Raw genomic sequence first — 46,823 nt, 5'->3', positions numbered from 1 at the left:
AGCTCGCCACCTAAATTCACTTACAAAAGTTGCACTTCAGAGTTGAATCCGCCACTCATTGTAGCGAAAAGATGATCAGTTCTTTTTACCCCATACCTGCTTCAGGCGAGCATCGCGTCCACAACTGAAGCGATAGTATTTGTAACGAACTGGATTCTTGGTGTGAAAATCTTGGTGATACTCCTCCGCCGGATAGAATGCTGTAGCGGGCAACAACTCGGTCACAATCGGCTGGGTAAAACGGCCAGAAGATACCAGCGCGGCCTTGGATGCTTCGGCTTGCTGTCGTTGATCCGCATTGTGATAAAAAATTACGCTGCGGTACTGTGTGCCACTATCGCAAAATTGGCGATTAGGCGTTAGCGGATCTATCGTCGGCCAGTATGCGGCAAGCAGTTTGGCGAAATTAGTCTTGGCAGGGTCAAAACGCACTTGCACCGCTTCAACATGCCCAGTCTTACCGGCAGATACTTGTTCGTATGTCGGATTGATCACTGTGCCGCCGATATAACCCGAAGTAGTGGATATCACGCCCGGTATTTTGTCGAAATCTGCTTCTGTACACCAGAAGCAGCCGCCAGCAAAGGTGGCAACGCCTACCACTGGTTCAGTCTGCTTGTCGGAGACTACGGACGTATTCTGTGCCCTTGACTGCCCACAGGCAGCAAGTACGGCAAGTATCAACAAGGCAATGCTAAGCGCACTGCGGGCTTTTTTATCAAAAATTAATGGGTGCAATATTGTCATAATCAGCTCCTGAGCGCTGGCAATGGTTCGTCCTTCGGGATAAATCGCAACGCTACGCCGTTATTGCACCAGCGCTCTTTACGTGGCGGTGGGCCATCGTTAAACAAATGTCCTTGGTGGCCGCCGCAGCGCGCGCAATGATATTCAGTGCGGGGCAGAATCAGTTTAAAATCGCGTTTTGTCCCCACATGCCCCGCAATGGGCTGAGTAAAGCTGGGCCAGCCCGTACCGCTTTCAAATTTGTGCGCACTTTCGAACAAAGGCAAGTAACAAGCGGCACAAATATAGATGCCATCACGATGCTCATGATTAAGCTCGCTACTATTTGGCCGTTCGGTATCCTCTTCAAACAGCACCTTGTAAGCATCCGCGGAGACCAACGCACGCCACGCATCATGCGGTTTATTCAGAGGCGTAACTGTGATTGCATTGATGGTATTTGCAGCCGCCCTGTCGCGCGAACAAGCCGAAATCAACGGGAGCGCGGCTAGCATGGCAAGACTTTGCAGTAGGGTTCGTCGTTTCATGGAAATTCCTTTTGGAAATTTGAAAGATTTGACCGTGTACTCACATTATCGTTCTCGGCGTCTGAAGCGATTGTAACAAATAGATAATTTCAATATTCAGGCTACCGACATCTCGCCTCAAAATAAATCTGAAAACCAATAACAAAAAACAGTGCATCAGACTGCAAGTAAATTACGTCGTTATTTTGCACTGAACCAGATGTCGCCGTACCACGCCGTGGCCGTGGCACCGGTGTTGTCAGTGTCGGTCATGATCGCCACGGCGTCGACGCGGCCGGGTTTCTCGCCGAACAGGCGTTGGTAGTCGGCTCGCACATCGCGTCGCTCGCTTACCCATTGTCCAACCCGGCCGGTGCCGGATTCCACCGCGATCATGCGCGCGTTGCCGGTAAAGGCGTTGGGCCAGATGCTGTCGACTGGCTGCTTGTTAGACCATACGTAATTGATAGCGCGTGTGCGCCAGAACATCGGCCCGCCAGAAAAGACAACGTAGACGCGGGCGGAATAATCGTCGCCTGCACGTATGCGCTCATCGGCGCCCGCCAGGACGCTATCGACCTTCCATGTCCAGTTGAGCATAGGTGTTTTGTCAAGTTCGACATTTACCTTGCGGTAGAGTCCCGAGGCGGCGGCGTTGCTTTCAGCGCGAAGGGCAAGTCGCCCATCCGAGCTTTTCAGCGAATAGCGGGTCTCGCCGGTAAACACTTTGGGCTGCCACCCGCGCAGCTCGCCCTGTGAAAAACGGGCGATGTCAACCCGATCATCTGCCGCCCACGATAGCAGTGGCAAACAAACTACGACCCAGCATAGCAATTTCTTCATGGCACCCTCATGAATAGCGATTCGATGAGAAAAGCATCGTCAAAGTGGCGGCGACCGACAAAAGCGGTTGCGTGGCGTCCCCACTGGCGCATCGCGCCCGGCGAGCGAATGCCCATTGGCCACAAAATAAAACGCTCCGGACGCTCAGTGCCGGCGATTAAACCATGTATGCCGAACAGGCTGCGATAACCGTCAGCAATGGGCAGGGAACGTAATGCATCGTATTCGTCCCAGGCCAACGGTTGTGCCGCTGGCAGTAATCCGGGCGGTGATTCATCGTGGTAGATTCGCTGGATATAATGAGTGCGGGAAGCGATGCGCAGCACCAGCGGTTGTTGTTCAGGTGCAGGTTGCGGCAGCAGTGGGGGTTCAAAATAGGAAGTGGGGAGGTCGTCGCGCAGACGCAGGTGATGGCTCGGAAAGAATTCGTGGTAGCAACCGCAGTTATGGATAACGTCATACAGCCATGGCTCGCCGTCCGGGCCTAAAGTCACTCGCCAGTTTAGGCCATCTAGCTGTCCGGCATAAATATCGTTGCCGGGGCGTGCTGGAAACCAGACAATATAATTGAGTTGCAACAGCACTTGATCGCCGAAACGGGTGTGCGAGATCTTGCGATACAGTGTCGGGCGCGCCACGTCCACCACCGGCCCGTTATCCCAGCGTGGCATTCCGATACGATCATTGTTATCCATTACATCCACCTCCCATACCGGGGCAAAGGTGTCGAAGAGCCGGTCGAGGTCGGTGATCGTCGGCATGGGGATGCCGAGTGGATCCAGGGAGCGATGCAGAATGTCGCCCACCTGTGGAGCAGTAAGCAGCGCACCGGGCGATGACGCCCAGCGTACCAATTCACCCGCAACTGGCAGCGCTGCCAACGGTGTGGTGTAGGTGTTGTGTGTCTCGATATGCCAGGCCGATATTCTGGTGGAAACGACCGGCGCGGTGAGCGGATAGAGGCCGAGCACCTGCCACCAGGTGACATAATCATCCGGAACGCGTGCGGCATCGCGCAGCATAGCGCGGCGCTCCGGTTGCGCGAGATCGGCGGCAAGCAGGTGTTCACGACAGCGGTTGAGTTCCTCACCTAAGGTGCCGTTGCGACGACCCTCCATCGGCGTGGGCAGATTACGCAACTCCAGCGCACGCGACTCAGCATCCAAATCTGCCATGTGCGCGGTCCATGCTGTCCAGTGTTTCTGTGCGGTCAACTCGCCGCGGAACGAAGCGAGCAGGCGTGTTGTACGCAAGTAGGGAAAATCTCGAACCGGCGATGAACCGTAATCGCGTACCCCCGCACGTTCGATGGCCGCATCAACTTCCTGGTACAGCATTCGGCATGTAGTCAAAACATCGCCTGTAGGTGCCGCCGGACGGGTTTCCACCGTGGCGCAGCCAGTAAGGAACGACGTGACAAACAGCAGGATCAGTTCTGCCATGGCCAGTACAATGCAGCGTGTATCGTTAGTATTATCCATGGCTTCCTTTTCCATAGGATAAACAGTATGAAATATTGTTCCGTTCGATACAATAGAATCCACTTTAAGCTTGGCCTGTTAGTTGAGCGGCACCGCAGCACTGCCTATCCGCACGTCCAAGATTAAATGTGTATTTAAATAGCAGAGGGAACACCATGCTTGTTTCAATGCCACACTCGCATTCATGTTTCGGTTGATTTTTTGCCAATTGCTAAACCCGGCAAAAATTTCTGCATACGCTGTCAGAAGCAACGGTCTAGGAGAAATTACTTGAGTAGCAATTTTGACCACGACATCAACCTTACCAATACCGCCAGTGTAAAATATGACGGGCGGAAAAACATGTTCGGCACAGACGACGTCATCCCGTTGTGGATTGCCGATATGGATTTTGCTGCTCCGCCTGCTGTGACCCGTGCCCTCGCCGAGCGCGCCGCCCATCCCGTGTATGGCTACACCCAGTATCCGGATAGTTTGTACGAATCGCTCATGGATTGGCTTAGACGACGCCACGGTTGGGAGGTGCAGCGTGAGTGGATCATGATGTGTCCCGGCGTCGTGCCCTCGCTGCACGCAGCTGTCATGGCTTTTACCGAGCCAGGTGAATCGGTAATCGTACAACCGCCAGTGTATTTTCCATTTTTTTCGGCTGTCACAAACACCGGCAGAAAGCTGTTGCAAAACCCGCTGCACCTGGAAAACGGCCACTATGCCATCGATTTCGACCACCTGGAGCAGTGTGCAGCAAAGGCGCGTTTGCTGTTGCTATGCTCACCGCACAACCCGGTCGGCAGGGTTTGGAGCAAGCCAGAATTGCAGCACCTCCTGCGAATCGCAAAAAAATATGATCTGCTCATATTTTCAGACGAAATCCACGCAGATTTGATCTACCCAGAAAATAAACACACCACGCTTGCAACGCTGGCAGAAAACCCGGCCCATATCCTCACTGCTGTCGCACCCAGCAAAACATTCAATATCCCAGGGCTGAATCTTTCCTCACTCATCGTGCCGGATCCAAAGCATCGCGCGGCGATCACCCAGATATTTGACAGGATGCACGTCAGCGCAGCCAACCCCTTTAGCATCGTTGCTTTCGAAGCCGCCTACCGTGAAAGTGAGACATGGCTGGACGAGTTGCTGGCCTATCTGCGGGATACGCGAGATTACGTCGAGAATTATCTGGCCGCCCATCTCCCGGAAATCCGGCTTATCAAACCAGAGGGTACCTACCTGCTATGGCTTGACTGCAGTGCACTAGGGATGAGCGACGCTCAACTCAAGCATTTCTTCGTGCATGAAGCTGGCGTGGGCATGAGTCCCGGCATTCTGTTTGGCGAGGGCGGTAGCGGGTTCATGCGCATGAATATCGGCGCACCTCGCCATACCATCGTGGCCGCCCTCGAAAATATAAGGAAAGCGGAACGTGAAGCATGGCGATAAATACATCAGAGCTAATGCAAAATTGTTTCCGTGTCTTGCATTTGAGCGTAAATTTCGGCACAAGGAATGCTGGAATTTCTAATTTGTTTTTCGCTCTTGTGAAGCTCAGTCTCGCAGAGTCGCTGTTTCATGTTTTCCTTTACTCGTAAGGACGGATATGGATACGGTATCAGTACAATGTTGCATTGCGGGGGGTGGTCCAGCTGGCATGATGCTGGGTCTGCTATTGGCTCGTGCAGGTGTTGAGGTACTGGTTTTAGAAAAGCATGCGGACTTTCTGAGGGACTTCCGCGGAGACACGATTCATCCCTCGACGCTGGAAGTCATGCATGAACTGGGATTACTCAAAGACCTATTGAAATTACCACATCAAAAAGCGCCGCAGATCAATGGTCAGTTCGGTAATTTGAAGCTGACGATAGCGGATTTCACCCATCTGAAAACCCAGTGCCGTTTTATCGCTTTTATGCCGCAGTGGGATTTCCTGAATTTCCTCGCTGATCGCGCAGCTCGCTACCCAACATTCAGCTTGCGGATGCACTCTGAAGTGACTGGGCTCATTGAAGAAGCGGGGCATGTCGTTGGCGTTCAGGTAATGAGTCCGGACGGACCATTAACGGTGCGCGCGAGCCTGGTCGTGGGAGCAGATGGTCGACATTCAGTTGTCCGTGCACATGCTGGCTTGCAGGTTGAGGATCTTGGCGCACCCATGGACGTGTTATGGTTCCGGCTTTCACGACGGCCTGACGATTCAGAATATCCTATCGGCCGTTTCGATGCCGGTCGGATATTCATCATGCTGAGCCGAGGCGATTACTGGCAGTGCGGCTTTGTCATCCCGAAAGGTTCACATACGCAGATTCGGGAGAGAGGGCTGTCTGCGTTCCGTAGCGACCTCGTGCAGCTTGCGCCATTTATGGCCGACCGTGTCGACGAACTCCAAGACTGGGAAGAGATAAAATTGCTCACCGTTCAGGTCAATCGATTGCGTCAGTGGTATCGCCCGGGCCTTCTTTGTCTCGGTGATGCAGCGCATGCAATGTCGCCAGTCGCTGGCGTCGGTATTAATCTTGCGATCCAGGATGCAATCGCCGCAGCGAATTTGCTGGCTGCACCGTTACGTGCGAACAAATTGACCACCGAAGATCTGCGCCGAGTCCAGCAACGACGCGAGTGGCCGACGCGTATGACGCAAAGAATGCAACTCTTCATCCAAAATCGCGTCATTAGTCGCGTGTTGCATGGTGAGGGTCAGCTTTCACCACCGATTTTTATCCGACTCCTGGCACGGTCCCCATTCCTGCGCTGGATTCCCGCCAGATTGATTGGAATCGGATTTCGCCCAGAACATGTGAATATGCCAAAAAATTAGCCTGATCGAGGCAGGTAATAATCAAAAATCGAGACAAAACTAATGTAATCAACCAGCCCGACATCAAAAAATGATTCGGATAAGCTTCCAATGCAACAAAATCTAAGAAGCACGGTTTATGTCAAAGTCAGGCAAGATGCATACGCATAAGAAGCAGCATTTCGTACCCCAGAGCTACGCCAAGGCATGGCACGATCCTTCTGCCCCGGCAAGCTCGACCATGAAGCCTTATGTTTGGATGTTTGACCGCGACGGAGCCAACCCTCGGCGTAAGGCGCCAGCCAATCTCTTCACCGAGACCGACATCTACACGATCGAGCGCGCAGATGGCGAGCGCGACCTGCGTTTTGAACACGGCTTTTCAGAGCTTGAAGACAAGTTCACACGTATTCGCAACACTAAATTCAAGCGGCACGAATGGCCTAACGCCGAGCAAATAGACTGTTTACTCGCATTCGTCGCCACAGCACAATTCAGGACAGTCGCGAATCGTGACCATCACCGCCAGCAATGGGGCGGCCATCGAAAGCGCATGGAAGAGATGCAAACCGCCTATGAGAACGCATCGCCGGAAAAAAAGGCGGCGATGGAACGCATGGGAAACCCGAACTCAGGATCAAGCAAAGGCATGACGCTCGACGATGTTCGCGTCCTCGAAAAGCATCCGATCCAACAAATGATCGGAATTGTCGTGCAATCCGTGATACCTATTTTCCAGCGCATGCATGTGGCGGTGCTTTGCACTGCCGATCCGATCGGCTTTGTTACATCTGACTGTCCCTGCACATGGTTTGATCCTGAGAGCTACAAATTTCAGCCAATTTACCGAAGCCCTGGACTTGGCTCCCGCACAATCGAAGTTACACTTCCCATCTCGCCCAGTCAGTGCTTAATCATCACCCACAATTCCCAATGGCAAGGCTACATTGATGTTCAGGAGAAAGTGGTCACTGAGCTCAATCGCCGTCACATTGCTAACTGTAATAAAAGTTTTATTTCTTGTAGTCCGCAGACGCTTCCCATCTGGTTCGAACCGCGCCCTATGCCGGACGACGCATGGGAAAAAGTTCGAGAAAGGAAGATTACATCAGGAGAATGAGGCTGATAGATATACCGTGATTTATTGAAGATTGTGAATATGCGCATCTGAGCCACACCTCCTTCTGATCACACTTCCCTTGAAATAGCCCAAGTTAGATCGGATTATTTAGTTCGGCAGCACGGTTTTTATCTATCAAATTATTGTATTGTCGTTGACTGCAATACCCATCATGTTCCAGCTTGGTATAAATTACGAGGCAGCCCTAGACAAGCCACCTATGACCTCGATGAAGTTCACGAGGCAGTAATTGTGAAGGTTTTCAGCCCGTATCCAGCCTTTTACAGCGCGTTCTTGATATCATTTGAAATTGGCGAAATTGCCAATCGTGGGCATGATCGATTTGCCATGGATCTTGCGTCGGATGATGTAAATTTTCTTGCGCCCAACCTTCACCCCGAAGCCTAACCGCGAGTTGCGGCTACTGTCTCATTAAGATGTAACCCTTGCAAGAAGGGTCTTTGCTAAAACATGTGTAGGGACAACAGAACTGCAAGAAGTCGATAAATAATTGAATGAAAATAGAACAAGAACAAACTAGTAAATCGTTGCCTGGCAGCGTAGATGGCTCGAAGCACACCCCCATGATGCAACAATACCTGCGCATCAAGGCCGCGTATCCCGACATGCTGCTTTTCTACCGCATGGGCGATTTTTACGAGCTGTTCCATGAGGATGCAGCTCGCGCTGCCAAGTTGCTCGACATTACGCTCACTCAGCGCGGCGCATCCAATGGCCAGCCGATCAAAATGGCGGGCGTGCCTTACCATGCCGCCGAACAATATTTGGCGCGGCTGGTAAAGCTGGGCGAATCGATCGCCATATGTGAACAGATCGGCGATCCCGCCGCCAGCAAAGGGCCGGTGGAGCGCAAGGTGATGCGTATCGTTACCCCCGGCACACTCACCGATTCCGCCCTGTTGGATGAAAAGAAAGACAGCCTGTTGCTGGCGCTGCATGAACGCTCCGGCAAGGTGGGGCTGGCTTGGATGAATCTGGCTTCAGGCAAATTTTTCGTCAGTGAAACCGATGCGCACAATTTGCCAGCGGAGCTGGAACGCTTGCAGATTTCAGAAATCCTGCTTGCCGAAAATGCCATTCAGCCGACACTAAACAAAGCAGCCATCAAGACGCTGCCAGTTTGGAATTTTGATCTGGAAACCGCACGACGCACGCTGTGCCAACAGTTTGCCACGCACGACCTGAGTGGTTTCGGATGTGACAATTTTACTCTTGGTTTGGAAGCGGCGGGCGCGCTGCTCGGTTATGCCAAGCTGACACAGGGGCAAGGTATCAGCCATGTGCACGCCATTCAGGTTTATGCCGCTGAGGATTTCGTGCGTATGGATGCCGCCACGCGGCGCAATCTGGAAATCACCCAGACCTTGCGCGGCGAGCCTGCCCCCACCCTGCTTTCTTTGCTGGATACCTGCGCCAGTAATATGGGCAGCCGTTTGCTTAACCACTGGCTTCATCATCCGCTGCGCGAGCGCATCACTTTGCGCGCACGGCTGGATGCAGTCGACAAATTGCAGGTAACTGCTTTTCCGCAAGCGGGAGAGGGTCAGCGGAGCTTCAGCAGCAGACAGGCAATTTATCAAACTGTGCACGAACAGCTCAAACCCTGTGTAGACGTAGAACGTATCACTGCGCGCATCGCTCTGCGCAGCGCACGTCCGCGCGACTTATCCGGCTTGCGTGACTCACTCACGCAACTGCCGCAATTGCATACAGTATTAACAAGCACCGATGCTTCGAAACTGATAGGCGATCTGGCCGATGCCTTGCAGCCGGATGCCGAACTAATCGCGCTGTTGCAACGTACACTGCGCGCGGAACCATCCAGCATGCTGCGCGAAGGCGGCGTTATCGCTGATGGCTATGATGCGGATCTCGATGAGCTGCGTGGCATCCAGACCAATTGCGGCGAATTCCTGCTGCAACTGGAAGCACGCGAACGGGCGCGCAGCGGCATTGCCACCCTGAAAGTCGAATACAACCGTGTGCATGGTTTTTATATCGAGGTGTCGCTCGCGCAGTCCATCAAAGTGCCGGACGATTACCGCCGCCGCCAGACCTTGAAAAATGCCGAGCGCTATATCACACCGGAACTCAAAGCCTTCGAGGACAAGGCATTGTCTGCCAATGACCGTGCGCTGGCAAGCGAGAAACTGCTCTACGAACAATTGCTGGATCAGCTTGCGCCTTACATTTTACCGTTGCAACGCATTGCCGCCGCCATCGCCGAGCTGGATGTGCTTGCTACCTTCGCCGAACGCGCCTCAGCATTGAATTTCAGCGCGCCAACATTCAGCGCAGAATCCGTATTGCACATCCGTGGCGGTCGTCACCCGGTGGTGGAAGCACAGGTGGAGCAATTCATCGCCAACGATACCAAACTGCACAGCGCGCGCAAGATGCTGCTTATCACCGGTCCCAACATGGGCGGCAAATCCACGTATATGCGCCAAGTCGCGCTGATTACATTGCTTGCGCACTGCGGCAGCTTCGTTCCGGCAGATGAAGTCGTGCTGGGCGAGATTGACCAGATTTTTACGCGCATCGGTGCTTCGGATGACCTCGCCAGCGGCCGTTCCACCTTCATGGTAGAGATGACTGAGGCGGCCAACATCCTTCACAACGCGACCGAGAATAGCTTAGTTCTAGTAGATGAAATCGGACGCGGCACTTCCACCTTCGATGGCTTGGCGCTGGCTTATGCCATCGCACGTCATTTGCTGGAAGAGAATCGTAGCCACACGCTGTTCGCCACTCATTACTTTGAATTGACCCGACTTGCCGATGAGTATACTCAGCTTGCCAACGTCCATCTTGCCGCCATTGAACATAAGAACAGCATCGTATTTTTGCACAGCGTGAGCGAAGGCGCGGCAAGCCAGAGCTATGGGTTACAGGTGGCTGCTCTTGCGGGGGTGCCGAGGAGCGTAATTAAAATCGCACGGAAGCAATTGCAGACACTGGAACAGAATAGCGCGGCACAAAATCCGCAGGGTGATTTGTTCAGCGTCGTGCCGGACTTGCCCGAACCGCCAGAGCACCCGGCGTTGATCTCGTTGCGTGACATCACGCCTGATGAACTTAGCCCGAGGGAGGCGCTGGAAAAATTGTATCAGTTGAAGAAGTTGGTTTAGTTTTCAGATGGCAGCAAGGCAAAAAAAGCCTCACGCAATAAAATAATTCACTCTGCATTTCTCCTCTGCTCGCCCCAGACATAGCTTCGGCACACGAAACCATTCGAATGTTTTTCTATTCACACTACCGAAAGGTTTGGGACTGGCCTAAATTAAAACCTGAATATGTGGGCTATCGCACAGACTCGGCTAGTAGTTAGGTGCAGTCTTTTCATGTGTCCATGCTGAAAAGTTGCTCGCCGATCAACTCTGGTGACTGCATAAACAGCGAAGCGAAAATATTAGTCAGGAGGCTGACATATGATCACGATGCCCGATTCCGTATTGATTGATCTGATAAAGACGGATGCGCGCCCTTTGGTCGGGGATCACAGTGATTATGATGCGCTCATGTCGATTATCGGCGATGCACGCTTGGTTCTGCTGGGCGAAGCCTCGCATGGGACGCATGAGTTTTATCGCGAACGCGCCCGGATTACTGAACGGTTGATTAAAGAAAAAAATTTCACGGCTGTTGCTGTCGAAGCTGATTGGCCTTCCGCCTATCGCGTTAATCGCTATGTGCGCGGCATATCAAATGATGTCTCGGCAACCGATGCACTAGCTGATTTCAAACGTTTTCCAACCTGGATGTGGCGCAATGCCGATGTACTGGATTTTATAGGTTGGCTGCGCGAGCATAACGATGCTCTGGAATCCCCAGGCAAACACGTCGGTTTTTATGGACTTGATCTCTATAGTCTTAACAGTTCAACCCGCGCGGTTCTTGATTATCTCGACAAGGTTGATCCGCAAGCGGCTCAGCGCGCACGTTACCGCTATGGCTGCTTTGATCACTTTAGCGAAAATATTGAAACTTATGGCTATGCAGCCAGCTTTGGACTAAGCACCTCGTGTGAGCAACAGGTAATCGATGAGTTGATTGATTTGCGACAGCAGTTCGCGGCATACATGCGGCAGGACGGTAACGCGGCAATGGATGAGTTTTTCTACGCCGAGCAAAATGCCAGACTCGTCAAAAATGCCGAAGAATACTATCGCTCGATGTTCCAGTCGCGCGCATCGTCCTGGAATTTGCGCGATCGCCATATGGTGGAGACACTTGATGCATTGATTAAACATCTTGATCGGCAGGATCAACACAGCAAGATTGTTTTGTGGGCGCATAACTCGCATCTCGGTGATGCTCGAGCCACTCAAATGGGCCAAGGCGGCGAATTAAATGTAGGTCAATTGGTACGCGAGCGTTATAACCAGGAAGCCATACTGGTCGGGTTTACTACACATCATGGCACGGTAACGGCCGCTTCTGGATGGGACAGCGGAGCCGAACGCAAACATGTACGCCCGGCGCTGCCTAACAGTTACGAGAGCTTGCTGCATGAAACTGGGCTGCCTTCATTCATGCTGCCGTTACGTAATAGCAGGGCATCGAATTATCTACGCGAGCCGCGCCTTGAGCGTGCGATCGGGGTGGTATATTTGCCGGAGACTGAGCGTAGCAGCCATTACTTTTATGCAACCTTGCCCGAGCAGTTCGATGTGGTTCTACACTTTGATGAAACGCGTGCAGTGGAGCCTTTGGAGAGAAGCGCACTATGGAAAGAAGGCGAAGTGCCTGAAACTTTCCCATTTGCCGTGTAACGCGATTTACAAATATTGAATTTCGTGGAGGCCAAAATGAATCCTCAGGAACAAAAATTGGTTCACATTCCGGCTGGCCCAGTCGAGCTTGAAGGCAATTTAAGCTTACCGTCAAATGCCAGCGGAATTGTATTGTTTGCGCATGGCAGTGGCAGCAGCAGGCACAGCCCGCGTAATCGATTTGTGGCGGAACAATTACAGCAGGCAGGGTTGGCAACGCTGCTGATTGATTTGTTAACAGCAGAGGAAGAGGTTGCTGATCGCCCTAGTGGGTATTTGCGCTTTGATATCCAATTGCTGGCGCAGAGACTTGGATATGTGACGGATTGGCTCAAGCAGAATCAATCAACCCATGCATTGAAAATCGGCTATTTCGGTGCTAGCACCGGTGCCGGTGCCGCGTTGCTGACTGCGGCCGACCATCCTCAGGATGTGGCCGCCATCGTTTCTCGCGGTGGTAGACCTGATTTGGCGGGAGATGCGCTTTCGCGGGTCAAGGCACCGACATTGCTCATCGTCGGAGGAGAAGATCGTCAAGTGATTCGTCTCAACGAGACCGCACTGGCACAAATACACGGAGAAAAACGGCTTGATATTATTCCGGGTGCAACACACCTCTTCGAAGAGCCGGGTACGCTGGAACAAGTCGCCAGCTTGGCACGCCAATGGTTTGAGCACTACTTGGTGTTTACCGCAACGCATCCGAATTCGGCGGGCTTTGCAAAAAATAAATGCTTAAATCCCACATAGAAGGAAGCTAAATCGACGACAGCTACATGGATATTTACTGTTGTGGTTGGCTCTCGAATCCGCTCTGTACGTAGCAGTGAAAGTTTGTTCGAGAGTAATTGGCCGGATAAATCGATGCGCCGCATACAAGGTACCTACCTTCTAGAAACACTGCAGCTCTAGCAGTCCAAACCGTGAATAAAGTGGAACGTGGTGCTCGCGGCATAACGCTCTATGCTGTCGTAAATTCTTGTGGTCGAGTTATTACGGCTTGCACCAGAATAATTTTATGAATTACTAGATTTCAGCCCCTCCGTCAGATGAGGAGCAATGACTTGCAGCATCTGCGCGAATACCTTGGGGTTACCTGCACAAAGGTTGCCGCTTTCGAGGAAGGTGTCGTTGCCTTGCATGTCACCCACCAAACCGCCCGCTTCTGTAATCAGCAAACATCCCGCGGCGATGTCCCAGGGTTTAAGGCCAATTTCAAAAAAACCATCATAGCGCCCCGCTGCAGTGTAGGCGAGGTCAAGTGCGGCAGAGCCGGGCCGGCGCAGGCCGGCTGTCTTTTGCATCATGTCGCGCAAAATGTTCATATAGGCATCCAGATACTCAAACTTGGTGTAAGGAAATCCGGTGCCAATCAGGCAGTCGGCCAGTTCGATGCGTTTGCTTACACGCAGACGACGGTCATTGATATAAGCGCCGCTGCCACGCGTGGCGGTAAACAGGTCATTCTTGGTTGGGTCATATATTACTGCCTGGGTCAATACGCCATTGTGCTGCAATGCAATGGACACGGCGTATTGCTGAAAACCGTGCAAGAAGTTAGTGGTGCCATCGAGTGGGTCGATGATCCAAACATATTCCGAGTCGCCTCGGGCACCACTCTCTTCTGCTAGAATTGCGTGTTTTGGGTAGGCATCCAGCAAGGTGTTGATAATGGCCTGCTCGGCTGCGCGATCCACCTCACTGACATAATCGGAGTGAGATTTTTTGGTGACGGTGAGGTGGTCAAGATTATCGGCAGCACGATGGATCAAATTGCCGGCGCGACGCGCGGCTTTCACCGCGATGGTGAGCATGGGATGCATAACGAACCTTTTTAATGAGCAGTCGGATTGTTCCGAAGGCGTATTTTAGTGTGAATTGCACTTTGGATAAACCAGAGATTTTAAATAATGTACGTGTGGTACTTAGTCATACCACTCATCCAGGCAATATTGGCGCGGCTGCGCGCGCGATGAAGACCATGGGGCTGCAGAGTCTGTATTTGATTAATCCACAGCGTTTTCCTGACCAGCAAGCGGATGCGATGGCTGCCAGCGCGGCAGATGTGCTGCAAAATGCAGTTGTGTGTGGCTCGCTAGACGAGGCGTTGCACGGTGTGGTCTTGGTGGCGGGAATGTCGGCACGTGCGCGTTACATTTCGCAAGAAGTACTCACTCCGCGCGCGGCGATGCCCCTAATGGTGCAGCAAGCAATGCAGCAACCTGTGGCGCTTCTGTTTGGTACCGAAATGTCCGGTTTGACCAACAATGAGTTGGCGCGCTGTCACTTCATTGTGCGCATTCCTGCCAGCCCGTCGTATACGTCACTTAATCTGGCGGCCGCGGTGCAACTGATATGCTATGAACTGCGCCTGGCTTCAGGGCAGGGAGAATATGCCCCGCCCGAACTGAATCCGGCATCGGCGGAACAGGTGGAAAGATATTTCCGGCACTTGGAAGACACTCTTACCGAAATTGGTTTTTTACGGGATAAGCAATCGACCAAGCTGATGCAAAAGTTGCGCCGTTTGTATGCACGTGCACGGCTGGAGCATGAGGAAGTTAACATTCTGCGTGGTATTTTGACTGTCACGACTGAATACCATACGCAGCAAAAACTCGACGATCAAAACAAAAAGAAATTGAGTGAGTAAATTTAGGTGCCCTGATGTTCCAATCTATCAAAGAAGATATAGACAGCGTGTTCGCGCGCGATCCAGCGGCGCGCAGTGTGTTTGAGGTAATAACCTGCTACCCCGGATTTCACGCGCGCTTGGTGCATCGCATAGCACATTGGCTATGGTATGCAAAGCTGAAATGGCTGGCGCGCTTTCTGTCGCACTTGGGCCGTTTTTTGACCGGCATCGAGATCCATCCGGGGGCAACCATCGGGCGAAGGTTTTTCATTGATCACGGCATGGGTGTGGTTATCGGTGAAACCGCTGAGATCGGTGATGATTGTACTTTGTATCATGGCGTAACTCTGGGCGGGACTTCATGGAAAGAGGGAAAGCGCCATCCCACGCTAGGTAATGGTGTCGTGGTTGGGGCCGGCGCCAAAATCTTGGGTCCTATTACCATCGGCGATAGCGCCAAGATAGGCTCCAATGCCGTGGTGGTGAAGAATGTGCCGGCGGGAGCGACGGCTGCCGGGATACCGGCGCGCATCCTTGATGAGGCTTCAAAGAGGCCAGGTTTTAATGCTTATGGCATCAGCAATGACCAGAATGATCCGCTGGCTCAAGCTATTCACGGCTTGCTAGGACATGGCATGGTGGTAGATAAACGCATCGATCTTATTCTAGAACAACTAGAAAAAATGGGCGTGAACATCGAGGAAGAACGCGCCACCGCCGACAAGTTCGATCCCAATTACCTGAATAGAATTGTTGACTAAAGTTATTAGTTGACTAAATCGGTTGGGTATTTTATTATTCTTTTTAAGGATTTTCCAATTCGCGTGATGATCGCGCAGAATGAAATGGTAGTGAAGCTCGAGTGTGTTGTACATAGCTGCCCTAAAGACAAGTTGGGATGGCGCAGCTACTTATAAAACATAAGAGCTGGTTCACGTCGGCATGTATAACAGATAAAAATGCTGATCTTGTGCGATGTAAACTCAGGGAGAAATCATGCGACTTACCACTAAAGGACGTTTTGCCGTGATGGCAATGGCTGATCTGGCTTTGCATGGCGGATGCGGCCCTGTAACACTGTCCAGCATTAGTGAGCGCCAAAAAATTTCGCAGTCTTACCTTGAGCAGCTGTTCGGCAAGTTGCGTAAGCGCAACGTCGTGGTTGCAGTGCGCGGCCCGGGTGGTGGTTATTATCTGGCACGTCCAAGCGCACAAATCTCAGTCGCCGACATCGTAGTGGCAGTGGATGAGTCAGTGGATGCTACCCGGTGTGGTGGCAAGGCTAATTGCCATGACGAGAAACAATGCATTACACATGATTTATGGATGGGGCTGAACGAAGCTTTATATGGCTATATGGCGGGGGTAAGCTTGCAGCAATTAGTTGACAATGCTGCCAAGGCCAAGTCCGAAGTTAAGACGGTAAGTGTCAGCAAAAATATTGTTAAACAAGTGCTTGTTCCGGTGTAATCCAGACCTGATTAGGTGCATTCTTCGATCGTTTGGTTTCGTGGGCGATTTAAATAACGATTGAACACAGAAAACCATAATAGAGATTGGCTCTGAGATTTTCCCTGGCCTTTCTCGATGCTCTCTTTGGCTACTATTAGGAGTTTAAGTAATGGCGATTACATTAACTGAAAGTGCAGCAAAACAGATCCAGGCTCAACTCGCAAAGCGTGGGAAAGGCCTTGCTCTTCGCATCGGCGTCAAAAAAGTCGGCTGCTCTGGCTATGCTTATACCTATGACTATGCCGATGAGGTGCTCGCAGGAGATCATATGTTCGAAGCGCATAACGCCAAGGTTGTGTTTAATGACTCGACCCTGTCATATATTAACGGCTCGCGTTTAGATTTCGTGACCGAAGGGCTTAAGCAGATGTTTAAATTTGACAATCCCAATGTCGGCAGCATGTGCGGCTGTGGTGAGAGCTTCAACCTGACAGGTGAAGCGGCAAAATCCATAGTTCAAAATTCAGTAAAGGTTTGACCGTTTAATTGCCTCATGTAACCCATGGACAAGCTTTTTTCTTCGATATTGATGATTTCTCGGAGGTAACACAATGAGTGCAACGCTGCAAAACCTCGTCAACCAGCCATATAAACATGGTTTTGTCACTAGCATCGAGTCTGATGTCGCGCCGAAGGGATTGAATGAAGATACCATCCGGATGATTTCGGCCAAGAAAAAAGAACCAGAGTGGCTGCTTGAGTTCCGGCTCAAATCCTACGAAGCTTGGCTCAAGATGGAAGAGCCTGCGTGGCCAAATGTTCATTATCCGAAGATCGATTTCCAAGCAATCAGCTATTATGCTGCGCCCAAGCAAAAGCCGAAATTGAAAAGCATGGACGAGGTCGATCCTGAATTGTTACGTACGTTCGAGAAGCTTGGCGTGCCGCTACATGAGCGCATGGCGCTTGCTGGCGTTGCGGTTGATGTCATTTTTGACAGTGTATCGGTGGCGACTACTTACAAGCATAAACTTGCCGAGGTTGGCATCATTTTCTGTTCAATGTCGGAGGCTGTGCTTGATCATCCCGAGCTGGTGAAGAAATATCTCGGCACCGTGATACCGCCCAGTGATAATTTTTATGCCGCGCTCAACTCTGCGGTATTTACCGACGGCTCGTTCTGCTACATACCCAAAGGCGTCAAATGCCCGATGGATTTATCGACCTATTTCCGCATCAACACTGAGGAATCAGGTCAATTCGAGCGCACGATGATCATTGCTGAGGAAGGGTCTTCGGTTTCTTACCTTGAAGGCTGTACCGCGCCTGCGTTTAGCAGCAACCAGCTGCATGCGGCGGTAGTGGAGCTCGTAGCACTCGATAACGCCGACATCAAATATTCGACAGTGCAAAATTGGTATGCGGGTGACGAGAACGGCGTTGGTGGCATTTACAACTTCGTGACCAAGCGCGGCTTGGCCAAAGGCGTTAACTCGCGCATTTCGTGGACCCAAGTTGAAACCGGCTCGGCGATCACCTGGAAGTATCCTTCTTGCGTGCTGCTTGGCGACAATTCGGTCGGCGAATTCTATTCCGTTGCGGTCACCAACCATTATCAGCAAGCCGATACGGGCACCAAAATGATACACATCGGCAAAAATACGCGCAGCACTATAGTCAGCAAAGGTATCTCGGCTGGCCATTCCAACAACAGTTACCGCGGATTGGTCAAGATTGCGCCGAGCGCCACGGGTGCACGCAATTATTCGCAATGTGATTCGATGTTGGTTGGCCACCAGTCCGGCGCCCACACCTTTCCCTATATCCAAGTAGCTAACAACAGCTCCCAAGTCGAACACGAGGCATCGACCTCGAAGATCGGAGAGGATCAGCTGTTCTACTTTGCACAGCGCGGCATCAATGCAGAGGCTGCAGTATCAATGATTATTAATGGATTCTGTAAAGACGTATTTCAGCAATTACCAATGGAGTTTGCGGTCGAAGCAACCGCATTGCTCAGTTTCAAACTAGAAGGGAGCGTTGGATGATTTACAAGGACAGCAAGATATTGCTCGAAGTGCGCGGGCTATGCGCAAACGTGAGTGGTACCGAGATTTTAAAAGGATTGGACTTGACCGTAAGAAGTGGCGAAATACACGCCATCATGGGGCCAAACGGCTCGGGCAAGAGCACGTTCTCCAAGATACTCGCGGGTCATTCAGCTTATGAAGTCACGGGCGGTACAGTAATGTTCGAAGGTCAGAACTTGCTCGAGCTTGCTCCCGAAGAGCGCGCACGTGCCGGCGTATTCCTCGCATTTCAGTATCCGATTGAGATACCCGGCGTGGGCAATAGCCAGTTCCTGCGCCTTACTTATAATACTGTTCAGACGCATCGTGGCAAAGAAGAGCTCGATCCGCTCGAGTTTGATGACTATGTGCGCGAGAAGATGAAATTGCTCGAAATGAGTCCTGATTTTCTTGAGCGTAGTGTTAATGAAGGCTTCTCCGGTGGCGAAAAAAAGCGCAACGAAATATTGCAAATGGCGATGTTGGACCCACGACTGGCGATTCTGGATGAGACCGATTCCGGCCTCGACATTGACGCACTCAGGATCGTCGCCAACGGTGTCAACCAGCTTGCCAACAAAGATAATGCGATCGTGCTGGTAACGCACTATCAGCGTCTGTTGAACTATATCGTGCCTGATTACGTACATGTGATGGAAGCAGGCCGCATCATCAAGACGGGCGGCAAGGAACTTGCATTCGAACTTGAATCACGTGGCTACGACTGGGTCGGAGTCGAGCACAAGGCTACAGCGAGGGCGACGGCATGAGTGCACCCGGCACTATTAATGCGGGTTACCTGGAAAACCTGCTGGCAGGACAGCCACATTTGCCTGCAAGTCCATTGGCATGGCTCAATGCACTACGCGCGGAGGCGGTCGACCGTGTCGGTGTTCTGACAGTGCCCACCCTGCGCGACGAGGAATGGCGTTTTACCGATATTTCGCAGCTCACCAAGATGTCGTTCCATCCGGTGCGCACAACTATTAGCCTCCAGGTCGCAGACATAGAACGCTTTTATATCGAGGAAGCGACTACCCGACTGGTATTTATTGATGGTGTCTATGCCCCTCAGTTGTCTAGTGCTATTACAGACAATGGCGTAGCGGTGGTCAATCTGGAAGCTGGATTTGCCGCGCACGCAGCAGCAATCGAGCCATACCTGGGTCGCCTCACAGAATTCCGCGACAATGTATTTGCTGCCCTTAATACTGCATTTCTGCTTGACGCGGCATTGATCGTCGTGCCACGCGACATTTCAGTTGCGGTGCCGGTACATATGCTATTCATTGCAACGCAAAAGGATGTCGTAAGCTACCCGCGCTGCCTGTTGCTGGCCGAGTCCGGTAGCGCAGTGACAGTGATTGAGGATTACGTTTCATTGCAAGAAGATGCCTATTTCACCAATGCAGTGACCGAAATCGCGTTGGTCGATAATGCTCGCGTCAACCATATCCGGGTGCAGCGCGAAGGCGCGAAGGCATTTCATATTGCAAACTGCGCGGTATCACTCGCACGTGCTAGTAATTATCAGTCGGTGAGTGTCGCGTTCGGCGCTCGCATTTCGCGTTATAACCTGAATGTACAGTTAGCCGAGGAGGCCGAATGTGCGGTTGACGGGTTGGCGCTAATCTCAGGTCGTCAGTTGGCCGATACACACACCTGCATCGACCACGCGAAGCCGCACGCCGTGAGTCATCAGATGCACAAATGTATCGTCGGCGGCAGCGCGCATGCGGTATTCAACGGCAAAATTATGGTGCGTCAAGGTGCACAACGTACCGACTCCAGGCAGTCCAGTCGCAACCTGCTATTGACCAACAAAGCTCACGTCGATACCAAACCGCAACTTGAAATTTTCGCCGATGACGTGAAGTGTACACATGGCGCGACCATCGGCCAGCTCGACAACGAGGAAGTGTTTTATTTGCAGAGTCGCGGGTTGTCTGAAACAGCAGCGCGTAACATGCTTACTTATGCATTCGGGGCCGAAATCATTGAACGTATACCCATTTCATCACTCAAATGCCAGCTTGAACAAACCGTACTCGAACAGACCACAATCCAGCCATGAGCGCAATTCAGACTACACTAAAATCTCGATCGACGCCCGCATTCGATGTTGAGCGTATTCGCGCTGATTTTCCAATCCTGACACTGAAGGTCAACGACAAACCGCTGGTATATCTCGATAACGCTGCCTCGAGTCAGATGCCTCAGCAGGTGATCGACCGCTTGGTGCGCTACCAGACGACACAGCACGCCAATATCAATCGCGCGGTGCATTACTTGTCAGAGATTGCAACCTCTGAGTTTGAGGAGGCGCGCCGCAAGTTACAGCACTTCATCAATGCGAATGAAGAGCGCGAAGTGATCTTCACCAGCGGCACCACCGATTCAATCAATCTGGTGATGCATGGCTATGGCCGTAAGTTCATCGGAGCCGGCGACGAGATCATCCTGACCACGCTTGAGCATCATTCAAACATTGTGCCATGGCAGATGCTGGCAGAAGAAAAGGGTGCAAAGATTCGTGTGGTGCCGATTAACGATGCTGGTGAGCTGCTCATAGATGAATACGAGAAGCTTTTTAACGAGCGCACCAAATTTGTCGGCGTGATGCACGTCTCGAACGCGCTTGGCACGATCAACCCGATAAAGGAGATGATTGCGTTTGCACACGCGCGCGGAGTGCCGGTGCTGGTTGATGGTGCGCAGGCAGCCCCGCATATGAAGGTTGACGTGCAAGATCTTGACTGCGACTTCTATGCATTTTCGGGCCACAAGCTGTGCGGACCGACCGGTATCGGCATTCTTTACGGCCGTGCTGCGCTGCTGGAAAACATGCAGCCGTTCAAGGGCGGTGGCGACATGATTTTGTCGGTGACGTTCGAAAAAACCATCTACAACACAATCCCTCATAAATTCGAGGCGGGCACTCCGCCTATTGCGGCCGCAATTGGACTTGGCGCTGCAGTCGACTATTTGTCGGAGATCGGCATGGATGCAATAGCCGCGCACGAACTCGCCCTGCTGAAATATGCATCCGAGCAAATAAACGCTATGCCAGGCGTGCGGATTATTGGTACCGCCGAGCACAAGGCCGCAGTATTGTCTTTTGCAGTCGACGGTGTGCATCCACATGACATCGGTACACTGCTCAATCAGGAAGGCATCGCTGTGCGTACCGGACATCATTGCGCGCAGCCAGTTATGCAACGTTTGCATGTGCCGGCCACTTCGCGCGCATCGTTTGCGTTTTACAACAGTATGGATGAAGTCGATGCACTGATCGCCGGCATCCGCACCGTACAGAAGATATTTACATAATGGCTAACTATAAATCTCTCTACCAAGAGGTGATCCTCGATCACAACAAAAAACCGCGTAATTACGGCACGATTGAATCCCCGAGCCATCATGCGGTGGGACACAATCCGCTGTGTGGTGATCACATCAGCGTGGATGTCGTTCTCGGTGATGAGCGTATCAACAACATTGCATTTCAGGGTGAGTCTTGCGCGATTTGCAAGGCATCTGCATCGATGATGACGACTGCTATCAAGGGCAAGACGCGTGCGGAGGCGGAAACGTTGATCCAGGAGTTTCTCGCTATGGCGACTGGCAAGCTCTCCCATGACGCCTGTCCCAACATTGGCAGGCTTGCGGTATTTGCTGGGGTAAGCGATTTGCCAACACGTGTCAAATGCGCAATTCTGCCATGGCATACCCTGAGTGGCGCGTTTAACGCAGTAGCAACCACTTCGACCGAGTCGGAAGATGATCCAATGCATGCCCCGATCGGTGATGCCTGAAAAAAATTAACGCACAAGTTACACAGCTAACAGGTCATGTATTACATGAAGGGCATCCCATACTACCTTTAGAACCATTCTTCGGCACAGAAATGCAGGTTGCTCAGGGAAATCAATTTCCTTGCCAGATATGTGTAAGCCAGCCGAGAATCAGAGATGGCATCAAATTTTTTTGTTGGCAACTTCAGCATGTCAAGCTTTTCAAGCAAGGCGATATGCAAAAACTGCTGCATGCAGCACTGTCATGAGAGGGGGAGCTTGGACAAGCGGTTATTTATAGCAACCTATTGCTTACGGGATTGTCAAAGGCGTAAAAATGAGGCCTTAATTTTTAAGGAATAGAAATGCCAAAAATTGCTGAAATAGAAGACACGCCCAACCCAAACGCAGTGAAGTTTATGCTCAAGGAGCCATTAACATGGGGGATATCACACTCATACGATAATGCCGAGGAGGCCAAGTCTGATACCCTCGCTGCCGCGCTGTTCGATATCGAGCATGTGACCAATGTGTTCTATGTTGATAGCTGCCTAACGGTCACGCAGGACGGTGAAGCCCACTGGCCTCAGTTGGCGCGCTTAATTGCTGTGCCACTCCGCGAGGCGCCGGCAGCAGATGAATCTTCGGAAGCCTTGGTTGCAGCGGCGGCTGTTGCAATCGCCGGTCTGAGCCCAGAAGATCAGGTGCGCTTCGATAAAATCAACGCGATGCTTGATGAAAAGATCCGTCCCTACCTGCGAAGCGATGGCGGCGACCTGCATGTAATCGGTTTCTCCGGTAACTTTCTCAGCGTGCATCTCCAAGGCGCGTGCGGTTCATGCCCGAGTTCGACATCGGCCACGCTCATCAGTATCACGAGTCTACTTCGGACGATTGAACCGGACATAGAAGTCCTGTCTGTTTAGGCTGTAATTGCTGTTCTCTTTCGCGAATAAATGGTCGCCACTATTATGCAAACTTTGACTGCACCGGATTTAGCCGCATGGCTTTCGGATAAAACGCGAAATAAACCAGTATTGCTCGACGTGCGTGAGCCATGGGAATTTCAAACCTGTCATATTGACGGAGCGTTGACGATGCCGATGAATACCATTCCTGACAGGCTGTCGGAGTTAGATCCGGAGCAAGCTATCGTTTGTATTTGCCATCACGGTATGCGCAGTATGCAGATTGCGGTTTTTTTAGAACAGAATGGTTTTACGCATGTTAGCAACTTGACAGGTGGCGTCCATGCTTGGGCTCAGCAAGTCGATGGCACAATGCCAACCTATTAAATAAAATATTGGCTACTTTTAGTAAAATAAGTTGCGGCAACATCATTATCCATTCAAGACTTGCTACATAAATTTGTATCAAGCGCGAGATTAGCGCATAGGAACGATTAAAAATGGAATTGAAATGAGTGACTGGGTGACGGTTGCGCGAGTCGGTGAACTTGCGCCAGGCGAGTGGCGAGTCGTGGATTTGGATGGCGCGCAGGCGGTGGTATTCAATCTCGAAGGCCAATATTATGCCATTGAGGACGTCTGCACGCATGATTCTGGCCGACTCACTGGCGGCACGGTCGAAGGCGACCAGATCATTTGCCCGCGTCACGGCGCACGTTTCAGCATCCGCACTGGCGAGGCATTGACTGCTCCTGCTTACGAACCGACCGCTACCTTTCCCGTACGCATCGAAGACGACGAGATTCAAGTACGCGACAATCGCTGGGATTGATCCAAGCGTTGCTCGACTGCTATCCCGCAGCTGAAATAAGAGTACAGATTTAAATGCCACAACGCTCAGAATTATGACGAAGGAATTGTGAAAATAAAAAAATTCACTGCAAAAGAGTCGGATAAATTGTTTTATAGGGACCAACATTGACAGGAAAAGTACAGATGTCAGAACAACAGTTTACCGAGCAGGACTGGCGTCGGCTTCTGGTGAGTTTGGGTGAAGATCCCAATAGAGCCGGCCTGGTTGAAACACCGTCTCGCCTTGTCACTGCCTGGAAGCACTGGACTTCCGGATATACCCAAGATCCGGCAGAACTTCTAAAGGTATTTGAAGATGGAGCGGAGGAATACAACGAACTCATCGTGATACGAGGCATTCCTGTCTATAGTCATTGCGAGCATCATCTGGCGCCTTTCTTTGGAAAAGCCACGATCGGCTATGTTCCTAACGGAAAAATAGTGGGTTTATCTAAGCTGACGCGCTTGGTCAATTGTTTTTCCCGGCGGTTACAGGTACAAGAACGGCTCACCATTCAAATTGCCAACGCCTTGATGACGCATCTGGAACCGAAAGCAGCAGGCGTGGTTATTCGCTGTCGGCACATGTGCATGGAAAGCCGCGGCATTAGTACCGAGGGAGAAGAAACCGTCACGTCAGCCATGCTCGGCGAACTTCAACCAAATCTGGCGTTGCGCACGGAATTTCTTGCATTAGCACGTGAGGCATAATTTGAATCCAAAATTAAAATGAGTCTGCATCTCCCAATTTACCTGGACTATTCAGCCACCACGCCAGTTGATCCGCGCGTTGCTGAAGCGATGATTCCCTATTTAACAGAGAAGTTCGGCAACCCGGCAAGCCCCCATATCTATGGCCAAGTGGCGGAAGAGGCAGTGGAGCGCGCGCGTGAACAGGTGGCGGCACTGGTGAACGCCGATCCTAAAGAAATCGTCTGGACTTCGGGTGCGACTGAGTCCAACAATCTGGCGCTGAAGGGCGCGGCACAGTTCTACCAGAATAAGGGCAAGCACATTGTCACGATGAAAACCGAGCACAAGGCGGTACTCGATACCGTGTGCGAACTGGAGCGGCAAGGGTTTTCTGCAACTTACCTCGATTCCGAACCGAATGGCTTACTCGATCTGGATAAATTAAAGGCGGCATTGCGTCCTGATACCATTATCATTTCGGTAATGTATGTCAACAACGAAATCGGTGTGATTCAGGACATAGCAGCGATCGGTGAAATATGCCGTGAGCGCGGCATCCTGTTCCATGTTGATGCGGCGCAGGCCACCGGAAAAATAGTGATAGACCTGTCGCGCTTGAAAGTTGACTTGATGTCATTTTCCGCACATAAAACTTATGGTCCAAAAGGTATCGGTGCGTTGTACGTGCGGCGCAAGCCACGAGTTCGTCTGGAAGCACAGATGCATGGTGGTGGGCATGAGCGTGGTATGCGTTCAGGCACCTTGGCGACACACCAGATCGTTGGCATGGGCGAAGCTTTTCGCATAGCGCAAAAAGAAATGACAACAGAAAACGAACGCATCCGCACGCTACGTGACAGCCTGTGGCACGGTCTGTCCAGCATAGGAGACGTGTACCTGAACGGCGACATTAAGCAGCGTGTATCGCATAACTTGAATGTCAGTTTCAATTATGTGGATGGTGACTCGCTGACCAAGGCGATCACTGATATTGCGGTATCCAGCGGGTCTGCCTGCACTTCGGCAAGCCTGGAGCCGTCTTATGTGCTACGTGGCTTGGGACGCAGCGATGCATTGGCACGCAGTTCGATTCGGTTCACCGTGGGACGCTTCACCACCGAGGAGGAAGTCAACTTCACGATAGAACTGTTGAAAAATAAAATCAGCAAGTTGCGTGATGCAAATATATAATCTGTGGCGCACTCTTTCAAACCGCTGGCTATATCTGGCCGGGACATTGGTCATCGCCGGTGCGTTTGGCACGGCGCTTTATCTGCAATATGTTCTGCGTCAGGAGCCCTGTCCTTTATGCATGATCCAGCGCTTCATCTTCATTGCCATGTTAGTTCTGTTTGCTATTGCCACTCTGCATAACCCCAAACGCAGCGGTACGAAAGTGTATGGAGCATTGATAGCACTACTGGCATTGAGCGGCGTGAGTACTGCTGGTCGCCATATCTGGCTTCAGCATTTGCCCAAAGACCAAGTGCCTGCCTGCGGCCCAGGCTTGGATTACATGCTGGGAAACTTCCCTATGGCAGAAGTGTGGCAGGAACTCATGCACGGCTCCGGTGAATGTGCAGCCAAAGGCTGGACTTTCCTTGGCTTGGGCATCCCGGAATGGTCTCTATTTTTGTATGTGCTCTTGGGGGTTTGGGCGGTGATGATCACGCTCAGAAAGCCTATCTAACGCCTTCTGCCAATAATGCTGGCATACCTGCATCGGACAGTTAAATATTCTTGCCTCCATTACTTTTGCTAAGTATCTGCTAGTGTTTTTTTAACTTTTAACTTTTTATCAAGACAAACCAAAGGAACCAAAAAATGTCAAAACAATGGACAACACCCCCCGCAATGCTGATTGACCCTAATAAAAAATACACAGCCACTGTGGTAACCGAGCGCGGAAACATTGTGATCGAACTTTACCCGCAACATGCCCCCAAGACTGTGAACAACTTTGTTTTCCTGGCGCGTGAAGGTTTTTACGACGGACTCATCTTCCACCGCGTGATCAGGGATTTTATGGTTCAGGGCGGCGATCCCACTGGTAGCGGACGAGGCGGGCCAGGCTACAAATTTGAAGATGAAACCAGTGGCAATCCACTCAAACATGGCACCGGATATCTCTCCATGGCCAACTCCGGCCCCAACAGCAATGGTAGCCAATTCTTTATTACCCACAGTCCCCAGAACCACTTGGATGGCAAGCACACGGTTTTTGGCAAAGTTATCGAAGGCATGGATGTGGTCAATGCCATTAATCAAGGCGACGTGATGACCAAGGTTGAGATTAGCGAAGCGTAGCCCGGACAAGCTCTGCTTCGGGTTCCTCTCTGATTGTTCCGGTTTCACGAACTTGGCGAACTCGCTCATTTCACTTCACTTGAGGGTGGCTAACGTTCGAGTTAGCCACCTTCTCCGCCCGTGTTAGCACGCGGAATTCACAGACGAGCGCACTGCGAAAATCTTAGACATTCGTGGCTGCCGCAGCTTGGAGGCTTTTACGAGACTGTTAGGTGCCAGCCTACGCGAGCCTTTTGCCGCGACGCAGATGTGCGGGTGACAACCGTTTAACCGCATCAAATGCTTCCACATAGGACGCAACCTCCCACAGCCAAGCTTCCTGGATCTGGTACTGAGTGTCGTAGAGGATCCAGACCAAATAGTCCCAGTCATAGTTTTTCGCCTTTGGAACCCATGTGACAAAGCTGCCCGGCTTGCCGCTGGGGCGGTTGGCTTTGATCTGATACCGATGGCCATTGAAAAGAAAGTCATGGCCTTTTTGAACGGCTGTCATGCCTTGCATGGCGCATGAGTAAGCATCAATGGAGCAGCTTAAGAGGCGAGCGGCATCGTACTCTGACAAGACGGTAGTGATGAGCGGCGCGTTGCCAAATGCGCGCTCCCAAGCGAGCGTTGTTTCTACTAACTGCTCGCGAAGACTTTCCATGGCACCTAACATCTATTGGAAAACACAACCCCGCGCCGTGCCGCCATGCTTCTACCCAGTGCTTCCAGTTGCATATGATCCAGCAGTATTGCCGCTTGCGGCAATAGCTGCGTATTCTCCAAGGAGATGTGGCGATCATGCACTGTGATGAAATGCTCCACCGATTTAACATCTAACTCCGTCGCCCGGCCTTCTGCAATAGCAAGTAACAAAGGGCGCAACTGTTGCCATGCCGCATCCAGCACCTTGTGCTCATCCAGCAAGCGCGCTATTAATTCGTGTACCTCTGCGTTTGGAGTGGCGAGTAGGCGCGGGAATAAATCCTGCTCCTCGTCGTCATGGTGATTCTGCCCGGCGGTATCGAAATAGCGCAGGATGGCCTGCGCTGCTTGTCGTGCCTGCGAATCGCAGCCATAAGATGACAGGTGTTGCAGTAACATGCGCAGAGTGGCGCACTGCGTCTGTATCTTGCCGTGACACGCTAACAGTATTTCCAGCGGGTTATCGAAGCCGGGAACGAATACACCGCCCACCAATAAGTCACTCATCGCTGTTCCTTTGCGTTACAAGCCCGTCAGCGCAACGGGTCAAGAGTTAACTTTACCACCACGATTCCGCGCATGCTTAATAGCCAGCTCGTAGATATCGACAAGGTCTTCTTCGCTAACGTCGATCACGCCATCCATTTGCGTTAGTGCCCATTCGATATCAGCCTGCTCCAGTTGGACATGCTTGGGCTGCATATCTGTCTGTTGTATGGGTTGGGGAGCATGCCGCATCGGGTAATGCCGGCCGGGCAAAAGGTTGTTGATCAGCAGCGCCAGCACCAAGGAGATTCCGATATTCGCCAGCACGATGCATGCTACCCATGGCCAACCCATGGGGTGGAATTGTGCGCTGTGTAGTACTAACGTGAGTGCCGTGGCTGCACCCGGCGGATGTAGGCAATTCAGGTAATGCATCAGAAAGATTGCCGATCCCACTGCACAGCCTGCGGCTAATAACGGGTCACTGATGAGTTGGCTGCATAACCAACCTGCTAATGCCGAAATTAAATGACCACCGAACAAAGGCCACGGTTGCGCCATAGGGCTATGCGGTGCGGCAAAGAGTAGCGCAGCAGAGGCAGCTATCGAACCCAGCATGACAAGTGGATAATTGATTTGTGGCAGATATTTGAGCGCCAGTCCCAAGAGCAGGATGGCAATTCCACCGATCAACCCGTTGCGTATTTTCTCGGTGAACGGAATGGGCGCAGTATGTGTCTTAAAAGACAGGATAAACTCTTTAAAATCCATTGCGTCTGGTTTCTCTTCTGGCTAATTGTAAAGTATGCTGTTTATGCCCTATGCTTAATAAAGGATATTGAATTTAGTCGTCAAACAAATTCACCAACCCATCCAGCCCCACAAAGTTAAACGCATAACTTGCCTGCGCGAGCACTACCGGTTTGGCGTGATAGGCGATGCTGACGCCAGCTTGCGCCATCATCTTGAGATCGTTGGCGCCATCGCCCAGAGCAATAACCTGTTCCGCCATAAGCTTCAATTCATCGCGGATACGCACCAACCAATCAGCTTTACCTTGTGCGTCGAGAATATGCCCGACTACTTTACCAGTAAGTTTGCCGTTGATGATTTCCAGTGTGTTGGCATGCGCGTAGTCGAGACCCAGACGTTGTTTTAAGCGGTCGGCGAAAAAGACAAAGCCACCTGACACCAGCATGGTCTTGATACCATGTTTTTTCAGTTTCGCCAACATAATTTCGGCACCGCGATTGAGCTGCAAACGCTCGTCATACACGCGCTGCAATGCACTTTCTTCCAGCCCAGCCAGTAATGCCACACGGCGGCGCAGGCTCTCACTGAAATCAATCTCGCCGCGCATCGCAGCTTCGGTGATGGCTGCAACCTGCGGTTTAATGTGGACCATATCGGCGACCTCGTCGATACATTCTATGGAGATGAGGGTGGAATCCATGTCCATCACTACCAGACCAAAGTCTGATAAATGCTGGCTTGGACGGACAAAGCCGTAATCGAGTTGGTGTTCGTAACAATAGGCAGCAACGGCATCATGCGGCGTGGCATCATACAGTCGGTATGAGTATGTCGAGGTCTGTTCAATGCGGGATGCGGTGGTCAGCCCGGCAAGGTGGTTCAGATGGGCAGGGGCAATGTCTTGAATGCCTTGAATAATGAAGTTCATGTGCTTATAGAGTTTTATTTGGGCGCGATGAGAATGGCGGCCTGTCAATTCCCTTGAAGGCGGGAATGACAATGGTTGCAACGAAGCTAAACGATTCACGATAGCTCATTAAAAAAATTCTTGATCGCCAACACACGCTGGCCGACATCGCTGTATTTTAATTCAATTCTCAGTTTGTCCTGACCACTCAGTTTGTACTGGCGCTTGCTCTGGATGAGCGTGATGATGCGCATCGGATCGATGGGCGGATTTGGCATGAACTGAATTTGAATCGCCTCGCTGGAAGCATCCACCTTGATAATGCCGTGCTGCTTGGCAGCAATGCGCAGACGGTGACAATCAAGCAACGTTTGGGCAGGGGGCGGCAGCAGACCGAAGCGGTCTATCAGCTCCCGATGCATGTCGTCCAGTTCCTCTGATGTGGTGCAGTTAGCCAGACGTTTGTACAGCACCAGCCGCTGGTGGATGTCGCCGCAGTAATCGTTGGGCAGCAAGGCGGGAGTATGCAGGTTAATCTCGGTGGTGACCCCAAGCGGGTGTGCCATGTCCGGTTCATGGCCCAGTCTCAGCGAGGTAATGGCCGCGTTGAGCATGTCCGTGTAAAGCGAAAAACCAATCTCGTGCATCTCACCGCTTTGTGATTCGCCCAGCACCTCGCCTGCACCGCGAATTTCCAGATCATGCATCGCAAGATAGAAACCGCTTCCCAGTTGCTCCATGGCCTGGATTGCGTCCAATCTTTTCTTCGCCTGCGCGGTAAGCCCTTCCATATTGTCCACCAATAAATAGGCATACGCTTGGTGGTGCGAGCGCCCAACCCGACCGCGCAACTGATGCAGCTGCGCCAACCCAAAACGGTCTGCGCGGTTCATGATGATGGTATTGGCACTGGGCACGTCGATACCGGTTTCAATGATGGTAGTGCATAGCAGCACGTTGAAGCGCTGTTGGTAAAAATCACGCATGACTGCTTCCAAGTCGCGTTCACCCATCTGGCCATGCGCCACGCGGATACGTGCTTCAGGCAGTAACGCCCCCAGTTTTTCCGCCATATTGGCGATGGTATCGACCTCGTTGTGCAGGAAATAAATTTGTCCGCCGCGTTTCAGTTCGCGCAGCACCGCTTCTCGGATGACGCCTTGGCTGTAGTTGCTGACGAAGGTCTTGATCGACAGACGGCGCTGCGGTGCAGTGGCAATCACCGAGAAATCGCGCAGCCCTTCCAAAGACATTGCCAGTGTGCGCGGGATCGGCGTGGCGGTCAGGGTGAGTACGTCAACTTCGGCGCGTAGCGCCTTGAGGCGCTCCTTCTGCTGCACGCCGAAACGGTGTTCCTCGTCGATGATGATCAACCCCAGGTTTTTGAATTTAATACCCTTCTGAATCAGCTTGTGCGTGCCGATGATGATGTCAAGCTTGCCATCTTCCATGTCTTTCAGCGACTGGGTCTGTTCCTTGGCAGAGCGAAAGCGCGACAGTTCGCCAATTTTGATGGGCCAGTCGGCAAAACGATTGCAGAAGTTCTGGAAATGCTGTTCCGTAAGCAGCGTGGTGGGTACCAGCACGGCTACTTGTTTACCGTCCATCGCCGCAATAAAAGCTGCGCGTAGAGCGACTTCCGTTTTACCAAAACCCACATCGCCGCAGATTAGCCGATCCATAGGCTTCCCGCTCTGCAAATCAGTAACCACCGCCTCAATGGCGGCGGCCTGATCAGGTGTTTCTTCAAAACCAAAACCGGCGGCGAACGCTTCGTAATCATGTTGCGACAGTTTGAATTGGTGACCTTTGCGCGTGGCGCGCTGGGCATACAGATTGAGCAATTCGGCAGCGGTGTCCCGTACCTGCTGCATGGCGCGACGCTTGGCCTTGTCCCAAGTGCCGCTTCCCAGCTTATGCAAAGGTGCGGTTTCCGGGGCTCCGCCACTGTAACGGCTGATTACATGCAGCTGTGCCACTGGAACATACAATTTGTCTCCACCGGCGTACTCCAGCAACAAAAATTCGTTCTCGCCTTCGCCGAGATCAAGGTTAATCAGGCCATGATAACGCGCGATGCCATGCTGTTCATGCACCACAGGATCGCCCGGCTTGAGCTCGGACAGGTCGCGCAGCATCCCTTCCACGTTGCTTTTCTTTGTGGTGCGCGCAATTCGGCTGCGTGGCTGCGCGGCATACAGCTCACTTTCGGTAATGATTGCCAATTGTTCATCTTGCAATATGAAACCATTCTGCAGCGCCCCCACGGTAAGCATGAAGTGATCGTCACCGGCGAGAAACTGGCCATAGTTCTCACATAGTGCGGGTGACAGGCTGTATTCACGCAAATACTCGGCCATTATTTCGCGCCGTCCCAAACTGTCGGCGAGCAACAACACCCGGCCCTCATAATCTTGCAGAAAGCTTTGGAGTGCCTGTGTCGGAATGTCGGCGCGCCGATTTACCGCGATGTCGGGCAATTTTTTGGTAGCGCAAGGAGTAAGGGTTTTATATGTCCTTTCCTCTTGGAAAGGGGCAAGGGTCTCGCCCGCATTTTCTTTTTCCTCGGAATTGTCAATCCGGGAGGAAGAGGAGATGTCTGCGATGATATCGACACGTTTGAAATTTTTCGCAGCAACAAAGAAACTTTCTGCGTTCAGAAACAGTTCGTGCGGTTCCAGCAAGGGACGTTGCGGGTCACCGCGAAGCAGGTTATAGCGCGACTGCGCATCCTTCGCAAAAGTGGCAATGGCAGCATCCACATTGTGATGCATGCACAGCGTGGCATGTGCAGGCAAATAATCAAACAGCGTGGCAGTACGCTCGAAAAACAATGGCAGGTAATATTCGATGCCTGCGGGTGCGATGCCACGGCTTACGCCTTTGTAAATACTTGCTTTGGATGGATCGCCCTCGAAACGATCGCGGAAATTTTGACGAAAACGCGCCTGCCCGGCCTCATCCAGTGGAAACTCCCGCGCCGGTAACAGGCGAATATCCCGCACCGGATAGATGGTGCGCTGGGTATCCACATCGAAGGTCGCGATAGAATCAATTTCGTCATCGAACAGGTCGATGCGGTAAGGCACACTACTGCCCATCGGAAAAAGGTCGATCAAACCACCACGCACGCAGTACTCGCCCGGTGTCAGCACCTGCTGAACATGGGTATAACCGGCCAATGTCATCTGTTCACGCAACTTGGCGATGTCCAGTTTCTCGCCGCACTTAAGAAAGAAGGTGAACGCAGCTAGATATTCCACTGGTGACAACGGATATAGCGCAGTGGTTATCGGGACGACGATCACATCACATGACTGGCTGCGAATATGATGCAGCGTAGCAAGTCGCTCAGAGATTAGATCCTGATGCGGCGAGAAGTGATCATAAGGCAGCGTTTCCCAATCCGGCAGTAGATGCACACGAAGTTCCGGGGAAAAAAACGGAATTTCTTCCACCAGCCGCTGCGCTTCCAGCGCGCTGGCGGCAATTATCACCAGCGGCACGTTTAGTCCAGCATATTGCGCCAGAGCCAAGGCATCGGACGATCCGTACAGATGGGTATAACGTGGACGGGGGTTTGAGGAAGAAAACAGCATGGGAAAATTAAATACAGCCAAGTTTCAGGGTGCGGCATTATATAAGGGAAGCTTCGCAGTTGGCATGGATTGAAAAATTCTCATGTTTTTTGCGGGGATAGAAACTTGAATTTTAATTAGTATAAAAAACTTCGCAGCAGGTATTCTTGCATCAACCATGCATGAAGCATGACGCAAATTTCATTATTGAAGCAGAGCGGGAATCATCCTTCTTCAATGGCAAACAACCTTCGGTGCTCTTTGATGGCGTAGCGATCAGTCATGCCGGCGATGTAATCGGACACGGTGCGGGCACGGTCGGCTTGCGCCTGCTGCTGAAACTGCGGCGGCAGCAGGCGGTTATCCTCCATGAAGACCTGAAATAGGTCGCTGATGATGCGGCGCGCCTTTGCACTCATGCGCATGACGCGGTAATGACGGTATAAATGCGTATGCAGGAAGGCTTTGAGTTCGCGTTTCTGCTCATGGATCTCGGCGCTGAACGCAGCCAATGGCGGGGCGGCGCGGACTCCGGCGATATCACGCACAGCATGAGTCCGAATGTTTTTTTCAGTTTCATGGATTAAATCTGTGGCCAGTGTATTGATCATGCGCCGTATCGTTTCGTGAATCAGACGGCGCTCGGCTAGGCCGGGGTAGGCTAGTCGTACAGCATCCAGATGACTGACAAACAAGCGCACCGAGGAAAACTGCTCCAGCGTAATTAACCCCGAGCGCAGCCCGTCATCCACATCATGGTTGTTGTAAGCGATCTCATCGGCCAAATTGGCGATCTGCGCTTCCAGCGAAGGACGCTGCTGCTTAAGGAAGCGTTCACCCACTGCACCCAGCTTGGCGGCATTTATCGGCGAGCAATGTTTGAGAATACCCTCGCGCGTTTCGAAGCACAGATTGAGTCCATCAAAGGCGGCATAATGATCTTCGAGTACATCCACCACGCGTAGCGACTGCAGGTTGTGTTCGAAGCCACCGTAATCCTTCATGCAGGCATTGAGCGCATCCTGCCCGGCATGGCCGAATGGCGTGTGACCGAGATCGTGAGCGAGCGATATGGCTTCCACCAGGTCTTCATTTAATTTCAGATACCGTGCGATGGAGCGGGCAATTTGTGCTACTTCCATGCTGTGAGTCAACCGGGTGCGAAATAGGTCGCCTTCATGGTTAACAAATACCTGAGTCTTGTATTCCAGGCGACGGAAGGCGGTGGAATGGATGATGCGATCACGATCACGTTGAAATTCGCTGCGCCCAAAAGGCGCTTCCTCGCGCTTAATCCTGCCGCGTGTGTTGCCCTCTGTTACCGCATAAGGTGCAAGTTCAGCCATGCGCGCTGTTCGCCATCAAGGTTTGCCGCAATAATTCCGGCTCCACGTTCCCGCTGATCACCGCACTGCCGATGCTTTTAAGTAGCACGAAACGGATTTTTCCGCCAACCACTTTTTTGTCCAGGCCCATCAATTGCAGGTATTTCTCCACGCCCAAAGCAGGCGCGACAACCGGTAGGCCAGCGCGTTCCAACAAGCTACGGATGCGATCCACATCCTCCTTGCTTAGCCAACCCAGGCGACACGATAGATCAGCGGCCATCATGGTACCTGCAGCGACTGCCTCGCCATGAAGCCATGTGCCATAACCCATGCCTGTCTCGATAGCGTGACCGAAGGTATGACCCAGGTTAAGCAGTGCGCGTTCACCATTTTCTCGCTCGTCTGCAGCGACTACCTCGGCCTTATTCTGGCAGCTGCGTGTGATGGCATATTGCAGCGCATCCGCATCGCGCGCCAATAATTTCTCCATGTTCTGTTCCAGCCACTCGAAGAAAGATAGATCGCGGATCAGGCCGTATTTTATGACTTCAGCAATGCCCGCGCGTAACTCCTGATCCGACAATGTGTTCAATGTGGTGATATCGGCAAGCACAACTTGCGGCTGATAAAACGCACCTATCATATTCTTACCCAACGGGTGGTTGATGCCGGTCTTGCCACCGACCGATGAATCCACCTGTGCCAGCAGAGTGGTGGGAATTTGGATGAAAGGAACGCCGCGCAAATAGGTTGCGGCAGCATAACCCGTCATGTCGCCTATCACCCCCCCGCCCAAGGCGATCAATGGTGTATTGCGTTCGCACCGATGGGAGAGCAGTGCGTCGTAAATTAACCCTAGCGTTTCTGCATTTTTATATTGTTCACCATCTGGCAAGATGATGGAAATGATGTCCACGCCATGAGCTTGCAGCTTGGCGCGCAATGGTTCCAGGTACAATGGTGCCACAGTAGTGTTGGTCACCACTGCCGCTCTCTTGTGGGGCAAGTGTGGCAATAGCAGTTCTGCACATCCCAGTAAGTCAGTGCCTATATAAATTGGATAGCTGCGCTCTGCCAGCCCAACGGTTAATGTTTGCATAATTTTTGAAAGCTTCTATTGAAGGTTGCATAGTGAATGGCAGGTAACGCTATAACATTTCAAACGATCACAGATGCATACTGAACGAATTGCTCCATTACTCCTGCGATTCCAGGATTTTTGAGCAGGCTAAAACCCAATGGGCTTGAGCAAAAACGACTTTTGAATTGCTGACATCCAACAAAATTATTTAATTTTCTATACCTTAAAGTGGATAAAATTGTCAGTCGGGCTGCACGGGAATGACCGCTGTTGTCTTGATTTATAGTAATCTCAATGGTTGTTATGACTTAATTTCCGAAAATCGGTTTAGCTCCTGCTGCAAATGCAAAACCAGGCTTTGCGCGCTTTGTTTGCCGGTAGGCATAACCAAATTGGCCACTTGTGCATATAGCGGATCGCGCTGCTCATACATATCTTTTAGTTTTGCATGTGGATCGGCTGTCTGCAATAACGGACGATTTCGGTCATGGCGAGTTCGCTGCCAGAGGTCATGAATTGTGCTTTTCAAGTACACCACTATGCCATTACAGCACAATGCAACACGGTTTTGCTCATTCAATACCGCGCCACCTCCAGTCGCTAAAACGATATTATCGAGTAGTACCAAGTCTTGAATGACACTTGCTTCGCGCTGACGAAAACCGGCTTCTCCCTCAACATCAAAGATGTGCGGAATAGTTACACCAGTACGCTGCTGAATTTCTTCATCACTGTCAACAAAAATCTTGCCCAACTGCTGGGCGAGCAATTTCCCTACGGTAGTTTTCCCAGCTCCCATCATTCCCACAAGGAAGATGTTGCCGGAAAGGCGCTTGGGCGGCACTGTATTAATATGATACATGATCGAATTGTAGCCGAAAATCCTCGTGCTCACCGTTTTCTGCAACGGTAAAAGCCCGGCTATGCCGGGCTTTTTAAATTCATACCCTATTGCTTAACGCAGATTCAAACTGTCACTCAGGATTTTAGGGGAAATAAACACTAAAAGCTCCCTTTTGTTATTAGTATCAGTTTGAGTTTTAAATAACCACCCAAGGATAGGAATATCACCTAACAGTGGCACCTTAGGGGTCGTTCTTAATTCGTCTTGAGTATAGACTCCGCCAATAACAACAGTCCCCCCATTATCAATCAATACTTGGGTACTGATTTTCTTGGTATTAATACTGGGTATACCCCCCACCGTCGAGTTAATTATTTCGCCCACAGAATCCTGAGTTACTTCTACTTTCATGTTGATATTATCATCTGGCGTGATCTGAGGAGTGACGGTAAGGCTTAAAATTGCCTTTTTAAACAATACATTCGTCCCCTGCAGGCTGACTGTTTGATAGGGTATTTGCACACCTTGTTCAATTACCGCCTCAGTTCCATTTGCAGTTACCACACGAGGGCTAGCAATGTTGTTAGTTATTCCATTCAATTGGGATGCCTGCAACTCCAGTCCTAATATTTTGGTCACAGATGAGTTGAAAAGCATCGCTGTCACCACACCCGTACCAATCAATCCCGGGGTTCCAGGCAGGTTAATTTCTCCGCCACCAGCACTACCGCCTATAGAACCACGACCTCCACCCACAGAAAACCCTCCTCCACTAGATGGAGGTGGCCCGGTATAGCTTAATCTTCCACCCAAGGTTCGAGTAAATTTATCGCTTGCCTCGACAAAACGTGCTTCAATCATTACTTGGCGCACGGCCACATCGACCTGCTTGATCAGCTTGCGTACTTCCTCCAAACGCGATGGTGTATCTTGAACAAACACAGTATTGGTGCGTGCATCCACCACTGCACTCCCGCGTTTTGACAGCATACGCTGAGTGGGGCTCTGCAACAAAGCAATAATTTCCGCTCCTTTTGAATAAGCAATTTGGAAACTTTCTGTGTGTAGAATCTCAAGGTCGGAGATTTCTTGATTCGCTGATAAATTAATCTTTTCCTTGGTCGCCAATTCCTCGCGCGGGGCAACTTGAATCACGTTGCCGTTCTTGCGCATATCCAAACCGCGTGAATCAAGAATAATTTGTAGTGCTTGATCCCACGGCACATCCTTAAGCCGTAAAGTCAGATTACCGCTCACGGAATCGCTGATCACCATGTTCAGATTAGTAAAATCAGCAATAACGTTTAACGCTTCGCGCACTGCAATATTCTGGAAGCTCAAGGTCAATTTTTCGCCCGCATAACCTACCTGTCTATTTTTCAATAGCTTATTCGGGTCATCCGCTACTGCTTTTATTTCCACTATAAATTTGTTATCCGTCTGGTAGGCGACGTGCTCCCACAAACCCTTGGGTTCAATGACCATGCGCACATGGTCACCCTGCATGAATGTATCGATACCCTGTATTGGCGTGCCGAAATCCACTACATCAAGCTTACGTTGCAAGTTGCGCGGTAGACTGGTATTCATGAAGTCCACGATAAGGCTTTTACCTTGCTGCTTAACGCCTATACCTACACCAGGATCCGATAAATCTACCTGAATGCGTCCTTCACCATTCCCGCCACGACGAAAAACAATATCACGCAGACTATATTTCTGGGTACCTGACTTCGCCTCAGCAAATCGTGCAGTGGCTACCGCCGCCGATACCGCAGGAATTTTGCCATGTAGGGTAATCAGTAAGTTAGTGCCTTGTGTATGAGCGTCATAAACCAATATTTGATTGAGGTTAACCACCAAGCGGGTGCGATTACCTGATTGCACGATATTGGCGCTACGCAATTCACCTATGCCAAATTTTTGCGTCGATTTGCCCAGCCCATTTGTTGTATTGGGGAAATCAAATACAATGCGCGCCGGATTGCTGATGGCAAAATTCAAAGGCGGATTGGCAAGCGCATTCTTCAAACCCATCTTAAGTACCAGCTTACCACCCGGTGCAGCGCTGACGCTGAGCGACTGGATGCTATTTTCTGCGTCAGGATTTTGTGTACTAGCGTTTTGCGCATTGGTATTGCCTTGCGCATGGGCAGTTACTGCACAAACCGCAAATACTGCAACAACAAGCAGAACAAGGTTTTTGATTGCGTTTTTATAATGTCTCATGTTTCACTCCTAATCATTCATTCCATCAATGGCAAACTACTTATACGTTCCGTCCAGTCTCCCGCACTATCCTGCACGATTTCCTTGATTTTCACTTCAGTTTCTGTAACTGAAATAATTTGACCAAAATTCGATCCTAGGTAATTGCCTGCCTTGACTCGATGGAGCTTGCTATCCGACGAGCGGACGATAGCATGACCAACTTTATCCTTATAAAGGAAACCTACCATCTTCAAACTTTCTAATGGCAACTCTTCCAGTGCTTCTCGACGTCGTTTCATATCCGGCTGATTGAGGCCAGGGAGATCGCCACTTTTCGCTTCGGGCTTACGTGGTTTGAATGGATCGGGCAAACCTGTAGAGTTATCATAAACGAATGGCTCATAAGGCTTAATCTCAGGGGGTGGATCCACCTTGCCCCGCATTCCACTTCCAGTGTCTTTGACGAAATCGCGCAAATCCTGAAACTCCTCGTCAGCACAGGCGGACAGTAATAAAGATGTGAACAGTAGTAAGCCAGCCAGTCTCATTTGGGAGCTCCAGCCTTCTTGGACAATTGCTTCTGTGCAGTTAATTCTTCCTCATCTAAATAGCGATATGTTTTAGCTATAGTATCCATAGTCAGGTGCCCTCCCGTTGGATTAATGCTAATTTCGCTCAACGATACGATGCGCGGCAATTGGGCAATATCGCTAGCAAACTTACCAATGTCATCATAATTGCCCGTTACTTTAATAGTAATTGCCTGCTCAGCAAACACGCCGGTAATAATCTCGGCGCCAGGTTTAAACAATTCAAATTGTAGACCGCGACCCAGGCCAGCCTGATTAATATCAGTCAGCAACGCGTCCATTTCTGACTTGCTCGGCAATTGTTTTAGCAGCGCATCAAACGATTGCTTGGCTTCTGTAAGTTTTTTATTGATAACATCTAGATTGATGGCTATTGCCTTCTTGGCCTTGAAATCTGTTTTTAATGTAGCCTCAATCTGCTTGGCCGTGCTCAGCGCTTCCCAACGATCTTTCCAGTCAAATATGGCACCCGAAAGTAAAACGGTCACAAATATCGCCACAAATGCGCTGAGCTTCACCAACAAAGGCCAGCCGCCAGGATCTTTGGGGTTAATATTCTTTAGTTCTTCTAGTAGTCTCATGATCTCACCTAACCTTTCGTGCCAGCTGTTTTAGCCGGAGCAGCGGGGGTTGTTGGCACCAGAGTGGTCAAATTGAAATTCAGAGTAAACTCGTTCAAGCGTGGCCCATTCGCGTTCGCGGTTGTCGCAGAAATTTGAACCAGTGTCGGCGAGTCTAGCCATTGAGAACTATCAATGGAACGCATCAAAGTGGATACCCGGGCATTCGACTGAGTAAAACCAACCAGGTTTATTTTGTTGCCCGTCTGTTTAATCGTTTTTAAATACACGCTTTCTGGCAAAATATTCAACATCTGGTCCAGCAGATGCACCACATCTGAGCGGGTACTTTGCAGTTTTTCAACCACCGTTTTCCGCTCCATCAGTGCTGCGATTTCCATCTTTAGACGCTTTATTTCAGCGATCTGCTTGTCTAGTAGGACCATTTGATCTGTCAGATATCGGTTGCGGCGTTCCTGATATTCAATCTGAGTATTAATGACAACATGCACAAAACCAACAAGCATTGCTGCCAGCACTAGCGTGATTGCGCTGAACGCATAGAACTGAATCTGCCGCGCTTTGCGCTTCTCAGCGCGATGCGGTAATAAATTAATGCGTATCATGAAGGATCAAACCTCCGCATCGCGAGACCACAAGCAATCATTAGCGCCGGCGCATCAATCTGCAATTGCCGCTGTTTGATGCGCCCGGACAAGGTCATCTGAGCAAAGGGATTGGCTACCAGTGTTTTCACCTGCGTACGCGTTGCAACAGCATCGTCCAAATTAGACAGCGCTGCGCAGCCGCCAGCTAAAACAATGTAACTTACTTCGTTGAACTGGGTTGAGGTAAAGAAAAGCTGAATGGCACGAAACACTTCGCCCGCCACACTTTCGCGGAACGGTGTCAATACGTCGCTTTCATAATTCTCCGGCAATCCGCCATTAAGTTTGCCTGCTTCTGCCTCCTCGGCGGACAAACCGAACGCATTCTGGATATGTTGCGTCAATTGTTCGCCACCCATTTGCTGGTCGCGCATGTACACCGATTGCCCGTTGCGCAGTATATTTACATTCATTACGTTTGCACCGATATCTACCAACGCTACGCATTGATCCGCGGCACCTCCCGGCAACTGCAAGCGGATCTGATCAAACGCCATTTCAGCGGCATAATGCTCTACATCCATCACCATCACCTTGAGCCCGGCCACTTGTGCGACAGCAACTCGATCTTCCAGGTTAGTTTTGCGCGAGGCAGCCAACAATATTTCGATTTCTGCAGTATTACCAGGTGCCGGGCCTATTACTTGAAAATCCAGGTTAACCTCGTCAATGGCAAATGGAATGTACTGATTTGCTTCCGCCTCCACCTGATACTCCAGATCTTCCACATTCAATCCACTAGGCAGAAAAATTTTTTTGCTAATCACGGCGGCAGCGGGAAGCGCAAGGCTAATGTTTTTAATACGTGTCCCCATTCGCTTCCAAGCACGTCGCAGACATTCCGAAACTGCCTCCATATTATTGACGTTGCCATCACTTACCGCGTATTGGGGCAATGCTTCAATAGCATAATGCTCGATAACATAGCCGTTTTTCTTCGGTAATTCGCTTAGCTCCACAATTTTGATTGAAGACGAGCAAATATCGACCCCAATTAAAGGCGGCGTCTTGGTATACAAGAAATCTAACGAAATGTTTAACTTGCCTTGGATCATAATTTATGATTAGAACTTTATGTATTAAGTAATTTAAATAATTACAATAACGAACTATTACGCATGCAAATAATTTTCATTACAGTCTAAAATTACACTGCACTTTAAAATACCTCAATAAATCAATACGGCAATAGTTTCAATGATGGCAAAATACTTTGTAATTTAAAAAATTATTTTTCTCATCCTATGCGTGGTTACATTATCCTTTACGACAAGCTGCAGAAATACTTTAGGGCACCTCATATAAATCACGACGAGGTAATTGCTATGACATTGCACCGATAGAAAGCTTGGGGATTACTCAAAAACGAATTGGTACGTCACAGGCGTTTCAAAACCCGTGCGAGGCCATTCAGGCAATTACTGAATACATCGAGATATTTTACAAACGACAACGCATAATGGGCTCAACTAAGCTATCTATCGTCCGCTGCATTTGAACGCCAGTTCTATGAAAAAAGACTGACAGCATGAACCAGTTCGTATCCATTATTGACAACGGACCTCACGTCACGCACTGAGCCACCAATCAGATAAGTTTTCATTGAATGGCTAACTTTTACCGCCCCGCCCTATCGCGAAAAGGTTATATCCCATGGACTTATGGCGTGCCAAGTAGAGCGGGGCCGCATCTTCCAGCGCAACAGGGCTGATACCTAACACTGTCGCGAAGTTATTGCCACCGTCACAGCTGCACACGCTGTCCACTTTCATCGAGTAATAATTGTCGCGAGTCATGAGCTTGCCCGGCAGCAGCTCCATCATCAACGCTTGCAGGTAGGAAAGACTGTCATTCAAGCCGATAATGATCGAGTGATGTCCAGTGACATGCGCCACATATTTTACCAGCTGCCGCAGGGTATAGATTTTGGGACCGCATAGGTCGTAACTCTGACCAAATGTGGCGGGAGCAGCAAGGCTTGCCGCGTATGCATGCGCCACATTTTCCACAAACACCGGCTGGAATTTCGCATTGGGCGATGCCAGCGGTAATATCGGCAGGAACCGCGTCAGCTTAGCAAACAGATTGAGAAAAGAATCCCCCGGCCCGAATATGACCGACGGCCTGAAAATGGTCGTCATCAAGCCCGACTCCATTACGACCTTCTCACCTTCGCCCTTGGAGCGAAGATAGTTGCTGAGAGCGTCAGTACTGGCGTTGAGGGCGCTCATGTGCAATAGCCGCGCTATCCCGTTGCGCTTGCACGCAGCCACAATTTTACGCGGCAATTCCACGTGCGCAGCAGTAAAGTCGCCGTGTAAAATGCCCACCAGGTTGATCACTGCATCCATACCGACTAATAACCGATCGAGTTCAGCATCGTCATGGATATTCGCTTTCACCACGTTCACCGTCGGCAGAGCCAGGAGCTCCCTGGTGCGCTCACGGTGGCGAGTGGGGATGACTAGGCTGATTCCTAGTGCAGTCAGCAAGTGCGCGATATGCCCGCCAACAAAACCGCTCCCACCCATAATGCATACATTATTGATTTTCATGGCGCCAATTACTCCTTCTCTGGAAGTTTCATCATCTTCTGATTTGGATACAATAATGTGAAGACGTTGCCTTATGGTCTGCACGCGATGGCCAAAGACGCTGGGGTAGCATATCGAATTGCCCATGACTTTTTAGGCAGATTCCTGTGAAAGCGATAGTCTTAGTGTAATAGCACTAAACGACGATCTGACATCGGCTAGAAATAAATTCTCTGACGGAAAAAGGTCGTACACTCAAGCTAGTCAGGCTTCTAGTGCTTAAAGTGATCCAAAGCGTCTTGCGGCAAGAGATAAAGTGCAGGCTGAAATCGTGCTGACAGAATATTTTATCCGCAGTATTGAAAGTGTCGCACTACTTCAGCAAAAGCGGCTCGGCATCAAGTCTCGCATCCACTTATCCAGTATCTCATTGCGCTCAACCGGATCTCAGTCATTTCGCCTTGTCGGTCGGGCGAGTTCATGGATAAAGATCGCGCCGAGTCAGAGGCAAATCAACCAATCCGTCGCGCCTGTTTGTGGCGAGAATCTGATAAACGCCGATGGCCCCCTGTTCGAATTGCGACGCGCAGGCCGCCATATACAGTCGCCACACTCGATACGTCGCTTCGCCGACAAGCGCTTTCGCCTCTTCCTCATGCGCTTCAAGTTGCTTCACCCAACGTTGTAATGTGAGCACATAGTGAGGCCGTAACGCTTCGACATCCCATATTTCGAAGCCCGTGTGCTCCATCACGCGCTGCACATTACTTACGCTCTCGAGTTCGCCATCGGGAAAGACGTACCGCTGCATAAATTCGGAGCCGATGGTTTTGTGTCCGCCTTCTTCATCGTTCGTTATTCCATGATTAAGAAAAAGGCCTCCAGGCTTGAGTACGCGGCCCACGGCACGGAAATAGGTTGGCAGGTTTTTAATCCCGACGTGTTCAAACATGCCGATACTCGACACTTTTTCATAGACCGTATTTTCTGGTAAATCCCGATAATCCATTAATTCAACCGTTACTTGATTCGCTATTCCCAAGTCGTTGATTTTATTTTTCGTCCACTCATATTGCTGGCGGCTTAAGGTGATGCCATGGGCGCGAACGCCGTAATGTTGTGCGGCCCAGCAAATCAATGCCCCCCACCCGCAACCGATATCCAATAATCGTTCTCCCGCTTTGAGCCGCAGCTTGCGGCAGATGTGATTGAGTTTATTGCGTTGCGCCTGATCAATACTCTCGTCGGGGTCATCAAAATATGCACACGAGTAAACCATCTGCTCGTCCAGCCAAAGCCGGTAGAAATCGTTTGACACATCATAGTGGAAGGCGATTGCTTCACGGTTGAGTTCTTTAGAATGCGTACGCGATATGAGTGTTTTTAATGGCTTCGGCCATCGAATCGACGAGCTATTGTGGCCTACATTCTCAAGATGATTGCCGAGACGCATAGCTGCTGAAAACAAAGCAAGCCGATTTCGCACGGATAGTGCTAACGATTGTAAATGGGTCCGTTGTTTCAGCAAAGCATAGAGATCGCCCTCTACATCAATTTCGCCAAAAAAATAGGCCTCTGCTAGACGGAGTGGGTCCGGCCGCCAAGCTAACTCACGAATAAGTTTTGCCGTATTGATAATGATGGTGGCAACTGGTTTATCTCGCCCCAGAGATATTAACTTTCCATCCCATAATCGCACGCCAAGACTGCCGGTGTAATTTCGAAACACTTGCTCTACAACGCGCTTTATCCTAAACCCATCGGGTTGAGCGCGCAGCAGCTCTGCGCTAATCATATTCATGCAGTTCCACTCCTTGTTTTATGGCACGAATTAGCCACAACAATTAAGCTTGTTTTTCCGCTTGTTAGTAAAATGTGTAGCACACATAACATAGCCATTATTCAACATAAACAGTTTCCATTAGCCTTTGTTGCTATTTGTAAACGCTATTCCAATAATCATATTGATTCTGTGCGCTATCAAACATAAGGTGCGCTCAAAAACCAAGTGCACTATTTTCTCCAGAAAATAGTGCACGGGAAAAATCTACAATCAACTGTGTATCGAAGGGCGAACGATGATCCAGACGCAGTTATCGATGGTGTACCAACCTGGGCGCTCTGCAGCAACGCTGAGCCGGGAGCTAAAGCATAACGACTGGGCTCCTCCGAAACGGCTCCGGAGCGCTGGTATGCCTGTGATGACGGCGGTGTTGCCGGGCCAGCACAGTGCAACGAAGGACACACTCTTGCACAGTCAAGCTGCACGTTGAGCGCAAATTGCGGCCGAACACCGGACTGTGGGAGCAGGTTACCCGTTTTATACAAGTTGACTATTCACATCTGAGCATATTGCTGGCACACTGGCTACTCGATCCCGCATGCAGAGCTGGCCAAGGATAGACAGCGCCAATACCAAATTAGCGGTAAAAAGATTCGGTCATGTGTTCAACCGCTCGGGGCGCAAAAGGATCTGTCGATGGTTTGCGATCAGGGCAAGAAAATACCGGCGCACCAGTAACTGACGGTAGAAACTGGTGAAGGAGTATTCCTTACAGACCAGCATGGCTCCTGGTAGCAAAACATTATCGAGAACACTCACGACTTGCTATCAGGACTTGCCCAAGGGCTGTGATTTGAGCGTCTTCTCACGAGAAGACGCTGAATGCGATTGCGTGGAAACTGAACGCCCGCCCATGAAGTTACCCGGGTTCAAATGATCCGCATAGTTGTTGATGCCAGACGCTTTTAACTTCAGGCAGCATCATGTTGCGTTTTTTCACTTGGGATTTGAAAACGTCCCTGAAAATTGTTGTCAAGGAGAGATTCAATGGTAAGTTTACAACCGCCAGTTTGCGATTTCGGCTGGAAGGCTCATGAATTTGACTTGCGGGGTGTGGATGGAAAACGTTACACCTCGAAAAATACATGTGGCAAGAATGGACTATTGGTGATGTTCATTTGCAACCATTGTCCCTATGTAAAATCCATCCAGAACCGTATCGTGCGGGATACACGCGAACTGCTGCAATATGGCATTAACAGCATTGCCATCATGTCGAATGATCCTGCAGAATATGTGGAGGACTCATTCGAGAATATGCAGAAAGTGGCTCAGCAATACGCTTATCCATTCCCTTATGTATGGGACGAAACACAGCAAGTTGCTAAGGATTACGGAGCGGTTTGCACGCCAGACTTTTTCGGATTCAATGCTCAGCTTGAATTGCAATACCGTGGTCGACTAGATGCCTCGCGTAAGGAGGCGGTACCGGATGTACCGCGTGATTTGTTTAATGCAATGGTGCAAGTAGCGCAAACTGGCAAGGGGCCGCTAGAGCAGATCGCCAGCATGGGTTGTTCTATCAAATGGAAGAGCGAAGCATAAATTTATATGCCTCTAAACCATTTTCAGTTTAACCGCTTGATTCGTCCGCGCGTAAGCTGCTCATTGTCAAGTCACGCCTGTTTTTAAACACGTTTGACAAATAAATCTGGTTTCTCTGAGTACCATTTCTGCGAGCGCGGCTGGAGAAAAGAGTGACTAGCAGCCTGTCGGGCTACCCGTTAATTCTGCCAGCCACCTGGTATTGCCGGGT

Annotated in this window: 43 protein-coding genes and 1 pseudogene; 24 read left to right on the top strand and 20 right to left on the bottom strand. The window is 50.7% G+C overall.

All coding sequences use genetic code 11. The annotated features are described in order from the left end of the window. Positions 1-75: 75 nt before the first annotated feature. From msrA to MJ768_RS13370, 4 genes are all read right to left on the bottom strand, one after another. On the bottom strand, positions 76-747 hold the full coding sequence (gene msrA / locus MJ768_RS13385) for a peptide-methionine (S)-S-oxide reductase MsrA (protein WP_239292424.1): 672 nt from the start codon (positions 745-747) through the stop codon (positions 76-78). Between the two features lie 2 nt (positions 748-749). Then, entirely contained in the window at positions 750-1,274 is a 525-nt protein-coding gene (msrB, locus tag MJ768_RS13380; RefSeq protein WP_239292423.1) for a peptide-methionine (R)-S-oxide reductase MsrB, read from the bottom strand. A gap of 180 nt (positions 1,275-1,454) precedes the next feature. Beyond that, positions 1,455-2,096 carry a DUF3047 domain-containing protein gene (locus MJ768_RS13375; RefSeq protein WP_239292422.1) on the bottom strand — a complete coding sequence of 214 codons (642 nt, stop codon included), beginning with the start codon at positions 2,094-2,096 and terminating at the stop codon, positions 1,455-1,457. Beyond that, on the bottom strand, positions 2,093-3,577 hold the full coding sequence (locus MJ768_RS13370; RefSeq protein WP_239292421.1) for a hypothetical protein: 1,485 nt from the start codon (positions 3,575-3,577) through the stop codon (positions 2,093-2,095). Before MJ768_RS13370 ends, MJ768_RS13375 begins: the two co-directional genes overlap by 4 nt. A 270-nt stretch (positions 3,578-3,847) precedes the next feature. Between MJ768_RS13370 and MJ768_RS13365 the strand changes: the two genes are divergently transcribed. The 6 genes from MJ768_RS13365 (at position 3,848) to MJ768_RS13340 (ending at position 13,037) form a co-directional block, all read left to right on the top strand. Continuing rightward, the gene (locus tag MJ768_RS13365; RefSeq protein ID WP_239292420.1) at positions 3,848-5,020 is read left to right on the top strand and encodes a MalY/PatB family protein; all 1,173 of its coding nucleotides are present in this window, start codon (positions 3,848-3,850) and stop codon (positions 5,018-5,020) included. Between the two features lie 157 nt (positions 5,021-5,177). Beyond that, the gene (locus tag MJ768_RS13360; RefSeq protein ID WP_239292419.1) at positions 5,178-6,392 is read left to right on the top strand and encodes an FAD-dependent oxidoreductase; all 1,215 of its coding nucleotides are present in this window, start codon (positions 5,178-5,180) and stop codon (positions 6,390-6,392) included. A 118-nt stretch (positions 6,393-6,510) separates the two neighbouring features. Then, entirely contained in the window at positions 6,511-7,491 is a 981-nt protein-coding gene (locus tag MJ768_RS13355; RefSeq protein WP_239292418.1) for a DUF4238 domain-containing protein, read from the top strand. A gap of 515 nt (positions 7,492-8,006) precedes the next feature. Next, positions 8,007-10,643 (top strand): DNA mismatch repair protein MutS, encoded by a 2,637-nt coding sequence (gene mutS, locus MJ768_RS13350; RefSeq protein WP_239292416.1) that lies wholly within the window; start codon positions 8,007-8,009, stop codon positions 10,641-10,643. A gap of 300 nt (positions 10,644-10,943) precedes the next feature. Next, a complete protein-coding gene (locus MJ768_RS13345) occupies positions 10,944-12,287 on the top strand; it encodes an erythromycin esterase family protein (protein WP_239292415.1) in 1,344 nt (447 codons plus the stop codon). Positions 12,288-12,323: 36 nt separating this feature from the next. After that, positions 12,324-13,037 carry a dienelactone hydrolase family protein gene (locus tag MJ768_RS13340; RefSeq protein WP_239292414.1) on the top strand — a complete coding sequence of 238 codons (714 nt, stop codon included), beginning with the start codon at positions 12,324-12,326 and terminating at the stop codon, positions 13,035-13,037. Between the two features lie 266 nt (positions 13,038-13,303). Here the strand turns inward: MJ768_RS13340 and MJ768_RS13335 are convergent, their stop codons facing one another. Beyond that, entirely contained in the window at positions 13,304-14,110 is an 807-nt protein-coding gene (locus MJ768_RS13335) for an inositol monophosphatase family protein (protein WP_239292413.1), read from the bottom strand. A gap of 50 nt (positions 14,111-14,160) precedes the next feature. Between MJ768_RS13335 and MJ768_RS13330 the strand changes: the two genes are divergently transcribed. The 16 genes from MJ768_RS13330 to MJ768_RS13255 all read left to right on the top strand — a co-directional run bounded on the left by MJ768_RS13330 (position 14,161) and on the right by MJ768_RS13255 (position 26,997). Beyond that, entirely contained in the window at positions 14,161-14,940 is a 780-nt protein-coding gene (locus MJ768_RS13330; RefSeq protein WP_239292412.1) for an RNA methyltransferase, read from the top strand. Positions 14,941-14,954: 14 nt separating this feature from the next. Then, positions 14,955-15,683 (top strand): serine O-acetyltransferase, encoded by a 729-nt coding sequence (gene cysE / locus MJ768_RS13325; protein ID WP_239292411.1) that lies wholly within the window; start codon positions 14,955-14,957, stop codon positions 15,681-15,683. A gap of 235 nt (positions 15,684-15,918) precedes the next feature. Next, positions 15,919-16,392 (top strand): Rrf2 family transcriptional regulator, encoded by a 474-nt coding sequence (locus MJ768_RS13320; protein ID WP_239292410.1) that lies wholly within the window; start codon positions 15,919-15,921, stop codon positions 16,390-16,392. 151 nt (positions 16,393-16,543) lie between these two features. Beyond that, a complete protein-coding gene (locus MJ768_RS13315) occupies positions 16,544-16,912 on the top strand; it encodes a HesB/IscA family protein (protein ID WP_239292409.1) in 369 nt (122 codons plus the stop codon). A gap of 73 nt (positions 16,913-16,985) precedes the next feature. Beyond that, the gene (sufB, locus tag MJ768_RS13310) at positions 16,986-18,422 is read left to right on the top strand and encodes a Fe-S cluster assembly protein SufB (protein ID WP_239292408.1); all 1,437 of its coding nucleotides are present in this window, start codon (positions 16,986-16,988) and stop codon (positions 18,420-18,422) included. Further along, the gene (gene sufC / locus MJ768_RS13305) at positions 18,419-19,213 is read left to right on the top strand and encodes a Fe-S cluster assembly ATPase SufC (protein ID WP_239292406.1); all 795 of its coding nucleotides are present in this window, start codon (positions 18,419-18,421) and stop codon (positions 19,211-19,213) included. The genes sufB and sufC overlap by 4 nt, the downstream gene beginning before the upstream one ends. Beyond that, complete coding sequence (gene sufD / locus MJ768_RS13300) at positions 19,210-20,517, top strand: Fe-S cluster assembly protein SufD (RefSeq protein WP_239292404.1); 1,308 nt, start codon at positions 19,210-19,212, stop codon at positions 20,515-20,517. Before sufC ends, sufD begins: the two co-directional genes overlap by 4 nt. Next, positions 20,514-21,773 carry a cysteine desulfurase gene (locus MJ768_RS13295; RefSeq protein ID WP_239292403.1) on the top strand — a complete coding sequence of 420 codons (1,260 nt, stop codon included), beginning with the start codon at positions 20,514-20,516 and terminating at the stop codon, positions 21,771-21,773. Before sufD ends, MJ768_RS13295 begins: the two co-directional genes overlap by 4 nt. After that, positions 21,773-22,258 (top strand): Fe-S cluster assembly sulfur transfer protein SufU, encoded by a 486-nt coding sequence (gene sufU, locus MJ768_RS13290; protein ID WP_239292402.1) that lies wholly within the window; start codon positions 21,773-21,775, stop codon positions 22,256-22,258. The genes MJ768_RS13295 and sufU overlap by 1 nt, the downstream gene beginning before the upstream one ends. A 344-nt stretch (positions 22,259-22,602) precedes the next feature. Continuing rightward, positions 22,603-23,163, top strand: a complete 561-nt coding sequence (locus tag MJ768_RS13285; RefSeq protein ID WP_239292401.1) for a NifU family protein — start codon at positions 22,603-22,605, stop codon at positions 23,161-23,163. A gap of 30 nt (positions 23,164-23,193) precedes the next feature. Continuing rightward, a complete protein-coding gene (locus MJ768_RS13280) occupies positions 23,194-23,532 on the top strand; it encodes a rhodanese-like domain-containing protein (protein WP_239292400.1) in 339 nt (112 codons plus the stop codon). A 124-nt stretch (positions 23,533-23,656) separates the two neighbouring features. Further along, positions 23,657-23,977 (top strand): non-heme iron oxygenase ferredoxin subunit, encoded by a 321-nt coding sequence (locus MJ768_RS13275; RefSeq protein WP_239292399.1) that lies wholly within the window; start codon positions 23,657-23,659, stop codon positions 23,975-23,977. Positions 23,978-24,141: 164 nt separating this feature from the next. Next, positions 24,142-24,708, top strand: coding sequence for a GTP cyclohydrolase I FolE (gene folE, locus MJ768_RS13270; protein WP_239292398.1), 567 nt, complete (start codon positions 24,142-24,144; stop codon positions 24,706-24,708). An 18-nt stretch (positions 24,709-24,726) separates the two neighbouring features. Then, positions 24,727-25,881, top strand: coding sequence for an IscS subfamily cysteine desulfurase (locus MJ768_RS13265; RefSeq protein WP_305855931.1), 1,155 nt, complete (start codon positions 24,727-24,729; stop codon positions 25,879-25,881). Further along, entirely contained in the window at positions 25,868-26,380 is a 513-nt protein-coding gene (locus tag MJ768_RS13260; RefSeq protein ID WP_239292397.1) for a disulfide bond formation protein B, read from the top strand. Before MJ768_RS13265 ends, MJ768_RS13260 begins: the two co-directional genes overlap by 14 nt. 134 nt (positions 26,381-26,514) lie before the next feature. Continuing rightward, positions 26,515-26,997, top strand: coding sequence for a peptidylprolyl isomerase (locus MJ768_RS13255; protein ID WP_305855930.1), 483 nt, complete (start codon positions 26,515-26,517; stop codon positions 26,995-26,997). Positions 26,998-27,217: 220 nt separating this feature from the next. Here MJ768_RS13255 and MJ768_RS13250 read toward each other — a convergent pair whose 3' ends face one another. The 13 genes from MJ768_RS13250 to MJ768_RS13190 all read right to left on the bottom strand — a co-directional run bounded on the left by MJ768_RS13250 (position 27,218) and on the right by MJ768_RS13190 (position 41,745). Continuing rightward, positions 27,218-27,643, bottom strand: coding sequence for a hypothetical protein (locus tag MJ768_RS13250; RefSeq protein ID WP_239292396.1), 426 nt, complete (start codon positions 27,641-27,643; stop codon positions 27,218-27,220). A 5-nt stretch (positions 27,644-27,648) separates the two neighbouring features. Further along, complete coding sequence (locus MJ768_RS13245) at positions 27,649-28,191, bottom strand: hemerythrin domain-containing protein (protein WP_239292395.1); 543 nt, start codon at positions 28,189-28,191, stop codon at positions 27,649-27,651. Between the two features lie 39 nt (positions 28,192-28,230). Then, positions 28,231-28,941, bottom strand: coding sequence for an HPP family protein (locus MJ768_RS13240; protein ID WP_239292393.1), 711 nt, complete (start codon positions 28,939-28,941; stop codon positions 28,231-28,233). Positions 28,942-29,014: 73 nt separating this feature from the next. Continuing rightward, complete coding sequence (serB, locus tag MJ768_RS13235; RefSeq protein WP_239292391.1) at positions 29,015-29,851, bottom strand: phosphoserine phosphatase SerB; 837 nt, start codon at positions 29,849-29,851, stop codon at positions 29,015-29,017. A 95-nt stretch (positions 29,852-29,946) separates the two neighbouring features. Beyond that, on the bottom strand, positions 29,947-33,429 hold the full coding sequence (mfd, locus tag MJ768_RS13230) for a transcription-repair coupling factor (RefSeq protein ID WP_239292425.1): 3,483 nt from the start codon (positions 33,427-33,429) through the stop codon (positions 29,947-29,949). A gap of 203 nt (positions 33,430-33,632) precedes the next feature. Further along, entirely contained in the window at positions 33,633-34,754 is a 1,122-nt protein-coding gene (locus tag MJ768_RS13225; protein WP_239292389.1) for a deoxyguanosinetriphosphate triphosphohydrolase, read from the bottom strand. Next, positions 34,747-35,835, bottom strand: a complete 1,089-nt coding sequence (gene aroB / locus MJ768_RS13220) for a 3-dehydroquinate synthase (RefSeq protein WP_239292387.1) — start codon at positions 35,833-35,835, stop codon at positions 34,747-34,749. Before aroB ends, MJ768_RS13225 begins: the two co-directional genes overlap by 8 nt. Before the next feature lie 283 nt (positions 35,836-36,118). Beyond that, on the bottom strand, positions 36,119-36,679 hold the full coding sequence (locus MJ768_RS13215; RefSeq protein WP_239292386.1) for a shikimate kinase: 561 nt from the start codon (positions 36,677-36,679) through the stop codon (positions 36,119-36,121). Positions 36,680-36,772: 93 nt separating this feature from the next. After that, positions 36,773-38,890: a type IV pilus secretin family protein gene (gene pilQ, locus MJ768_RS13210; protein ID WP_239292385.1), complete on the bottom strand. Its 2,118-nt coding sequence runs from the start codon at positions 38,888-38,890 to the stop codon at positions 36,773-36,775. Between the two features lie 17 nt (positions 38,891-38,907). After that, positions 38,908-39,420, bottom strand: a complete 513-nt coding sequence (locus MJ768_RS13205; protein ID WP_239292384.1) for a pilus assembly protein PilP — start codon at positions 39,418-39,420, stop codon at positions 38,908-38,910. Beyond that, positions 39,417-40,043, bottom strand: a complete 627-nt coding sequence (locus MJ768_RS13200; protein WP_239292383.1) for a type 4a pilus biogenesis protein PilO — start codon at positions 40,041-40,043, stop codon at positions 39,417-39,419. The genes MJ768_RS13205 and MJ768_RS13200 overlap by 4 nt, the downstream gene beginning before the upstream one ends. Positions 40,044-40,051: 8 nt before the next feature. Beyond that, positions 40,052-40,648 (bottom strand): PilN domain-containing protein, encoded by a 597-nt coding sequence (locus tag MJ768_RS13195; protein WP_239292382.1) that lies wholly within the window; start codon positions 40,646-40,648, stop codon positions 40,052-40,054. Further along, the gene (locus tag MJ768_RS13190; protein ID WP_239292381.1) at positions 40,645-41,745 is read right to left on the bottom strand and encodes a pilus assembly protein PilM; all 1,101 of its coding nucleotides are present in this window, start codon (positions 41,743-41,745) and stop codon (positions 40,645-40,647) included. The genes MJ768_RS13195 and MJ768_RS13190 overlap by 4 nt, the downstream gene beginning before the upstream one ends. A 251-nt stretch (positions 41,746-41,996) precedes the next feature. Here MJ768_RS13190 and MJ768_RS13185 point away from each other — a divergent pair. Next, positions 41,997-42,222 (top strand): annotated as a pseudogene (locus tag MJ768_RS13185) (IS3 family transposase); the annotation flags it as partial. A gap of 78 nt (positions 42,223-42,300) precedes the next feature. Here the strand turns inward: MJ768_RS13185 and MJ768_RS13180 are convergent. Both MJ768_RS13180 and MJ768_RS13175 read right to left on the bottom strand, forming a co-directional pair. Beyond that, a complete protein-coding gene (locus MJ768_RS13180) occupies positions 42,301-43,245 on the bottom strand; it encodes a complex I NDUFA9 subunit family protein (protein WP_239292380.1) in 945 nt (314 codons plus the stop codon). Between the two features lie 457 nt (positions 43,246-43,702). Continuing rightward, positions 43,703-45,025 carry an SAM-dependent methyltransferase gene (locus tag MJ768_RS13175; RefSeq protein WP_239292379.1) on the bottom strand — a complete coding sequence of 441 codons (1,323 nt, stop codon included), beginning with the start codon at positions 45,023-45,025 and terminating at the stop codon, positions 43,703-43,705. A 1,029-nt stretch (positions 45,026-46,054) separates the two neighbouring features. Here MJ768_RS13175 and MJ768_RS13170 point away from each other — a divergent pair. Continuing rightward, positions 46,055-46,612: a thioredoxin family protein gene (locus MJ768_RS13170; protein WP_239292377.1), complete on the top strand. Its 558-nt coding sequence runs from the start codon at positions 46,055-46,057 to the stop codon at positions 46,610-46,612. The last annotated feature ends 211 nt before the right edge of the window (positions 46,613-46,823 follow it).

The sequence above is a fragment of the Candidatus Nitrotoga sp. 1052 genome (assembly GCF_927312905.1).
Taxonomy (GTDB): Bacteria; Pseudomonadota; Gammaproteobacteria; order Burkholderiales; family Gallionellaceae; genus Nitrotoga.
Note: the sequence above shows the minus strand (reverse complement) of the source record. Positions and strands in the feature narration are given on the sequence as shown.

What these genes read in the sequence shown, in the direction of transcription:
- msrA (WP_239292424.1), bottom strand. Translation starts at nt 747, where the DNA reads ATGACAATATTGCACCCATTAATTTTTGATAAAAAAGCCCGCAGTGCG.
- msrB (WP_239292423.1), bottom strand. Translation starts at nt 1,274, where the DNA reads ATGAAACGACGAACCCTACTGCAAAGTCTTGCCATGCTAGCCGCGCTC.
- MJ768_RS13375 (WP_239292422.1), bottom strand. Translation starts at nt 2,096, where the DNA reads ATGAAGAAATTGCTATGCTGGGTCGTAGTTTGTTTGCCACTGCTATCG.
- MJ768_RS13370 (WP_239292421.1), bottom strand. Translation starts at nt 3,577, where the DNA reads ATGGATAATACTAACGATACACGCTGCATTGTACTGGCCATGGCAGAA.
- MJ768_RS13360 (WP_239292419.1), top strand. Translation starts at nt 5,178, where the DNA reads ATGGATACGGTATCAGTACAATGTTGCATTGCGGGGGGTGGTCCAGCT.
- MJ768_RS13355 (WP_239292418.1), top strand. Translation starts at nt 6,511, where the DNA reads ATGTCAAAGTCAGGCAAGATGCATACGCATAAGAAGCAGCATTTCGTA.
- mutS (WP_239292416.1), top strand. Translation starts at nt 8,007, where the DNA reads ATGAAAATAGAACAAGAACAAACTAGTAAATCGTTGCCTGGCAGCGTA.
- MJ768_RS13345 (WP_239292415.1), top strand. Translation starts at nt 10,944, where the DNA reads ATGATCACGATGCCCGATTCCGTATTGATTGATCTGATAAAGACGGAT.
- MJ768_RS13340 (WP_239292414.1), top strand. Translation starts at nt 12,324, where the DNA reads ATGAATCCTCAGGAACAAAAATTGGTTCACATTCCGGCTGGCCCAGTC.
- MJ768_RS13335 (WP_239292413.1), bottom strand. Translation starts at nt 14,110, where the DNA reads ATGCATCCCATGCTCACCATCGCGGTGAAAGCCGCGCGTCGCGCCGGC.
- cysE (WP_239292411.1), top strand. Translation starts at nt 14,955, where the DNA reads ATGTTCCAATCTATCAAAGAAGATATAGACAGCGTGTTCGCGCGCGAT.
- MJ768_RS13320 (WP_239292410.1), top strand. Translation starts at nt 15,919, where the DNA reads ATGCGACTTACCACTAAAGGACGTTTTGCCGTGATGGCAATGGCTGAT.
- MJ768_RS13315 (WP_239292409.1), top strand. Translation starts at nt 16,544, where the DNA reads ATGGCGATTACATTAACTGAAAGTGCAGCAAAACAGATCCAGGCTCAA.
- sufB (WP_239292408.1), top strand. Translation starts at nt 16,986, where the DNA reads ATGAGTGCAACGCTGCAAAACCTCGTCAACCAGCCATATAAACATGGT.
- sufC (WP_239292406.1), top strand. Translation starts at nt 18,419, where the DNA reads ATGATTTACAAGGACAGCAAGATATTGCTCGAAGTGCGCGGGCTATGC.
- sufD (WP_239292404.1), top strand. Translation starts at nt 19,210, where the DNA reads ATGAGTGCACCCGGCACTATTAATGCGGGTTACCTGGAAAACCTGCTG.
- MJ768_RS13295 (WP_239292403.1), top strand. Translation starts at nt 20,514, where the DNA reads ATGAGCGCAATTCAGACTACACTAAAATCTCGATCGACGCCCGCATTC.
- sufU (WP_239292402.1), top strand. Translation starts at nt 21,773, where the DNA reads ATGGCTAACTATAAATCTCTCTACCAAGAGGTGATCCTCGATCACAAC.
- MJ768_RS13285 (WP_239292401.1), top strand. Translation starts at nt 22,603, where the DNA reads ATGCCAAAAATTGCTGAAATAGAAGACACGCCCAACCCAAACGCAGTG.
- MJ768_RS13280 (WP_239292400.1), top strand. Translation starts at nt 23,194, where the DNA reads ATGGTCGCCACTATTATGCAAACTTTGACTGCACCGGATTTAGCCGCA.
- MJ768_RS13275 (WP_239292399.1), top strand. Translation starts at nt 23,657, where the DNA reads ATGAGTGACTGGGTGACGGTTGCGCGAGTCGGTGAACTTGCGCCAGGC.
- folE (WP_239292398.1), top strand. Translation starts at nt 24,142, where the DNA reads ATGTCAGAACAACAGTTTACCGAGCAGGACTGGCGTCGGCTTCTGGTG.
- MJ768_RS13265 (WP_305855931.1), top strand. Translation starts at nt 24,727, where the DNA reads ATGAGTCTGCATCTCCCAATTTACCTGGACTATTCAGCCACCACGCCA.
- MJ768_RS13260 (WP_239292397.1), top strand. Translation starts at nt 25,868, where the DNA reads ATGCAAATATATAATCTGTGGCGCACTCTTTCAAACCGCTGGCTATAT.
- MJ768_RS13255 (WP_305855930.1), top strand. Translation starts at nt 26,515, where the DNA reads ATGTCAAAACAATGGACAACACCCCCCGCAATGCTGATTGACCCTAAT.
- MJ768_RS13250 (WP_239292396.1), bottom strand. Translation starts at nt 27,643, where the DNA reads ATGGAAAGTCTTCGCGAGCAGTTAGTAGAAACAACGCTCGCTTGGGAG.
- MJ768_RS13245 (WP_239292395.1), bottom strand. Translation starts at nt 28,191, where the DNA reads ATGAGTGACTTATTGGTGGGCGGTGTATTCGTTCCCGGCTTCGATAAC.
- MJ768_RS13240 (WP_239292393.1), bottom strand. Translation starts at nt 28,941, where the DNA reads ATGGATTTTAAAGAGTTTATCCTGTCTTTTAAGACACATACTGCGCCC.
- serB (WP_239292391.1), bottom strand. Translation starts at nt 29,851, where the DNA reads ATGAACTTCATTATTCAAGGCATTCAAGACATTGCCCCTGCCCATCTG.
- mfd (WP_239292425.1), bottom strand. Translation starts at nt 33,429, where the DNA reads ATGCTGTTTTCTTCCTCAAACCCCCGTCCACGTTATACCCATCTGTAC.
- MJ768_RS13225 (WP_239292389.1), bottom strand. Translation starts at nt 34,754, where the DNA reads ATGGCTGAACTTGCACCTTATGCGGTAACAGAGGGCAACACACGCGGC.
- aroB (WP_239292387.1), bottom strand. Translation starts at nt 35,835, where the DNA reads ATGCAAACATTAACCGTTGGGCTGGCAGAGCGCAGCTATCCAATTTAT.
- MJ768_RS13215 (WP_239292386.1), bottom strand. Translation starts at nt 36,679, where the DNA reads ATGTATCATATTAATACAGTGCCGCCCAAGCGCCTTTCCGGCAACATC.
- pilQ (WP_239292385.1), bottom strand. Translation starts at nt 38,890, where the DNA reads ATGAGACATTATAAAAACGCAATCAAAAACCTTGTTCTGCTTGTTGTT.
- MJ768_RS13205 (WP_239292384.1), bottom strand. Translation starts at nt 39,420, where the DNA reads ATGAGACTGGCTGGCTTACTACTGTTCACATCTTTATTACTGTCCGCC.
- MJ768_RS13200 (WP_239292383.1), bottom strand. Translation starts at nt 40,043, where the DNA reads ATGAGACTACTAGAAGAACTAAAGAATATTAACCCCAAAGATCCTGGC.
- MJ768_RS13195 (WP_239292382.1), bottom strand. Translation starts at nt 40,648, where the DNA reads ATGATACGCATTAATTTATTACCGCATCGCGCTGAGAAGCGCAAAGCG.
- MJ768_RS13190 (WP_239292381.1), bottom strand. Translation starts at nt 41,745, where the DNA reads ATGATCCAAGGCAAGTTAAACATTTCGTTAGATTTCTTGTATACCAAG.
- MJ768_RS13180 (WP_239292380.1), bottom strand. Translation starts at nt 43,245, where the DNA reads ATGAAAATCAATAATGTATGCATTATGGGTGGGAGCGGTTTTGTTGGC.
- MJ768_RS13175 (WP_239292379.1), bottom strand. Translation starts at nt 45,025, where the DNA reads ATGAATATGATTAGCGCAGAGCTGCTGCGCGCTCAACCCGATGGGTTT.
- MJ768_RS13170 (WP_239292377.1), top strand. Translation starts at nt 46,055, where the DNA reads ATGGTAAGTTTACAACCGCCAGTTTGCGATTTCGGCTGGAAGGCTCAT.